The 48,808-nt window shown below is 53.6% G+C and carries 42 protein-coding genes, 2 tRNA genes, 3 rRNA genes and 3 pseudogenes (1 of these 50 only partly in view); 30 read left to right on the top strand and 20 right to left on the bottom strand.

The genetic code is table 11. From position 1 onward, the window contains the following. A protein-coding gene (locus ACK4HN_RS05215; RefSeq protein WP_409877321.1) for a hypothetical protein crosses the window boundary here: on the top strand, positions 1 to 418 show its 3' end. 866 nt of this gene lie to the left of the window's left edge; only the last 418 of its 1,284 coding nucleotides appear in the window; the start codon falls outside the window, past its left edge; its stop codon occupies positions 416 to 418. A 385-nt stretch (positions 419 to 803) separates the two neighbouring features. Here ACK4HN_RS05215 and ACK4HN_RS05220 read toward each other — a convergent pair whose 3' ends face one another. Beyond that, positions 804 to 1,013 carry a chlorophyll a/b-binding protein gene (locus tag ACK4HN_RS05220; protein WP_126987406.1) on the bottom strand — a complete coding sequence of 70 codons (210 nt, stop codon included), beginning with the start codon at positions 1,011 to 1,013 and terminating at the stop codon, positions 804 to 806. A gap of 374 nt (positions 1,014 to 1,387) precedes the next feature. On the opposite strand from ACK4HN_RS05220, the gene ACK4HN_RS05225 reads away from it, so the two are divergent. Together ACK4HN_RS05225 and ACK4HN_RS05230 are read left to right on the top strand one after the other, a co-directional pair. Further along, a complete protein-coding gene (locus ACK4HN_RS05225) occupies positions 1,388 to 1,624 on the top strand; it encodes a bestrophin family ion channel (protein ID WP_409868653.1) in 237 nt (78 codons plus the stop codon). Between the two features lie 394 nt (positions 1,625 to 2,018). Next, positions 2,019 to 2,329 (top strand): annotated as a pseudogene (locus ACK4HN_RS05230) (tyrosine-type recombinase/integrase); the annotation flags it as partial. On the opposite strand, the gene ACK4HN_RS05235 reads toward ACK4HN_RS05230, so the two are convergent. From ACK4HN_RS05235 to ACK4HN_RS05245, 3 genes are all read right to left on the bottom strand, one after another. Continuing rightward, the gene (locus tag ACK4HN_RS05235) at positions 2,307 to 2,510 is read right to left on the bottom strand and encodes a hypothetical protein (RefSeq protein ID WP_181494434.1); all 204 of its coding nucleotides are present in this window, start codon (positions 2,508 to 2,510) and stop codon (positions 2,307 to 2,309) included. The pseudogene ACK4HN_RS05230 and the gene ACK4HN_RS05235 overlap by 23 nt on opposite strands. Positions 2,511 to 2,575: 65 nt before the next feature. Then, positions 2,576 to 2,839, bottom strand: a complete 264-nt coding sequence (locus ACK4HN_RS05240) for a DUF3146 family protein (RefSeq protein ID WP_409868651.1) — start codon at positions 2,837 to 2,839, stop codon at positions 2,576 to 2,578. A 12-nt stretch (positions 2,840 to 2,851) separates the two neighbouring features. Further along, positions 2,852 to 4,438 (bottom strand): Hsp70 family protein, encoded by a 1,587-nt coding sequence (locus ACK4HN_RS05245; RefSeq protein WP_409868650.1) that lies wholly within the window; start codon positions 4,436 to 4,438, stop codon positions 2,852 to 2,854. A 120-nt stretch (positions 4,439 to 4,558) separates the two neighbouring features. Between ACK4HN_RS05245 and hemH the strand changes: the two genes are divergently transcribed. The 3 genes from hemH to ACK4HN_RS05260 all read left to right on the top strand — a co-directional run bounded on the left by hemH (position 4,559) and on the right by ACK4HN_RS05260 (position 6,280). After that, entirely contained in the window at positions 4,559 to 5,725 is a 1,167-nt protein-coding gene (gene hemH / locus ACK4HN_RS05250) for a ferrochelatase (protein WP_409868649.1), read from the top strand. 94 nt (positions 5,726 to 5,819) lie between these two features. Then, on the top strand, positions 5,820 to 6,110 hold the full coding sequence (locus ACK4HN_RS05255) for a hypothetical protein (protein WP_409868648.1): 291 nt from the start codon (positions 5,820 to 5,822) through the stop codon (positions 6,108 to 6,110). After that, positions 6,110 to 6,280 (top strand): hypothetical protein, encoded by a 171-nt coding sequence (locus ACK4HN_RS05260; protein ID WP_409868647.1) that lies wholly within the window; start codon positions 6,110 to 6,112, stop codon positions 6,278 to 6,280. The genes ACK4HN_RS05255 and ACK4HN_RS05260 overlap by 1 nt, the downstream gene beginning before the upstream one ends. A gap of 3 nt (positions 6,281 to 6,283) precedes the next feature. Here ACK4HN_RS05260 and argC read toward each other — a convergent pair whose 3' ends face one another. Beyond that, complete coding sequence (gene argC, locus ACK4HN_RS05265; RefSeq protein ID WP_409851110.1) at positions 6,284 to 7,336, bottom strand: N-acetyl-gamma-glutamyl-phosphate reductase; 1,053 nt, start codon at positions 7,334 to 7,336, stop codon at positions 6,284 to 6,286. A gap of 202 nt (positions 7,337 to 7,538) precedes the next feature. Here argC and ACK4HN_RS05270 point away from each other — a divergent pair, with 202 nt between their 5' ends. Together ACK4HN_RS05270 and ACK4HN_RS05275 are read left to right on the top strand one after the other, a co-directional pair. Then, the gene (locus ACK4HN_RS05270; RefSeq protein ID WP_409868646.1) at positions 7,539 to 7,868 is read left to right on the top strand and encodes an Hpt domain-containing protein; all 330 of its coding nucleotides are present in this window, start codon (positions 7,539 to 7,541) and stop codon (positions 7,866 to 7,868) included. Between the two features lie 6 nt (positions 7,869 to 7,874). Beyond that, complete coding sequence (locus tag ACK4HN_RS05275; protein ID WP_409868645.1) at positions 7,875 to 8,573, top strand: DUF1995 family protein; 699 nt, start codon at positions 7,875 to 7,877, stop codon at positions 8,571 to 8,573. A gap of 7 nt (positions 8,574 to 8,580) precedes the next feature. Here the strand turns inward: ACK4HN_RS05275 and ACK4HN_RS05280 are convergent, their stop codons facing one another. From ACK4HN_RS05280 to lpxA, 3 genes are read right to left on the bottom strand one after another with little or no spacing between them, the layout of a single operon-like run. Further along, positions 8,581 to 10,011, bottom strand: coding sequence for a serine/threonine-protein kinase (locus ACK4HN_RS05280; RefSeq protein WP_409868644.1), 1,431 nt, complete (start codon positions 10,009 to 10,011; stop codon positions 8,581 to 8,583). 7 nt (positions 10,012 to 10,018) lie between these two features. Continuing rightward, positions 10,019 to 10,552, bottom strand: coding sequence for a hypothetical protein (locus ACK4HN_RS05285; RefSeq protein ID WP_409868643.1), 534 nt, complete (start codon positions 10,550 to 10,552; stop codon positions 10,019 to 10,021). 54 nt (positions 10,553 to 10,606) lie between these two features. Then, the gene (gene lpxA / locus ACK4HN_RS05290) at positions 10,607 to 11,410 is read right to left on the bottom strand and encodes an acyl-ACP--UDP-N-acetylglucosamine O-acyltransferase (protein WP_409868642.1); all 804 of its coding nucleotides are present in this window, start codon (positions 11,408 to 11,410) and stop codon (positions 10,607 to 10,609) included. 64 nt (positions 11,411 to 11,474) lie between these two features. Here lpxA and ACK4HN_RS05295 point away from each other — a divergent pair, with 64 nt between their 5' ends. The 14 genes and pseudogenes from ACK4HN_RS05295 to ACK4HN_RS05360 all read left to right on the top strand — a co-directional run bounded on the left by ACK4HN_RS05295 (position 11,475) and on the right by ACK4HN_RS05360 (position 26,524). Then, entirely contained in the window at positions 11,475 to 13,001 is a 1,527-nt protein-coding gene (locus ACK4HN_RS05295; RefSeq protein ID WP_409868641.1) for a UbiD family decarboxylase, read from the top strand. A 16-nt stretch (positions 13,002 to 13,017) separates the two neighbouring features. Further along, a pseudogene (locus ACK4HN_RS05300) lies at positions 13,018 to 13,296 on the top strand (nucleotidyltransferase substrate binding protein); the annotation flags it as partial. Then, positions 13,293 to 13,613, top strand: coding sequence for a nucleotidyltransferase family protein (locus ACK4HN_RS05305; RefSeq protein ID WP_409877322.1), 321 nt, complete (start codon positions 13,293 to 13,295; stop codon positions 13,611 to 13,613). The pseudogene ACK4HN_RS05300 and the gene ACK4HN_RS05305, both read left to right, overlap by 4 nt. Positions 13,614 to 13,677: 64 nt before the next feature. After that, positions 13,678 to 14,517: a DNA repair protein RecO gene (recO, locus tag ACK4HN_RS05310; protein WP_409877323.1), complete on the top strand. Its 840-nt coding sequence runs from the start codon at positions 13,678 to 13,680 to the stop codon at positions 14,515 to 14,517. After that, positions 14,514 to 15,815 (top strand): MFS transporter, encoded by a 1,302-nt coding sequence (locus tag ACK4HN_RS05315; protein ID WP_409868638.1) that lies wholly within the window; start codon positions 14,514 to 14,516, stop codon positions 15,813 to 15,815. The genes recO and ACK4HN_RS05315 overlap by 4 nt, the downstream gene beginning before the upstream one ends. Before the next feature lie 91 nt (positions 15,816 to 15,906). Then, positions 15,907 to 17,313: a PP2C family protein-serine/threonine phosphatase gene (locus ACK4HN_RS05320; protein WP_409868637.1), complete on the top strand. Its 1,407-nt coding sequence runs from the start codon at positions 15,907 to 15,909 to the stop codon at positions 17,311 to 17,313. 62 nt (positions 17,314 to 17,375) lie between these two features. Further along, complete coding sequence (locus tag ACK4HN_RS05325; protein WP_409851068.1) at positions 17,376 to 17,759, top strand: hypothetical protein; 384 nt, start codon at positions 17,376 to 17,378, stop codon at positions 17,757 to 17,759. 76 nt (positions 17,760 to 17,835) lie between these two features. Next, positions 17,836 to 20,469 (top strand): DNA mismatch repair protein MutS, encoded by a 2,634-nt coding sequence (gene mutS, locus ACK4HN_RS05330; protein ID WP_409868636.1) that lies wholly within the window; start codon positions 17,836 to 17,838, stop codon positions 20,467 to 20,469. A 410-nt stretch (positions 20,470 to 20,879) separates the two neighbouring features. Further along, on the top strand, positions 20,880 to 21,179 hold the full coding sequence (locus tag ACK4HN_RS05335; RefSeq protein ID WP_409851064.1) for a hypothetical protein: 300 nt from the start codon (positions 20,880 to 20,882) through the stop codon (positions 21,177 to 21,179). Positions 21,180 to 21,428: 249 nt separating this feature from the next. Next, positions 21,429 to 22,655 carry an MFS transporter gene (locus ACK4HN_RS05340; RefSeq protein ID WP_409868635.1) on the top strand — a complete coding sequence of 409 codons (1,227 nt, stop codon included), beginning with the start codon at positions 21,429 to 21,431 and terminating at the stop codon, positions 22,653 to 22,655. Positions 22,656 to 22,714: 59 nt separating this feature from the next. Next, entirely contained in the window at positions 22,715 to 24,424 is a 1,710-nt protein-coding gene (locus ACK4HN_RS05345) for an ABC1 kinase family protein (protein WP_409868634.1), read from the top strand. A 24-nt stretch (positions 24,425 to 24,448) separates the two neighbouring features. Then, complete coding sequence (locus ACK4HN_RS05350) at positions 24,449 to 25,171, top strand: Stp1/IreP family PP2C-type Ser/Thr phosphatase (protein ID WP_409868633.1); 723 nt, start codon at positions 24,449 to 24,451, stop codon at positions 25,169 to 25,171. An 11-nt stretch (positions 25,172 to 25,182) separates the two neighbouring features. Further along, complete coding sequence (locus ACK4HN_RS05355) at positions 25,183 to 25,356, top strand: hypothetical protein (protein ID WP_409851054.1); 174 nt, start codon at positions 25,183 to 25,185, stop codon at positions 25,354 to 25,356. A gap of 34 nt (positions 25,357 to 25,390) precedes the next feature. Continuing rightward, a complete protein-coding gene (locus ACK4HN_RS05360; protein ID WP_409868632.1) occupies positions 25,391 to 26,524 on the top strand; it encodes a cob(I)yrinic acid a,c-diamide adenosyltransferase in 1,134 nt (377 codons plus the stop codon). Here the strand turns inward: ACK4HN_RS05360 and ACK4HN_RS05365 are convergent. The 7 genes and pseudogenes from ACK4HN_RS05365 to ACK4HN_RS05395 form a co-directional block, all read right to left on the bottom strand. Then, a pseudogene (locus ACK4HN_RS05365) lies at positions 26,521 to 26,826 on the bottom strand (ArsR/SmtB family transcription factor). The gene ACK4HN_RS05360 and the pseudogene ACK4HN_RS05365 sit on opposite strands and share 4 nt — an antisense overlap. Positions 26,827 to 26,850: 24 nt before the next feature. Next, complete coding sequence (locus tag ACK4HN_RS05370; RefSeq protein WP_409868631.1) at positions 26,851 to 28,164, bottom strand: S41 family peptidase; 1,314 nt, start codon at positions 28,162 to 28,164, stop codon at positions 26,851 to 26,853. Between the two features lie 178 nt (positions 28,165 to 28,342). Then, positions 28,343 to 28,459, bottom strand: a 5S ribosomal RNA gene (gene rrf, locus ACK4HN_RS05375). Positions 28,460 to 28,584: 125 nt separating this feature from the next. Further along, a 23S ribosomal RNA gene (locus tag ACK4HN_RS05380) occupies positions 28,585 to 32,868 on the bottom strand. Positions 32,869 to 32,978: 110 nt separating this feature from the next. Beyond that, positions 32,979 to 33,051, bottom strand: a tRNA-Ala gene (locus ACK4HN_RS05385). Between the two features lie 12 nt (positions 33,052 to 33,063). After that, positions 33,064 to 33,137, bottom strand: a tRNA-Ile gene (locus ACK4HN_RS05390). 116 nt (positions 33,138 to 33,253) lie between these two features. Next, positions 33,254 to 34,743: ribosomal RNA gene (locus ACK4HN_RS05395) — 16S ribosomal RNA — on the bottom strand. The 16S, 23S and 5S rRNA genes sit together here with 2 tRNA genes alongside, the layout of an rRNA operon. Before the next feature lie 299 nt (positions 34,744 to 35,042). Here ACK4HN_RS05395 and ACK4HN_RS05400 point away from each other — a divergent pair. Together ACK4HN_RS05400 and ACK4HN_RS05405 are read left to right on the top strand one after the other, a co-directional pair. Next, the gene (locus ACK4HN_RS05400; RefSeq protein WP_409868630.1) at positions 35,043 to 35,333 is read left to right on the top strand and encodes a hypothetical protein; all 291 of its coding nucleotides are present in this window, start codon (positions 35,043 to 35,045) and stop codon (positions 35,331 to 35,333) included. Positions 35,334 to 35,364: 31 nt separating this feature from the next. Next, positions 35,365 to 36,750 carry an IctB family putative bicarbonate transporter gene (locus tag ACK4HN_RS05405; protein ID WP_409868629.1) on the top strand — a complete coding sequence of 462 codons (1,386 nt, stop codon included), beginning with the start codon at positions 35,365 to 35,367 and terminating at the stop codon, positions 36,748 to 36,750. On the opposite strand, the gene ACK4HN_RS05410 is transcribed toward ACK4HN_RS05405, so the two are convergent. Beyond that, on the bottom strand, positions 36,689 to 36,964 hold the full coding sequence (locus ACK4HN_RS05410; RefSeq protein WP_409868628.1) for a hypothetical protein: 276 nt from the start codon (positions 36,962 to 36,964) through the stop codon (positions 36,689 to 36,691). The genes ACK4HN_RS05405 and ACK4HN_RS05410 overlap by 62 nt on opposite strands. A gap of 869 nt (positions 36,965 to 37,833) precedes the next feature. On the opposite strand from ACK4HN_RS05410, the gene ACK4HN_RS05415 reads away from it, so the two are divergent. After that, positions 37,834 to 38,931 (top strand): ArsA family ATPase, encoded by a 1,098-nt coding sequence (locus tag ACK4HN_RS05415; RefSeq protein ID WP_409868627.1) that lies wholly within the window; start codon positions 37,834 to 37,836, stop codon positions 38,929 to 38,931. Here ACK4HN_RS05415 and hisD read toward each other — a convergent pair. The 4 genes from hisD to ACK4HN_RS05435 all read right to left on the bottom strand — a co-directional run bounded on the left by hisD (position 38,928) and on the right by ACK4HN_RS05435 (position 43,066). After that, positions 38,928 to 40,223 carry a histidinol dehydrogenase gene (gene hisD, locus ACK4HN_RS05420; RefSeq protein WP_409868626.1) on the bottom strand — a complete coding sequence of 432 codons (1,296 nt, stop codon included), beginning with the start codon at positions 40,221 to 40,223 and terminating at the stop codon, positions 38,928 to 38,930. The genes ACK4HN_RS05415 and hisD overlap by 4 nt on opposite strands. A gap of 391 nt (positions 40,224 to 40,614) precedes the next feature. After that, positions 40,615 to 41,676 (bottom strand): Holliday junction branch migration DNA helicase RuvB, encoded by a 1,062-nt coding sequence (gene ruvB / locus ACK4HN_RS05425; RefSeq protein WP_409868625.1) that lies wholly within the window; start codon positions 41,674 to 41,676, stop codon positions 40,615 to 40,617. A 21-nt stretch (positions 41,677 to 41,697) separates the two neighbouring features. Then, a complete protein-coding gene (ilvC, locus tag ACK4HN_RS05430) occupies positions 41,698 to 42,693 on the bottom strand; it encodes a ketol-acid reductoisomerase (RefSeq protein WP_409868624.1) in 996 nt (331 codons plus the stop codon). An 88-nt stretch (positions 42,694 to 42,781) separates the two neighbouring features. Continuing rightward, entirely contained in the window at positions 42,782 to 43,066 is a 285-nt protein-coding gene (locus tag ACK4HN_RS05435) for an RNA recognition motif domain-containing protein (protein ID WP_409868623.1), read from the bottom strand. Between the two features lie 233 nt (positions 43,067 to 43,299). Between ACK4HN_RS05435 and mnmA the strand changes: the two genes are divergently transcribed. Genes mnmA through ACK4HN_RS05460 form a run of 5 tightly spaced genes read left to right on the top strand, consistent with a single transcriptional unit; the run spans position 43,300 to position 48,652 of the window. Beyond that, positions 43,300 to 44,409, top strand: coding sequence for a tRNA 2-thiouridine(34) synthase MnmA (gene mnmA / locus ACK4HN_RS05440; RefSeq protein ID WP_409852154.1), 1,110 nt, complete (start codon positions 43,300 to 43,302; stop codon positions 44,407 to 44,409). Positions 44,410 to 44,433: 24 nt separating this feature from the next. Then, positions 44,434 to 44,664 (top strand): DNA-directed RNA polymerase subunit omega, encoded by a 231-nt coding sequence (locus ACK4HN_RS05445; RefSeq protein ID WP_409852157.1) that lies wholly within the window; start codon positions 44,434 to 44,436, stop codon positions 44,662 to 44,664. Positions 44,665 to 44,669: 5 nt separating this feature from the next. Beyond that, complete coding sequence (locus ACK4HN_RS05450; RefSeq protein WP_409868622.1) at positions 44,670 to 45,344, top strand: hypothetical protein; 675 nt, start codon at positions 44,670 to 44,672, stop codon at positions 45,342 to 45,344. A gap of 24 nt (positions 45,345 to 45,368) precedes the next feature. Continuing rightward, a complete protein-coding gene (locus ACK4HN_RS05455; RefSeq protein ID WP_409868621.1) occupies positions 45,369 to 47,960 on the top strand; it encodes a TIGR03960 family B12-binding radical SAM protein in 2,592 nt (863 codons plus the stop codon). Then, positions 47,957 to 48,652, top strand: coding sequence for an N-acetylmannosamine-6-phosphate 2-epimerase (locus ACK4HN_RS05460; RefSeq protein ID WP_409868620.1), 696 nt, complete (start codon positions 47,957 to 47,959; stop codon positions 48,650 to 48,652). Before ACK4HN_RS05455 ends, ACK4HN_RS05460 begins: the two co-directional genes overlap by 4 nt. Positions 48,653 to 48,808: the final 156 nt, after the last annotated feature.

The raw sequence follows: 48,808 nt of genomic DNA on the forward strand, positions 1-48,808 counted from the left end.
GCTTGACGTCACCACGGATGCAAGGGATCGAGACCAGAGCTTGAACCTACTGCAACACCACGATCAGGGTCGGCTTTGGCAATACCTCAGGAACTACCAGCGCAAAAATGGCGATCGCCTGTTCCTTGATAGCGTGACGCGGGATCTACTGCTGGCAGTTTTGCAGTATGCGCCCCAAACGTCAGCTCTTGCTGCGTGTTTTGAGCAAATTGAAGCTTACTATCAACAACGGAATGATGTCTTACATCAACTTGCTGGACTCGCCAATATTGAGAATTTACAGGAACAAGTGCTGAATGCTCTAGAAAAGGTCTTGAGCCAAGTATTGCCTCAAGAGAAACTACAATGCAATCCCTTCAAGCATCTGAATCACTTAATTGATTGTGAGCTAGAGAAGGCACTGAAGCGTTTGAATTAGGTGGATGGTGCGGTTCTTGTGCGATGATTGTGATCACTTAAAATCCCCCGCGATCGCCACTCAGATGATTTTCCAAGCTGCGTGGATTGGCTAATTTGTTATAAGGACGTGAAACTGCATTTGGTCGAGTATCCTAGGACGCGCCGAAGTTTTTCTCGCAGCATAGGTTAAGCCAATGATTTTTGGGTTAGGATACCATGGCTACGTGCCCGACAACAACAACAAAATGTAAACAATAATGACTCATTAATCATCCCCCAAAATGCCAAAAGGAAAAAGCCCACCCCGATAGGTAGGCTGGGCTGACCCATTCCATGAACTTTTGTTCTCTCTAACGGCGCAAGGGCTGCTGAGGAACTGATATGCCTAAGAGGGCAAGAAAGATCTAGAGGCTATTCAAAAAGCCAATCAGACCGTGACCCGTGATTACTTCCAAGGCCAATAGGGAGATAAACCCAATCATCGCCAAGCGACCATTAAAGAGTTCCGCGTAGGGAGTAAACCCAGCTTGTGGCTCACTCATCACGTACATTTTGGGTTCAATGGCAAAGTTATTCATTTTGCCTTGATCGTCAATAATGCTGCCACCTTTCATATCGGTACTCCGTTTGTTACAAAGCGTTTTACTTTCTTAATATAAGTTAACACTTCTAGTGGGGAATGGCAAGGACTAACGGATTTTTTTAAGATTTGCGGCTGCTTCAGCCACTCTCCCTAGGCCTGGGCGTGTTTTAGGACAGCAGTGTGCTAAAGATGGGGGTGGAAATTACCCACTTACCATGCGTCGCTTCTCTTTTCTCCGTCTCTCTCAAGCTCCTAAACATCAGGTAGGGGAGCATCGCTTTAGCATTACCAAGCTTCTCCTGCAACCACCACAATGGTTATCCCTTGCTTTGCGCCTGCGTGGCTCTGTCATTCCGGCGATTTTCTCAGAGGTGCTTTTTCGGCGGGCTTGGTCTGCTGGTCACCGTGGTCGATCTGTACCTCATTAATGTCCACTGGCCTGTGCTAGGCAGTCTTATCCCTTCGATTGTGCTGGGGTTGCTCTTGGTCTTTCGCACTAACACTGCCTATGAACGTTTTTGGAAAGGCCGCCAATGGGGCAGCATTGTCAACAATTTCCGTAGTTTAACGCGGTTGATGTGGACTGCTATTGATGAAAATGACCAAGAAGATCGTCAAGGCAAAATTGACGCTGTTCATTGAGCGGGGGCGCGCCACCAAGCAACACCTGCGGAGCGAGTCCTTTGCCGAATTAGAACTGCTGCTGAGGCCCCACCAGTACAAAGAATTGCAAACCGTACAAAACGTTCCCTTGTGCATTCCGCTTTGGATTGAGGACTATCTGCACCAACAACACCGTCGAGGGCACCTGTCCCTATATCAACCTCACCTACATGGACGAACTGTTGGTGCAACTAGTGGATGCGAAACAATTACCACCACCCTACTCCCAAGACCTTTCGCTAGTAGGACTATGAATGGAGGAAGGGAGCGGTGTTCTTTCGCAGTTTGAGCGGTTTTGTTACAGGAAATCGGGCGGGATAACCGAGGTGCAGAAAAAAGTTAGCCGCTCTCAGGTGTAAACCTTTCACCCTAGTGGGTTGAGGGGTTTGGGTTGCGATCGCCCCAGTTGCCAAGGATCAATACGGATTTGATCCAAACAACCCTACAACGCATTGGTCAACGGGTAAATCAACAGTTTCGCCGCTATGGCCTGCCCTTTCGCCCCTATGGTTTGCGCCATGCGTGGGCAGTGCGCACCATTCACTATGGGTTACCTGATACGGTTGCCGCACGAATGTGGGACACAGCGTGGCAATTCACACCCAAACCTATCACCGCTGGCTAACTCTGCGAGATCAACGGCAGGCAGTGGCTCGTGTCCTTAGTCAATCCGAATGCTCTTGAAGTCGCTGGGGGGAGGCGGTGGCGGGCTGGGGGGCTGATAGTCGCCATACTGTTTGAGCCAATCGCTGACGGGTTTTTGATCAAGGCTCAACCCCAACAAGCCAGAGACAAAGCCGCCCATAAAGGCAACGGGTTTTTGGCTGAACTCTTTGACAAGGGGCGCTAATTCGCTCAAGAACATAGGCAATCTGGCAATATCAGCACAGGTTTCCTCACTGATTGTAGCTTAGGGACAGAGGAACGCACCTATAATTTGGCACGAACCACAAATTCATAGTCGCCCCCCGGCTCCAGTTGATAGTCTTGGGTTTCCAGAAAGCGCCCCAAGGGTTCTTTGATCAGAGCACGCCCAAGAGCGGGGGAGATTTGCAGTTTTTTCGCCTTGAATTGCCAGCAGAATTCCCACTGGTAGTTGCTTGCACAGACGTGGCCACGAATGTAACCCTCTTGCCAACTTTGGGTCGTGATATGGACACGGGCGGTGGTCTGGGGGACAAGAGGACTAGCCACAGGTGCAGTCGGTCAACGCAATTGGGTGACGATTTGATTATTGATGAGTCGCTCTTGGGTCAGCAAGTCATCAACCGTGACCCGCAGTTGGCGATTGCTATCCACTTGAAAGAGAACCCGAATGCGATCGCTCCCCGGATAGCCAGGGGGATCCAGCTTGGCAAGGGTTTTGCCTTGGGGGGTGTCATTGAGGGGTTGCACGGTGCGTTCACCGGCACTGCGGGTAATTAGGCGATCGCCATCAAAAAAGATCTCCACACCCCCTTGCTCATCCCCCAGTTCGCCAATCACCAGTTCAATACTGGGTTGTCCCTCCGTCGAGGCGCCTAAAATTAACTCCACCGGTTCGCCCATGGGGTAGGGTTGTCCCCGCTGGATAATCGGCTGCCAGCCATGACGGTTGAGCTTCGCATCCCAAAAGCGAATGCCGTAGCTGTGGTAGAGAAAATCCTTGAGATCCAGCCCTTGGGTTACTGCCAAAGCACCCATGACCACCGCTGTAAAGGGCTGTTGGCCGTTGATCTTTGTGGCGTCAAAATACTCAGCCACCCATTTTTGCACCGCTGGAATTTGTGTGGTTCCCCCCACCAACAGCACCGCATCAATTGTGTCAGGGGTGATTCCTTGGCGGCGTGCCTGTTGTAGCACTTGGGTGAGGGCATCATCGAGGCGTTGAAAAAACTGCCGCTGGCGGAGAATCTCCTCCAGTTCGAGCCGTTCGAGACGCAGTTCAAAGGTGGTGAAGGTTTCGCTGTCAAAGTACACCTGTTGGGCGTAGGGCTGCTGTGAGAGTTGAATTTTTAAGCGCTCAGCAAGGCGCAGCAGCAGGCTATTGGCGGTCATCCCCCGCTTCACCCACTCATCCACAATCCAGTGGTCAATATCGGTGCCCCCTAAATTCAAGCCTGCTTTGGCAATCACCCGCGCTGTGCGAGGCCGTTGGTTGTGGCTCGAGGCCCGATCGCCCCACTTGAGAATAAATCCCAAGGGACGGCTTTGGCGTTGATCGGTCTTGAGTTCCACAAGGGAGAGATCGAGGGTGCCGCCGCCAAAATCAATCACCAAAATCAGCGGGCGATCGGCCACACCATAGCCCAAAGCCGCAGCCGTGGGTTCATCCAAGAGGCGAATCTGCTGAATGGCAAACCCCTCACACACCTGCAACAGCCAACTGCGATAGGTTTCAAAGCTATCTACCGGCACTGTGAAAATCAACCCCTGCTCGACATCGCCGCCGCTAGTGTGTTTTAGTTCTTTCAACAGCGCTTGCAAAAACCATGTGCCAATGGTTTCAAAGCTCAAAGAACAACCATCCAGCGCCGGTAAATAGCCCTGTACCGTAGCGCCAATACCGCGCTTGAACCGCGAGAAAAAGCGGCGATCGCCCGCCACATCAAACCCGCGATCGCGCACCTGCTGTCCTACCACCACAAGGGGGACACTGGCATCCGCCACATAGGCCAAGCTAGGAATGAGGGCAGGTACCTCCCCAAACCCCACCGACAGACCCGAAAGGGCTACTGCTTCCGCTGCTTGGGTGGCCTCATTCCAGCGCGCAATTAAGGTATTACTGGTTCCAAAATCAATTGCGTAGGTCACCGTTTGAACACACCAACAGCATTCTCTAATCCTTACCTTACCGAGATTTTCTCCCTCTGAGACCCTGAGAGTATGTCACAATAAGAAAGCGATCGCGAAAAGATTTAGGTGATTTTGGGAATGGCGAGCCAAACAGGTGTACTACTTCTCAATTTGGGGGGACCGGATCGCCCCGAGGATGTGCGCCCCTTTTTGTACAACCTGTTCTCGGATCCCGAAATTATTCGCTTGCCCTTCCGCTGGCTGCAAAAGCCCCTTGCTTGGTTTATCTCCACGAGTCGCGCCCGTCGCTCCCAAGCCAATTACGCCCAAATTGGTGGTGGTTCTCCCCTGCGGCGGATTACCGAACAACAAGCCCATGCCCTGAAGGATGCTCTAAACCGCATTGGTATTGAGGCCAATCTCTACATTGGCATGCGCTACTGGCATCCTTTTACGGAAGAGGCGATCGCCCAAATCAAAGCGGATCGCATTCGCGAGCTGGTAATTTTGCCCCTTTACCCCCAGTTTTCCATTAGCACCAGTGGCTCCAGTTTTCGCCTCCTAGAGAGCCTGTGGAATCAAGACCCTGAATTGCAAAAAATTCGCTATACGCTGATCCCCTCTTGGTACAACCACCCCGGCTATGTGGCGGCTATGGCGGACTTGATTCGCCAAGAATTAGACCAATGTCCCAACCCCGATGAGGCAGTGATTTTCTTTAGCGCCCACGGCGTTCCCAAAAGCTATGTCACCGAAGCGGGCGATCCCTACCAAGAAGAAATTGAGGCCTGCGTGCGGCTGATCATGGCCGCCCTGAATCGTCCCAATGCCCATGTGCTGGCCTACCAAAGTCGCGTAGGGCCTGTGGAGTGGTTGCAACCCTATACTGAAGATGTCATTCCCAAATTAGCCGCCCAAGGGGTGAAAACCCTTGTTGTAGTGCCCATTAGTTTCATTTCAGAGCACATTGAAACCCTCCAAGAAATTGACATCGAGTACCGCGAGCTGGCTGAGAAAGCGGGGATTGAAGTGTTTCGGCGCGTGCCTGCCCTCAACGACCACAGTGGCTTTATTAGTGCCCTTGCCCAACTGGTGAAGGACGCTCTTGCCGCACCACCGCGCACCTTTGCTGAAGTAAATAAGTCCCGCAAGCGGGTGAAGCTCTATCCTCAAGAACGCTGGGAATGGGGCATGACCTCCGCTGCTGAACGCTGGAATGGGCGCTTGGCAATGCTCGGTTTTTTAGCCTTGATCATTGAGTTGATTAGCGGCCAAGGCCCACTGCACATGTTGGGACTACTTTGAAAAAATTCCGAGAAAAATTGCGGCTCCCGGCCGACAGGAATCTTAAAGTTTTCGATAAAATAGGGAGTAATCTCACTGGCAAAGGGCTACACCTGTGTCCGAATCGCCCAAACTGGAATTTGACAAAGAAAAATTCCTCTTCCCCACCAGCCGCTACCATGGTGCATTTACGCCACAAAACTTGGCCTTTAATGCCAATTTGCAGGAATTTGCTCAGCGGGTGAGCTATATCTGTGGTCTGGAAACGAGCGGTAAGATTAGCTCCGAGGAGGCCTACCATCAAATTAAGGCGCTTTGGAAGCAACTGAAGAAATCACGAGACTTACTCTTTGCCAATGTTCCTCCTGAGGAGGATGCGGAGAGTTCAGATAGTGATGAGTTCTAATGGCTCGCTTGACCCCGACAACGCTACTGTTAAGCCTGAGTACCGCTCCCTTTTTGGCGGCTTTGTGCCTAGGACAAGGATTATGGCAGATGGGGTTATCCTTGAGTGCAAGTAGCACTGAGCTGTTACAGCGCGATCGCTTACCCTTGGTCGAACAGGATGAGACCTAAGTCCTAGGGATAAAAGGCCACTTGGGGTAAGCCCATCGTCTCTGGCCAGCCCATCATTAAATTCAAACACTGCACGGCTTGGGAGGCCTGTCCCTTCATCAGGTTATCAATGGCGGACATGACAATAATGCGTCCAGTGCGCTCATCTACCTCAATGCCAATAAAACAGGCATTAGTACCCCAAGCCCATTTAGTCTGTGGATAGAGACCGGGGGGCAGGATATTGACCCAAGGGGAATGGCGATAAAAAGCTTGATAAATCGTGATCAAATCCTCCCGCACCAGCCCCGGATCCCGTAGCGTGGCATAGACGGTGGCCAAAATCCCCCGCGGCATGGGCACAAGGTGGGGCGTAAACTGCACGAGAACACTTTGACCCGCCAAGTCACTACAGATGGCTTCAATTTCTGGAGTGTGACGGTGGCGCGCCACATTGTAAGCAGCAAGGGAGTTGTCGGCTTCCGCAAGGAGGAGATTGATTTTGCCCTGACGTCCGCCGCCGGAGGTACCAGACTTAGCATCAATAATCGCCGTGTTCGGTTCAATCAGACCCTGCTTCATCAGGGGTGCCAAGGCCAGCAAACTAGCGGTGGGATAACAGCCGGGACAGCCAATGAGGGAACTTTGGCGAATGCGATCGCGATAGAGTTCTGGTAACCCATAGACGGCTTTTTGAGCCGTAGCTGTATCTTCCCTAGGTTCACCGTACCACTGGGTGTAGGTCTTCAAGTCGCGAAAGCGATAGTCTGCCGAGAGATCCAACACCTTACAGCCGCCCTCAAGGAGTTGCGGCGCCAGTTTACAGGCAAGGCCATTGGGCAGCGAGAGAAACACCACTTCAGCGCGATCGCGAATCACCTCCACGGATACGGGTTCCACCGTGAGGTTCACCCGTCCTTGCAAATGGGGATATAGCTCCGTGTAGGGGCGACCGGCACTCCCCTCGCCACCAAGGTAGGTAATCTCCACTTGCGGATGCTCAAGGAGTAAACGCACCAGTTGGACGCCCCCATAGCCAGAGGCTCCCACAATCCCCACCGTCACGCGATCGCCCATAGTTCCTCGATGTTGCCGCTGTTGTTGGCCTAACCACTGCGATAGTGCCATTGAATCCCTTGTTTCGCCAAGGGGGCAAACCTTGCTGAAGAAGTTAAGAATTATTACAAATTTGCCCTACGTTTTCTCCGCTAATCCTTGAATGGCCTGCCCTAGAACAGGCTACAATAGCGACGAAGAACCTGTCGGGAATAATGAGTTGATGACATCGCCGATTGACTGGGATTATCTTGCCACCCTTTCGGGGGGCGATCGCGAGTTTGAATTGGAATTGCTGCAAACTTTTGTTGCGGATGCCCAAGAGCGCCTCCAGACATTGGCCAATGCTGTCAATCAAGGCAACATTGAGCAAATTAAGCGGGATGCCCACCATCTCAAGGGAGCCAGTGGTAATGTCGGCATTACGGCGATGCAAACTATTGCTGCTCAGCTAGAACAGTCCACCACGCCGGAAACTCTTGCCCAAGCGGCAACCCTTGTTGCAGATTTAAAGCGCTTATTTTCTGACGTTGTCAAGGAAATCTCAGCTTAAGTTTTTATGGCAATTTTGCCTCCCGATAGCCTTGAAATGGCCTTCAGCCAAGCCCAACAGGCCACCCAAGCGGCGCTGCAAGCGGGTAAAAATCGCTTGCAAATTGAGATCTTGCTGCCGGATCTCAATGTGATGGCCTTTGCCGCTGGCTACCTTCCCCTCTTTGCAGAACTCGGTTCTAATCTCAAGGTCTTTTTTGCCGATGCCGGCTCTGCCGCCCTTGCCCGTCGCGAATGGGGTGAAACCGCCTATGGTGTACGGGGCGTGAATGAATTACTGACACCGATAGAAGCGAGCGATCGCGCCATTGTCATCGTTGCCCCAACTCCTGTAGAAGTCAATGCCATTGAGCAGATGTGTGAAACGGCGGGCGATCGCCCCTTTATTCTCTTGAACCCAAGGCTGCAGGATGTGGCCGTCGTTGGCATTGGCTACGCCGGTCGGCGGTTACGGGAGCGTTTCTTGAACACCCTCGAACCCTGCTATTACCTGCGTCCCCTTGCAGAAACCATCATTCTCTGGCGTTGTTATCCGCAACCTTGGCAAATCTGGCAATACGGTGAAACAGCTCCCACCTGTCTTGCAGAATTTGAGCAACGCCCCAGTAGGGAAGACATTGAGCGTGCCCTGATCCCCCAAGGGAAACCCCATGGGCGGGGAGTGTTTAGTCGCTTAGGTGCCTTTTTGCGAGCACTTCAGAATTAGCCCATCCCTAAGGGGTGCTCGGTTCAGTGTGACTGTTACTGACTGGCGGGGGTGTCACTTCAGGCATTGCGTCTGTCGGTGGCGGTGAGGGGGTAGGTGGCAGTGGCGAGGGTTCAACGGTGGTGGGGGGGGCGACGGGAGGCTCTGCGCTCCTTGGGGGCTTTGGGGACTGGGGGGGGGTTGGAGACGGGGTCGGTGTTGGCTCTGGGGATGCCTCCTCAGGACTCGGGCTAGGGGTGGGCGTTTCTGTCGGCTCTGGGCTAGGCGTCGGTTCCGTAGGAGTGGGTTCCGGCTCTGGGGTCGGTGTCGGAGTGGGGGTGGGCGTCACCTCTACGGGTGGCACAACGGTGGGCAAGGTGGGTGGAAATTCCTGCTCCTGAGGACGCAGCGGAGGAGGGGTGACGGTGTCCACGGGTTGATTGCGTAGAAATAGCCCTAGGCCAACGCCCGCCAAGCTACCAAAGATGGCTGTTCCCAATAGCCATAGCCACGGCGAAAAACTGCGTTGTTTGGGGGGAGCGACGACGGCTGTCCCCTCCGCTTGGGTATTTGCCAAAATAGTAGATCGGTGTTGCGGCATCACCGCTACGGTGGCTGTGGTTTGACGCGCCACGGACTGCCCCATGAGCAGTTGCAGCCACGCCCGCACCGTTTGGGGACGTTCGCGGACATCCAAAGCCATCCCTGCTTCAATGGCATCAATGGTGCGCTGACTGAGATTGGGCTGGAATAGTCGTAAGTCCTCGAGAGGCACGCGATCGCGCAAAATCGAAGCCACAGGGGGGCGTCCCGCCAAGAGGGCATAGAGCGTTGCCGCCAGAGCATAGACATCCGTTGCTGGCGTCCATTGGTGGCGGGGTAAATACTGTTCCACTGGCGCATACCCTGCTGAGAGCAGTCCCGTATTTGTTTCCGTGACCCCAGCGGTGTATTCACGGGCAATGCCAAAGTCAATCAGCACCACCTGATCGGTGCCGTCCCGCAGCATGATATTGTCGGGCTTAACATCGCGGTGCAGCAGCCCGTGCTCATGGACTAATTCAAGGGCACTGGCCACTTGGCGAATATAGTGCAGCGCTGTTTTTTCTGGTAGGGGGCCTTGCTCCTGAATCACCTGCGCCAATGTTCGACCGGGGATATAGTCCATGACAATGAAGGGACGCCCCCCCTCAATAAAGCAATCACTGACACGCACAATGTGGGGATGATGAAACTGGGCAAGGCGCTGCGCTTCTTGGATAAACCGTTCCCCCAGATCATGAATGCGCTTAGGGGGTTCCTGCTGCAGGTTCAATGTTTTGAGCACTACTGGCTGATGGAGCAGCGTGTGGGTTGCGCGATAGGTGACACCAAAGCCCCCCTGACTTAAAAGGGCATCGAGGCGATACTTGCCCCCTTGGAGGGTTGTGCCCACACTAAGCAAACTGAGGGAGGACATAGACACCTTAGGGATGCAATGGGGCAGAGGGTGGGGAAGAGGAGAGGGGCGTTGCCCGTTGAGTGAGAATCACCAAGCGATAGCCCAAATAGGCAGGTAAGGTTGCCATCATCATCAAGAGTATCACGGACAACAAAGATTCCCATTCAAACCGAGACCCATAGTAGCTGCGGTAGGGATCGTAGTTGGCAGTGGGCTTGATTTTGTCCCGTAGTGCCATGGGGCGCTTAAAGCGCAATCGGCGATCGTCGAGCTTCTCAAATAAAATCCAACCCCCTTGGGCTTCCTCTTGGCAGACTTTGCGCAGGACATTGGGGTCATGAAATTGGTTGCGGCGCGATCGCAGGATTTTAAATTCCCAACCTCCCAGCTTGGGGGAAACTTGACGCTGTTCTTCTTTGGAAGGGTAGGTCGTCAACTGTTCCTCTTCTTCATCACGTTGTTGGCTAAGTTGCTCTTGCCAGCCCCACCACTGGTAGTAAAGCAGTGCTGACACACCGAGGCTACTGCTCATCAGGGATAATAACAGCACTTCAGCCATGGGGAATAGGGGCAAGCCTCTGTTGGGCGATCGTACCCAAAACGTTGATCCTCCTCAGGATAGATCACCCCCTTCCCCGCGGCGGACAAAGTGGCAAATGCCCCGCTCGGAGGCACTAATAAAGTCGCAAAACTCTTGAATCAAGGGATGGACAAACTGTTCCCGCAGGTGCTGCACGGCTTGGGAAGTGGTGAATTGGGAGCGGTAGAGAATATCTAAGGCCTTCTTCAAAAGCTGTCGCTCTTGAGCCGAAAAGCCCGCTCGCCGTAAACCCACGACATTTAAGCCCATGATCGTATTGGTACTCAGACTACGGGTCATACAAAAGGGGGGCACATCTTTTTGAATGGCAGTGCCGCCGGCGAGCATGGCCAAGCGACCAATACGGGTAAATTGATGCACAAGGCAGTTACCGCTGATAAAGGCGCGATCGCCCACATGGGCATACCCAGCAATCAAGGTGTTATTGGCGATCGTCACATGGTTTCCTACATAAACATTGTGCCCTAAATGACTGTGGGCCATCAGCAGACAATCATGCCCGACATGGGTGACGGTTTCTGGTTGGGTTCCCCGATGAATTGTCACGCCCTCGCGCAACGTACAGCGATCGCCAATGTGAACATAACTAATCCCCCCTTGATAAGCCACATCTTGGGGCAGATCGCCAATCACCGCCCCACTATGCACTTTGCAATTTTCGCCAAGGCGGGTATATCCCAACAGGGTGACATGGGGAGCCAACTGCGTACCGCGACCAATCTCCACCGTGGCTGCCACATAGCAAAAAGGACCAATCTCCACTTCTTCCCCAATGCGGGCACCCGCCTCAATCACTGCTGTGGGATGAACCGCCATGACATTCCTGCACGCTGGGCTAAACCTTCTTAACATAAAAGAGATTAAGCGATTTTGATCCCCAATGACGAACGACCTGCGGCAATATCTCCAGCTTTTAGAACAGCGGCAACAACTGCGCCGCATCACTGTACCTGTTGATCCGGATCTGGAGATGGCGGAAATCTGTAACCGCCTGTTGGCTGCCGGCGGACCAGCGTTGCTCTTTGAAAATGTCATTGGCTCCCCCTATCCCGTGGCCATTAACCTCTTGGGCACCGTCGAGCGGGTGTGTTGGGCCATGAACATGAACCATCCCTTAGAATTGGAGGCTCTCGGTGAAAAGTTAGCCAAGCTGCAGCAACCCAAGCCGCCCAAAACCCTGAGTCAAGCCCTTGATTTTGGCAAAATTCTTTTTGATGTCATCCGTGCCAAGCCGAGTCGGGAGCTATTGCCCCCCTGTCAGCAGATGGTGATCAAGGCTCCCGATTTGGATTTACGGCAACTGCCCCTGATTCGCGCCTACCCAAAGGACGCGGGCAAAATTATTACCCTGGGTTTGGTCATTACCAAAGACTGTGAGACGGGCATTCCCAACGTGGGGGTTTACCGCTTGCAACTGCAATCCCCAACCACGATGACCGTGCATTGGCTCTCAGTGCGGGGCGGCGCCCGCCATCTCCGTAAAGCGGCTGCCCATGGCAAAAAGTTAGAAGTGGCGGTGGCCATCGGCGTGCATCCCCTGATCATCATGGCGGCAGCAACACCGATTCCCGTGGATTTATCCGAATGGCTCTTTGCTGGGCTTTATGGTGGGGGCGGCATCCACTTGGCGAAGTGCAAAACCGTTGATCTGGAGGTGCCCGCACAGTCGGAATTTGTCCTAGAAGGCACGATTACCCCCGGTGAAGTCTTGCCCGATGGCCCCTGCGGGGATCACATGGGCTACTACGGTGGTGTGGAAGATTCGCCAGTGATTCATTTCCACTGTCTCACCCATCGCCGCAATCCCATCTATCTCACAACCTTTAGTGGTCGCCCCCCCAAGGAAGAGGCCATGATTGCCCTTGCCCTTAACCGCATTTACACCCCGATTTTGCGGCAGCAGGTACCGGAGATTGTGGACTTCTTTTTGCCCATGGAAGCCCTCAGTTATAAGGCAGCAATTATTTCCATTGACAAAGCCTATCCCGGCCAAGCCCGCCGCGCTGCCCTTGCCTTTTGGAGTGCCCTGCCCCAATTTACCTACACCAAGTTTGTGATTGTGGTGGACAAAGAGATCAATATCCGCGATCCGCGTCAGGTGGTGTGGGCGATTAGCTCCAAAGTGGATCCCAGCCGCGATGTGTTTATTTTGGGAGATACCCCCTTTGACTCCCTTGATTTTGCCAGTGAAAAAATCGGCCTTGGGGGACGCATGGGCATTGATGCCACCACGAAAATTCCCCCAGAAACAGACCATCCTTGGGGCGATCCGCTGACTTCTGATCCTGAGGTGGCACGGCGAGTCACAGAACGCTGGCAGGAATATGGCCTTGGCGATATTGACTTAACAGCCGTAGATGCGACGCGGTTTGGCTATGAGCTAGACCCAGCCTTTCGTTGGCGATAATCGGAAAAAGTTTGAATTCACCCTTGAACTAGCGTGGAAAATGTTGAAAGACTTTCTTTTCTGCGAGGGGCTGGATGTGAACACCCCCAGAGAAGCGATTCGCAAGGCCTTTGAGACGGGCTATGTCACCGAGGAAGACACGGAGACACTGCTAGATGCCTTGGCAAAGCGCAATCTATTGAGCCATCCCGACGAAGAGCAAACGGCAAAGGAGGCGGAACGACTGATTAAAGACAGGTTTACGCCTGTGTTGCGGGCACTGTACAACTGCTTGCAGGAAAAATATCAGCAATGATGGACGGACTCACGCCAGAAAAACGCAAAGCCATCATTGACACGCTAACGGCCAATCCCAAGGTAGAACGAATCGTCCTCTTTGGCTCACGGGCGATCGGTGCCTTCAGAACAACGTCAGATATTGATATTGCCCTCTTTGGCGAGAACCTCACCCTTAGTGATCAAGCTGCCCTTGCTGAGGCGATCGCCGAACTGCCCATTGCCCAACGGGTGGTTCTCCTCGTTTATCACAGCATTGAGAATGCAGTCCTGCGGGAGCAAATCAACCAGCATGGAGTGGAATGGTTTGCCCGCGACAAGTTGATCAGTGTTTAGGGGACTGGCCGCGATAGGCTAAAAGATAGGCGAACAATCTGCCGCTATTGTCTGGATACTTGGGATGGGTCGCACCTACCGCACTATTGGCATTAACCTCAAGGCCATGCCCTTAGGGGAAAGCGATCGCCTGCTCAGTGTCTTTAGTCGCGATCGCGGGCTGTTGAAATTAGTGGCACCCCATAGCCGTAGCTTCCGCTCAAAACTGGGCGGGCGGGTAGATTTGTTCGTCGTCAATGACCTCTTTATTAGCCCTGGGCGCAATCTAGATCGCATTCTCCAAGCAGAAACAGTAGCCACATACCAAGGCCTCAATAGCCACCTGACCACCCTAACGGCTGCCCAATATCTCGGCGAAGTCGTACTCTACCAAGTCCAGCCGCAGCAACCCCACCCCACTCTCTTTGATTGGCTCTGTGCCACGTTGGATCAGCTTCAGGGGGTTTCCAGTCGCGCTGCCCTAGCCCTATTGGTGCGCGGCCTCTGTGGCATTCTGCGTTTGGGGGGGATTGCCCCGCAATGGTACCAATGCCATGACAGTAGTTGTAAGATTACTGTCCCTGCGGCGGATACCGACTGGCGAGTGGGCTTTAGTTTTGCCAGCGGCGGTGTTTTTACGATCAAGGCACAGCACACAGTGGGGAATGATTCTCTTGCAGGTATCTCCGGCGATCGCCAACTAACAGCCAGTGAAGTTCGTTTGGGACAATGGCTGGCGATGCCCACAACGCAATCCCTAGCACGGGATGAATTCCTCACCCAAGCCGAGGCCTATCCCCTCAGTGTTTGGCTTTCCCTTGAGCGGGTCTTACGCCAGTACCTGCAATTTCATCTTGAGCAAACGTTGCGGGTGCCCCCCCTCCTTGATAGCTGTTTTTCACCTGTTGCGGTGTCCCAGCCATGACCATTGAGCAGCAAGACATTCGCTTGGATCTCCCCCTACCGCCTGTGCCTCCCCTCTGGCAAAACCGCAATTTTATTGCTCTTTGGTTGGCGCAGGTTTGCTCGCAGTTGGCTGACAAAATTTACCTTGTGTTTGTCATTGCCCTCACTACGGAGTTTTTCCAAGCGGCAAACCAGAGCATTAGTGGTTGGGTGTCAGCAATCATGGTCGCCTTTACGATTCCGGCCATTCTCCTCGGATCGGTGGCGGGGGTGCTGGTGGATCGCTGGTCAAAAAAACAGGTGCTGATTGTAACCAATCTCTACCGCGCCCTCCTTGTCTTAGGGATTCCAATCACGATTCTCCTTGGCGCCGGCCAATGGGTTGGGTTTATGGCACTGCTGCTCATTACTTTTGCCATCTCCTGCTTAACCCAGTTTTTTGCCCCCGCCGAACAGGCAGCCATTCCGCTGCTGGTGGATAAGTCCCATCTGATGTCCGCCAACTCCCTCTATACCCTAACCATGATGGCGGCGCTCGTGGTGGGGTTTGCTGCGGGTGAGCCGCTATTGAATCTCGCGAGCCACTGGCACTCCCAGTGGGGTGGAGCTGTCTTTATCAGTGCCTGCTATGGGGGGGCAGCTCTTCTATTGATGCTGCTGCGGCCAGCGGATCAGTGCCATCTGACTCCAAGCCGCTACCGCCAAGTGTGGCAAGAACTGCGCCAAGGACTGCAACTTTTGCAGGAATATACGGCCTTGCGGTTTGCCCTGCTGCAACTTATCCTGCTCTTTGCCATTGTGGCAGCCATGTCGGTGTTGGTGGTGCGCCTTGCAGAAGTTTTACCCCGCCTCGATACGGATCAATTTGGGTTTCTTTTGGCAGCTGCCGCGGGTGGCCTCGGCCTAGGAGCACTGCTGTTGAATACGCTGGGCAAGCGCTTTTCCTATGGCTGGTCGGGTTTAGTTGGCTGTTGGGGCATGGGGGGCATGTTCCTTGGCCTGTCCCTGAGTCTCGATTCTTTCGCTTGGAGCATGGGTTACATCATTGGTTTGGGCTTCTTTGCCGCCTTTGTAGCGATTCCCATGCAAACCTTAATTCAACTGATGACCCCAGCCGAACAGCGGGGGACGATTTTTGGGCTGCAAAATAACCTTGTGAATATTGCCCTCAGTGTACCCTTGGCAGTGGCGGGGTTAGCGGAGACGTGGTGGGGGCTGCAACCTGTACTCATCGGCTTGGGGGGGGCGATCGCCCTTGGCGGGACGCTGATGACCCTCAGCCATCGCAACGGCATGGTGACTGGCAACCTGCCCTAAAAGTTCCATAAAAAATCTTAAATGCTTTCATCTTGACGTTTTTTGCGCTACGCTGTAGAGTCAATTGACGCTTTTGCTGGCGTAACTTACCATGTCACCTGCTTTCCCCTCATCCTCTACAACCTCCTCTAGCGCGGTGATCGCCCTCAAGGAAATGGTCTCGCGGTTACAGCGGGAAAACAGTAAGATTCAGGAGCTATTGGCCTCCCTGAGCTTTGCACTGCGCAGTTTCAACAACCTGAATCAATTTTTTGAACTGATTCCGTTGATTACCTGTCGAGTGACAGAGGCGGAGGCAGCGGCTCTCGTCTTATTTCGCGCCGATGGTCAGGCTCGTCTTGAACAACTCCATTGTCACGCCAGCGATCAGTGTCCCAATATTCGTGCCGCCCTCGAAACGGCCACCCGCACCCTTGCCAATAGCGTCGGTATGGCGGCAATTGATGCGGCCAGCGATCGCGAGATCAGCCGTCCTCGGCTGGAGCAACTTTTGGATCAGCAACTGCGAGAACGTCTCCCCCAAGGCATTCAGTTCTATGGCACTGCTATTCTCGTCAAGGATTCAGGCCTCACGGAGCGGGGGCGGCTCTACGTTTTTAGTCAGCAACCCGAGTACGAGTGGAATGAAACCCGGCAGCAACTGTTACAGGTGATTGCGGATCAAACGGCAGTGGCCATTGCCAATGATGAACTGGCCTTAAAGTTGCGCGATCGCCAGCGCTTGGATCGGGAACTGGAAATTGGTGCCGAAATTCAACGCCGACTCTTGCCCCACCGCTGTCCCAAAATCCACGGCCTAGAGCTAGCCGCCGAGTGTCGCACCGCCAGTTGGGTTGGGGGGGACTACTATGACTTTATTCCCATTACCTATGGCCTCGGCGATCAACAAGACATTGAGCAGGGGCGTTGGGGCATTGCCATTGGCGATGTCATGGGGAAGGGGGTTCCCGCCGGCTTAATCATGACCATGACGCGGGGGATGCTCCGCGCTGAAGCCCTCAATGGTCACCGTCCCAGCCGCATTTTGCAGCACCTCAACCGGGCGATGCAGCCAGACTTAGAAAGCTCCCACCGCTTTGTTACCCTCTTTTACTCTGAGTACAATCCCCAAACCCGGCTCCTCGCCTACAGTAATGCGGCTCACCTTCCGCCGCTGCTATGGCGAGCTGAAACGGGGATTATCCATCGGCTGGACACCTACGGGATGCTCATTGGTCTCGATACCCGCAGCCAATATCAAGAGGCGGAAGTCCGCCTCCAACCAGGGGACACCGTCATTTACTACACCGATGGAATTACAGAAGCGGATAATCCCAAGGGCAAACGCTTTGAGGAAGAAGGCTTAGCAGCAGTGGTCAAGGAAGGGTGTGCCAAAGGCTTAGGAGCACAGGCCCTCTTAAATTACATCTTCGATGCCGTTGAGGCCTTCACGGCTGCCCATGGGCGGCGCAGTGACGATATGACCTTGGTGATTCTACGGGTTTTGGAGGAAACTTGAGCCAGTGGAGAGAGCCACGAATCGGCTTCCCTCTTCAAACGCCATCCCATAGGGCATAGTTAATGCTAGCAACAGAAACAGCTAAGATACCCACAGGGGTGTGGGAAATGGGGATGCGCTACTTTGTCGAGGTCAGCTTCCGCTGTGATGATGAGGCAATTTGGGATACCCTCACCCGTCATTTGGGCTTTGTCGAAGCAAAAACGCTGGATCAAGCCATGACTCTCCACCATTTTTTTGAAATCCATCCCCTTGTTACTGGTGTCGAAACCTTTGTGCAATCGAGCGAAAGCCAACCCTACCTCTTGATGACCACCTATCCAGAACGCATCAGTAAGGCCAATGTTCAACGCAGCCGCTTTCAGGAAGCAGTGTCCATCCTTGGAGAAAATAGTCCGGGACTAGCAGAGTGGCTCTTTATGGAGACCACGGGGGATGAGTATTGAGTGCTCTACTCCACAATAGAGAAAACTATAATATAAGGCCCCCTTGGAGCACACCACAGGAAGTTGTGACGTTGCTATGTCCAACGATCGCCCGCTGCCCCATTCTGAAACTGAATCCCCGGCCCTGCGCTTAGGACGCAATCCCGGTTTACAGGTGCGCCACGATGAGGTGGAGCGATCGCTTTTGACGCCGATGCTTCAGCACTATGCTGAAATCAAGGATGCCTATCCCCAAGCCCTGCTCCTCTATCGGGTGGGGGATTTCTACGAAACCTTTTTTCAGGATGCCTGTATTGTTGCCCGCGAACTGGAACTGGTGCTCACTGGTAAAGAGGGGGGCAAAGACATCGGGCGTGTTGCGATGGCTGGCATTCCCCACCATGCCCTTGAACGCTACTGCCGCACCCTGATTGAGAAAGGCTATGCCATTGCCATCTGTGACCAAGTGGAAGACCCTGCCCAAGCCCAAGGATTGGTGAAGCGGGAGGTGACCCAAGTCTTTACCCCGGGAACGGTCTTGGATACCGAGCTGCTGCAGCCGCGCCGCAATAATTTTTTAGCCGCCGTTTTGCTTTCTGGCAACCATTGGGGGTTGGCCTATGCCGATGTCTCGACGGGGGAGTTTTGTACCACCCAAGGGAGCGATCGCGCCGAGTTAGTGGCAGAACTCAGCCGCTTGCAACCGGCAGAAATTCTTCTCCCCAGTGAAGCCCCAGACATTAACCGCGTCCTGCGTCCCGGCGAAGCCAAGGATCAGTTACCTGCTGAATTACCACCGCAATGGTGCTACACCCTGCGATCGCCGCAAGATTTTCAGGCTGCAGAAGCCCGCCAACGCCTGTGTCAACGCTTTCAGGTCAAATCCCTCGAAGGTTTTGGCTGTGAACATCTGCCCCTTGCCATGCGGGCAGCCGGTGGCCTCTTGGCCTATTTGGATGAAACCCACCGCCAACAACCGGTGCCCCTGCAAAACCTCAGCACCTACTCCCTTGCCCAGTATCTCTTTCTTGACCTGCAGACCCGCCGCAATCTGGAACTCACGCAAACCGTTCGTGATGGCAGCTTTCAAGGCTCGCTGCTGTGGGCAATTGATCGCACCACGACGGCCATGGGAGGGCGCCTATTGCGCCGCTGGCTTCTGCAACCCCTTCTGGAGATCGAACAAATTACGGCTCGTCAAGAGGCCATTGCTGAATTGATGGCCAACAGTAGCCTGCGCCAAAGCCTCCACCGCCACCTGCAGGAAATTTATGATCTTGAGCGCCTCGCGGGGCGGGCGGGTTCTGGGACAGCGAATGCCCGTGATTTAGCCGCATTGCGGGACTCGTTTCGCACGCTAGTTTCCCTTGCCACAGTTGTTACAGAAACCCAATCACCCTATCTTCAAGCTTTGGCTCACCTGCCACCGGTGATTGAGCAGTTAGCGGCAACCCTCAGTGCTGCCCTTGTGGATCAACCCCCCATTAGTCTCACGGAAGGGGGGATTCTGCGACCGGGTACCTATCCAGAGCTAGACCGCCAACGCCAGCAAATTGAGCAGGATCAACAGTGGATCCTCAATCTAGAAGCCCAAGAACGGGAGCGCACAGGCATCCCCACCCTGAAAGTGGGCTATACAAAAGTCTTTGGTTACTACATCAGCGTGTCCCGCGCCAAGCTCAACCAAGTGCCCCAGGACTATATCCGCAAGCAGACCCTCACCAATGAGGAACGCTTTATCACGGCTGAACTCAAGGAACGCGAAGCACGGCTATTGGCAGCCCAGAGCCATCTTTTTGAACTGGAGTACCAGTATTTTGTGCAATTGCGGGAGCAGGTGGCCACTCAGGCCTCCACGATTCGCCAGGTTGCGGCAGCGGTGGCAGCGGTAGATGCCCTGTTGGGATTGGCAGAGGTGGCGCTGTACCACGGCTATTGCCGACCAACGCTGACCACAGACCGGCGCTTAGAAATCGAAGGGGGGCGCCATCCAGTGGTGGAGCAGATGTTACCCGCAGGCTTTTTTGTACCGAATGATACCTATTTGGGCAATGGCGCAGATCTCATGGTGCTGACAGGCCCAAATGCCAGTGGCAAAAGTTGCTATCTGCGGCAGGTGGGTTTAATCCAGCTTCTTGCCCAGATGGGCAGTTATGTCCCTGCCACCCGTGCCACCTTGGGAGTGTGCGATCGCATCTTTACCCGTGTGGGGGCAGTTGATGATCTAGCGACCGGCCAATCCACGTTCATGGTGGAAATGAATGAAACGGCAAATATTCTTAACCATGCGGGCGATCGCTCCCTTGTTCTCCTCGATGAAATTGGGCGCGGTACGGCCACCTTTGATGGGCTGGCGATCGCGTGGTCCGTGGCCGAATATCTTGCCACCACGCTGAAATCCCGCACCATTTTTGCCACTCACTACCACGAGCTGAATCAACTGGCAACCCTCCTGCCCAATGTGGTCAATTACCAAGTGGTTGTCAAGGAACTTCCCGATGAAATTATCTTCCTACACCAAGTCAAACCCGGCGGTGCCGATCGCTCCTATGGCATTGAAGCCGGTCGCCTTGCGGGACTGCCGCCAGTAGTTATTCAGCGCGCCCGGGAAGTCATGCGCCAAATTGAAAAACACAGCAAAATTGCTGTCGGGCTACGCAAGAGTCAAAAAAATACCGCTGCACCTCAAACCTTGCCTGAAGTTGACCAGCAAGAACTCCCCCTACAGTGAGCTACAGAAGCAAGTGTCGGAAAAGCTCTACCTGAAGTTGTCCCTAGCGCGCTACCGCAGGGATACCTCAATATCATAAATCCCATGAAATTCTCCCTAAAATAGTACTAGGCAGGGGCTTAGGACAGGAGGTTAGCTAGGCGATGAGAAATCAACGTCTATGGGAATTCAACACCGCAACACCCCCAACAACTCCAGCACCATTTCAGAAGCAACATATTCTAAGGTGGCCCGCAATCGCAGTAGTAGGAGGTATCCTAGGAATATGCGTCCTCGGGGGTCTTGCCGTAGTTGTCGTCGGTGGGCTTTCAGGGGAACCAGCGGCAGACCTAACCAAGTGGCAAACTGCTCCTCCTAATGCTGAGGTTCCCTTCTATTCTCCAAATGATTCGGCTGACAGCGGTATGGATATGGGAACTGACCCCTACACCCCAATGCCGAGTTATGATTTTGGCGGCAGCACAAGCAGCGATTTCGGTCTGGGCAACACCGATGGTCTAGCCGAATCGATTCGTGAGCACAGCAATGAGAACTCTTGGTGGGCAGAGGAGTGGAGCCGCGCCCTAGGCGACAACTATCCTGAGCCAAGCCATGTTGATCCTGAGGGCAATCCTGGCTGGATTGATCATAGCGGTGCATTCCACGACTACAACTCAGGCATGTCGGATTACGAGAGTTCTACCCTAGGCGGTGGCTATAGTGGGGAGTAAGCATCACAAGAGAGCAAGAGAGTATCCCTTAACTAGCCTTCCAGAAAAGAGGCAAGGGATACCTTCCCCAATTTTTTCGTGACTGGCTTCTATTCATCCTATTTTTTGAGACTAGAGACTATTTTTTTGAGAGAAGAGTGAATTATTACTAGAGAAACTTAGGGGCAATCCGTCCACAACCAAGGGCTAACCTGACCCAAGCCGTTATCATAGATGAGGAATGTAACGTTTTGTTAACAAGGGGGATTTGTGGTTGTCCTGTTGAATTTACCCCCATCTGTGCGGCAAATGCTGCTCAGGCTAGTGTTGGCCGGTCTATTGTTCTGGTCAAGTATTGCTGCAATGCTACCCACCTTACCCCTGTATATTGCTGAGACGGGGGGGACGCCTCAGCAGGTGGGGTTTGTGATGGGTGCCTTTGCCATTGGACTCATTTGCTCCCGCTCTTGGCTAGGGCCTCTAGCCGATCGCCGGGGACGGAAAATCACGCTCCTCATTGGCCTCGCCGTGGCGGCGATCGCCCCTATCTTCTACATCTTTAGCCACAACCTACCTCTCCTGATTGCGGTGCGCCTTCTCCATGGCGTGAGTATTGCTGGCTTTACCACCGGCTACATGGCCCTCGTGACGGACATTGCCCCCCCTGAGCACCGCGGTGAAATCATTGGCTACACCAGTCTTGTGCATCCCATTGGCGTTGCCCTTGGGCCTAGTCTCGGCAGTTGGCTGCAAATGCACTACAGTCATGGCTTGGTCTTCATCGTTGCCAGTGGCTTAGCCGCCCTAGGGTTTATGGCTGCCGCTGGGGTACGTGCAGGGAATATCTCGCCGCAGTTGGGGGTGCCTCGCGCCGAAAAAAGCCTCTTTTGGCGGTTGTTGCTGGCAGAGCGGCTGCGGATTCCGAGCCTAGTGATGCTGAGTGTAGGACTGACCTTTGGCACGATCGCCACCTTTATCCCCCTGTTTATTGCCAGCGAGCGGCTCGACATTTCGGCGGGTCTGTTTTACTCCGTAGCGGCGATCGCCAGCTTTATTGGTCGCGTAGCTACAGGGTCTGCCTCCGATCGCTGGGGACGGGGCCTCTTTATCTCCACTAGCCTAGCCTGCTATGTTTTGGCCATGCTCCTGCTTGCGCAGGCCGATACTGCCGTTGAGGTTCTGTGGGCAGCAGTCTTGGAAGGGTTAGCGGGAGGGGTGATTATTCCCATGGTGGCGGCCCTCATGGCCGATCGCTCCAGTCCCGAGGAGCGAGGACGAGTGCTCAGTCTGAGTTTAGGGGGCTTTGATCTGGGGATGGCTCTAGCGGGGCCACTGCTGGGAGGGCTGATTGATCCTTTGGGCTATCGCCTGATCTTTCGCGTCGCAGCGGTCTTTAGCCTCCTAGGGCTGACCTTCTTTTTGACCGCCAGTAGCAAAAGCCTGCCCGATTCCCTGCGCTTTGCCCTCGGCATGGGCCGCGATCGCTATGCCCTGTAGCCTATCATTCCTTGGGGATTCGTTACAATTTGTTGAGATACCTGACTACGGAAGAGCGCGTGTCCACACCAGTTTCAGCTAGTTTGACCCCCACTGGCAAATCCTACCGCTGGAATCGCGAGCGCTACTCCAAAACGCGGCGCTTCTTTGATATCTGGTTCTTTGTTTGGCGATTTCTCTTTGGCCGTTGGCTCCTCACCAAATCTTGGAGCTACTGGGGGGGCATGACTGATGCCAAACGGGCAGCGCGACGCCGTGCCCAAGCCATTTGGATTCGCGAGACCTTCCTTGACCTTGGCCCCACCTTCATCAAACTGGGGCAACTGTTTTCCACGCGCGCCGACCTCTTTCCCAGTGAGTACGTCGAAGAACTCAGCAAACTGCAAGACCGCGTCCCCGCCTTTAGTTATGAGATTGTTGAAAAAATCATTTATGAAGACTTTGGCCGCCACATCCCCGAACTGTTTCGCAGTTTTGACCCCATCCCCATGGCCGCCGCCAGTTTGGGTCAAGTCCACAAAGCGCAACTCCGCTCTGGCGAGGAAGTGGTGGTTAAAGTTCAACGCCCCGGCCTACGGCAGTTGTTTGATATTGATCTAGCCATTCTCAAAGGCATTGCCCAATACTTCCAAAACCATCCCAAGTGGGGCAAAGGCCGCGACTGGATGGGCATTTACGATGAGTGCTGCCGCATTCTTTACGAAGAAATTGACTACCTCAATGAGGGACGCAATGCTGACACCTTCCGCCGCAACTTTCGCGATCGCGAGTGGGCCTGTGTGCCCCGTGTCTATTGGCGCTACACCTCACGGCGTGTGCTCACCCTTGAGTACTTGCCGGGGATTAAAATCAGTCACTACGAAGCCCTCGAGGCGGCTGGCCTAGACCGCAAACACCTTGCCGAACTGGGTGCCAAGGCCTACCTCTATCAAATTCTCCATGACGGCTTCTTCCACGCCGACCCCCATCCGGGCAACATTGCCGTCAGTCCCAGTGGCCAACTGATTTTCTACGACTTTGGCATGATGGGACGCATTCAACCCGTCACCCGCGATAAATTGTTGAAAACATTTTTTAGTATTGCCCAACGGGATGCTGAACAGGTGGTACAGTGCCTTGTAGAGCTAGGGGCGTTGGTACCCACAGGGGATCTAGGGCCGGTACGTCGTTCCATTCAGTATCTCCTCGACAATTTCATGAGTCAGTCTCTTGAAGCCCAATCCGTGACTCAAATTAGCGATGACCTCTACGAAATTGCCTATAACCAACCCTTCCGGTTTCCCGCCACATTTACCTTTGTGATGCGGGCATTTTCCACCCTAGAGGGAGTAGGTAAAGGCCTCGACAAAGACTTTAACTTCATGCAAGTTGCCCAACCATTTGCCACTGAACTTATGACCAACGGAAACTTCACCGATCCCAGCAACGGCAGTCTCTTCTCTGAACTGAGTCGTCAAGCCGCTCAAGTGGGCAGCAGCGCCATTGGCTTGCCGCGTCGCCTTGAAGAGGTGCTCGATAAACTTGAAAATGGTGATCTGCGCTTGCGGGTGCGCGCCAGCGAGAGCGATCGCATTCTGCGGCGCCTGAGTAACATTAACTTAGGGCTGAATTATGTGGTTCTCATTGGCAGCTTTTCCTTGGTAGCAACCATTTTACTTGTGAATCAGTATCTCCTCTTGGCCGGTGTGGCAGCGGCATTAGCGGTATGGTTTGGCCTCCTCTATTGGCGACTAATGCTTAAACTCGATAAGTATGAAAAAATGTTTTAACAAGCAGCCCAAAACAGGGGGGTCATGGACGTTGCCGGCTTAACGGACTGTGGTCTGATTCGCAAAAGCAATCAGGATGCTTTTTATATTGACGAAAAGCATCAGCGTTTTTTTATTGTGGCTGATGGCATGGGGGGGCACGCTGGGGGTGAGGAAGCTAGTCGTTTAGCAGTTGAACATATTCAGGCCTATTTGGAAGCCCACCTTGAAGACCTTCAGCATGACCCTGTGACTCTACTGCGCCAAGCCTTTCTCGCCGCCAATCAGGCCATTGTTGAGCAACAACGCCAAAATACTGCCCGTGCTGATATGGGTACCACGGCGGTGGTGGTTCTGATTGATGCAGCGGGCGATCGCGCTTGGTGTGCCCATGTGGGAGACTCCCGCCTCTACCGCTGGCGCAAAGACGCACTTCAGCAAATTACCAACGATCACACTTGGATTGCCCAAGCTGTACAGTTGGGCAGCTTGACCCTTGAGCAGGCACGGCAGCACCCATGGCGCCACGTTCTCTCCCAATGTCTAGGCCGCGAAGACCTGACCCAAATTGATATTCAGCCCATTGATTTAGAGCCGGGCGATCGCCTACTGCTGTGCAGCGATGGCTTAACCGAAGAACTCACTGATGAGGTCATCAGCATCTACCTCAGCGAACCCAATGTCGAAAAAGCCGCCACTGCCCTTGTGAATGCCGCAAAAAACCACGGTGGTCGTGATAATGTGACCGTTGTTGTCATCGCTGTCTAAAGGCTATGCAAATGGAATTTATCCGCTTGACTCTCCCCCGCCACCGCCTCTTCCCCCCTTACCATGACGCCATTGAACAGTCCCTGCATGCCTATGGTCAGCCCCTGCGCTGGGCGATTACTGCCACTACCACCACTCATCTAACGGTTGAAGCCGTTATTCTCAAAACCCCACCCAACCCTTGATAGAATCCCTCTAGGTTCTTTTATTCATCCGCCTATGACCCGTGCAGGTATTGGCATTCAAACCGCCCAGATTCGCCCCGGCCGGGTGAGCGGTCAACTCCACGTCTATGACGGTGCCGGTAAAGGGAAATCCCAAGCTGCGCTGGGCGTTGTTCTGCGCTCCATTGGCTTGGGTATTGCCTCCGCCTCGCCAACGCGGGTACTCCTGTTGCGTTTTCTCAAAGGACCCGGCCGTGCCTATGCCGAAGATGCCGCCATTGAAGCCCTGCAACGGGGGTTTCCCCATCTTATTGATCAGGTGCGCACTGGCCGCGCTGAATACTTTACCGCTGAACAGATTACCAAGTTCGATCGCCAAGAGGCACAGCGGGGCTGGGATATTGCCAAGGGGGCGATCGCCTCTGGTCTTTATTCCGTGATTGTTTTAGATGAACTCAACCCTGTCTTAGATTTAGGCCTCCTGCCCATTGATGAAGTGGTCAACACCCTCCGCCGCAAGCCGGAACACCTAGAGATTATTGCCACTGGCCGCGGTGCCCCTGCCCAACTGCTGCAAATTGCTGACCTTCACTCCGAGATGCGTCCCCTTGTTCACTCCACCGCCCAAGAACAGGGTATTGAAGGCATTGAAATCTATACCGGTGATGGCAAAGGCAAATCCACCAGTGCCCTCGGTAAAGCCCTTCAAGCGATCGGCAAAGGAATTAGCCGCGATCAATCCCACCGTGTCTTAATTCTCCAGTGGCTCAAGGGGGGGCAAGGTTATACCGAAGATGCAGCGATCGCTGCCCTTAAGGAAAGCTACCCCCATTTAGTGGATCACCATCGCTGTGGTCGGGATGCCATTGTCTGGCGCGGTCAACAGCAGGAGATTGACTACATTGAAGCCGAACGCGGCTGGGAAATTGCCCGAGCTGCCATTGCCTCTGGCCTTTACAAAACAATTATTCTGGATGAACTCAACCCCACCGTTGACCTCGAACTACTGCCTGTCGAGCCGATTGTACAAACGCTCCTGCGCAAGCCCCGCACCACTGAAATCATTATTACCGGTCGCTGCAAATATCCCCCCGCCTACTTTGAACTGGCTAGTGTCCACTCGGAGATGATCTGCCACAAGCACTATGCCGAGAAGGGTGTTGATCTCAAGCGCGGCGTTGATTTCTAAGAACAGAGGCGCGCCAGCACTGTTTCCCCCACCGTAAACTGCTGCAAATAGGCCATTAGAACCTGAAATTGGGGGCGATTGAGGCGGTAATAGACCCACCGTCCCTCTTAACGCGATAGCACGAGATTGGCCTGCCGCAGTGCCCGCAGATGAAACGAGAGCTTTGAGGGTGTCAGCTGCAGGCGATCGCACAGATCACAAACACACAGCTCCTCTCGATGCAGAATCTCAATCACCTTCAACCGCAACGGCTCCCCAAGGGCATGGAAGGCCAACTGAATCTCAGCAGAGTATTCCTTCAATTTCTGAAATTTCTAAAGCAACCATCACTGCACCGGACAAGGAACACCAAGGGGTTGGCGCAACTGCTCTTGCTCCCCTGTTTGAGCCGTATTCACAGGCTTAGGCGCTTGACTGCGATAAATGGCTTGGCGCAATTGCGCCACTCCTGTTTGATACAGGCGATCGGCTGCCGTCGTCCACAAACGGGGATTGGTACTCACCGCTTGCGGCAGCGTCACCATTACATTTGGCGTAATCCCTGTGCGGTTAATATCCGTACCATTGGGCGTGTAGTAATGGGCAACCGTCACCGACAAGCCTGAACCATCACTCAATTGATGAATGGATTGCACCAAAGCCTTACCGTAAGTTGGCGTGCCCACCACAATCGCACGACCATTATCCTGCAATGCCCCTGTGAGAATTTCACTACTGCTAGCGGAGCGGTGATCCACCAAAACCACGAGGGGCAAATTCGTCAATGCCGATTGATTCGCCCGCACCTGTTCACTATGACCACTGCGATCGACCGTACGCACGATCAAACCTTGATTCAACCACATGCGGGCAATATCAATGCCTGCCTGCAGTAGTCCCCCCGGATTTCCCCGCAAATCCAAAACAAAGCCCTCCACCTTCTCCGCCTCTAGGTTGCGAATTGCCGCTCGCAACTGATCTGCTGCATGGGCAGTAAATTCACTGAGATAGATATAGCCAATACGGGCATCGCCTTCCTCTTTAACCAGCGATCGCACCGCAGGGAGTTCAATCAATGCCCGTGTCAGAGTTAGGCGAAAGGTACCGCGATTAGGGCGAAACAACTGAAGTTCAATGGGAGTGCCCACCCGCCCGCGAATGCGTCGCGACGCCTCCTCAATCGACATGCGACGGGTAGAGTGACCATCAATGGCCAGCAGGCGATCGCCTGCCTTAATCCCCGCTTGAGTCGCTGGTGAATTTTCCAGTGGCTCCAAAATCGTCAACTGTTTTGTCTTTTCATCCACCGTTAAGCGAATACCAATCCCTGAGACTTCCCCGGACGTTTGTGTGCGCAAAGCTGCAAACTCCTCCGGGGTCATAAAGCGCGTATAGGGGTCATTCAACTGCTGCAACATCCCCCGAATAGCCGCATAGGCCTGCTCCCGTAACGTGTAGCGCTGGGCCAAAAGTTGTCGCCGTACTGCCAGCCAATCCACCTGATTAAATGACTCATCCACATATTCCTGCTGCACAATTTGCCATACCTCATCCACTAACGTCTTTGGGCTGTCCTGCATTCGTCCGTAGCTTGGTAAGGCCGCCGCCAGCACCGCTGCAACGACTGAAGAACCCAGCAACACCCAGTGCCGAAGACCCATCAAACCTATGAATCGAGGCATGACCCTAAGAACCTTTTGAGGAGAGCGATATTTGATGCAATATAGACCCAACTACCCATCGATGTCACTCCTCTATCCAAAATCAATCATCCCTTAAACATTTCTTAAAAATCAAGACCCCACCTAGGAGACCTAGATGGGGTGATTGAAATATTTTGCCTAGCACCGAGCTATTTTTGCAGGAGGTGACCCTCCAACTATCTTCACCGCTGCGACGTTTCACCTCTGAGTTCGGGATGGATCAGCGTGGTTCCGCCGCGCCATAGGCACTAGGCAAAGCCTTGATTTTGAATTACGAACCTAGACTAAAGAGTTACTAGATAAATTCGGCGTAAGTAACCTTTTAACTAAATAGCGATTGTCAGTACAGTTAATTTACTCAGACACCTGTTGATTGATGAGGTCAAGCCCTCGGTCTATTAGTACTCCTAGACTTCATCCATTACTGGACTTCCATCGAGAGCCTATTAACGGGTGTTCTACCCGTGACCTTACTGGCTTACGCCATGGGAGCACTCATCTTGAGGTGGGCTTCCCACTTAGATGCTTTCAGCGGTTATCCACTCCGCACATGGCTACCCTGCGTTTACCGTTGGCACGATAACAGGTACACCAGAGGTGCGTTCCTCCCGGTCCTCTCGTACTAAGGAGGACTCCTCTCAATGCTCCTACGCCTGCACCGGATATGGACCGAACTGTCTCACGCATGTTGATCTCGTATCACTACGAGCATGGACTATATCTTCATCCTGACTCTCGCCATTAACGAATCAGGAGCCGACATTTGATGTCTCTGACAGCCTCAGAGCATCTCAGCTTACGCTTGATGGCTAACTCAAGCCTAGGCTTCAGTCTCTACGGGATCAAGAGTTGTCGTGATCTCAAGAACTGTTCTACTTGATCAGAGCGAATCGAGCGCTTTCTGGAAGCATTCAGCTCGCCAAATTGATCTACTTGCTGAGCAAGCTTCAGGAATTGTTCTGGCGCTAATCGCCTTGATTGAACAAGCTCCTGTAGAACAGTAATTGCTAAATCACATTGTGGCTTCTTGAGTTTAAGGTAGCTGCGTAGAGCCAGCAGTACTTTCAGGACAGATGGTGCATCAACAATTGCATATTCGCTTAAGCCATTCTTTCGGTCTCTCACAAACCCCACTTGGAAAATGGACTTCAACCACTCCAAGAAGGAACGATGAGAAGAAGACTGAAAGAAGGTGATACTAGCACGAATTTGGTAGCCAAGGATGTAATCCTTGCGCCGCACTAGTTGCAAGTTGATACAACCATCACCATCCAAAAAACCAGCAATGTAACTCAGCGTCAAATTATCTGTCACGAGACCCTTGCTTACCCTCGGTATTGTCTTAACCAGCCGTTCGTCACTGATTAAGATTCTACCGATTTTAGTCGGTTTGCTGCTCCACATTACTGTGGAGTGACGCAATGATTTACGTTCTGAACCCAGCTCACGTACCGCTTTAATGGGCGAACAGCCCAACCCTTGGGACGTACTACCGCCCCAGGTTGCGATGAGCCGACATCGAGGTGCCAAACCTCCCCGTCGATGTGAACTCTTGGGGGAGATCAGCCTGTTATCCCTAGAGTAACTTTTATCCGTTGAGCGACGGCCCTTCCACGCGGAACCGTCGGATCACTAAGGCCGACTTTCGTCTCTGCTCGACTTGTAGGTCTTGCAGTCAAGCTCCCTTATGCCTTTGCACTCTACGGCTGATTTCCGACCAGCCTGAGGGAACCTTTGCGCGCCTCCGTTACCATTTAGGAGGCGACCGCCCCAGTCAAACTGCCCACCTGAAACTGTTCCTTCGCTGGCTGACAGCAGAAGGTTAGAATTCTAGCCTTGCCAGAGTGGTATCTCACTGGCGACTCCATATCCCCCACAAGGGATACTTCAACGTCTCCCACCTATCCTGCGCAAGCAAAGCCCGAACCCAATTCCAGGCTACAGTAAAGCTTCATAGGGTCTTTCTGTCCGGGTGCAGGTAGTCCGCATCTTCACAGACACTTCTATTTCGCCGAGCCTCTCTCCGAGACAGCGCCCAGATCGTTACGCCTTTCGTGCGGGTCGGAACTTACCCGACAAGGAATTTCGCTCAGTAACTCTTTACCGTTTCCGATAAAGCTGGACTTTACCTTGTGCGACCACGATTCATTTGAGATGCCAGTTTTTGGATTTTCTCCAGACCGTCATTTGTTAAGTGAGCACCTGTTTGACACAAAAGTACAACATCCCTGAACTTTAAGAAGTCTATGTTCTTACTCGTTTTCAGAGGATGCTTAAGAAAGAAAGGACAAATGCGGTCTGCCAAGTGCTCTATGCTACGAACTCGATAGGCCATGCGATCGCCATGATTCACGCGAACCACACCACAATCAAAATAAGCCTTAAGTGCATAGAGAACCTTTACGTCTCGTCGATGTTGAACAACAGTAAACTCAGGAAGCACCTGAAAGCCTGTTGCCATGCCAGGGTGAGGGTTGACTCCCACATGAAAGCATCCTTCACCATCGACGAAACCAACAATCCACTGGGCATCCAAATTCATGTGTCACACCTGAACATCAAGTCTCTGAGGATTCCTAGAAACTTCTAGGCCTTTCCTGCGGATTATCCCCATGTCTTTCACATTTTGACTGAACAGCACCACAGCACTTTAATTTCTAAAACTCTCTCGAGTTCAGTGCCTCGCTGAACGAGTAGTGAAAAGCTGTCAGAGGATTTTCCCGCATATGGTTCAGTTTTACTAAGGCTAGCGTTCGTCAACCTTAGGACCGTTATAGTTACGGCCGCCGTTCACCGGGGCTTCGGTCGCCAGCTTCGCTTGCGCTGACCAGCTTCCTTAACCTTCCGGCACTGGGCAGGCGTCAGCCCCCATACATCGTCTTACGACTTAGCGGAGACCTGTGTTTTTGGTAAACAGTCGCCTGGGCCTCTTCACTGCGACCACCTCTCGGTGGCACCCCTTCTCCCGAAGTTACGGGGCCATTTTGCCGAGTTCCTTAGAGAGAGTTATCTCGCGCCCCTTGGTATACTCTACCCCCCCACCTGTGTCGGTTTCGGGTACGGGTATCTTGGCTTAACGTGCTTAGAGCTTTTCTTGGAAGCATGACATCAATCACTTCCCCACCGTAGTGGGTCGTACTCCTGCCTCAGCTCAGAGCGTTTTCGCCGCTCCTCAACACCTCGGACAGTTGAACCGGTAACCAACATCCGGCTGATTTAGCCTTCTCCGTCCCTCTGCACAAACCAAGATGAGTACTGGAATATTAACCAGTTATCCATCGACTACGCCTTTCGGCCTCGCCTTAGGTCCCGACTAACCCTTCGCGGACGAGCCTTCCGAAGGAACCCTTGGGGTTTCGGGGCATTGGATTCTCACCAATGTTTTCGCTACTCAAGCCGACATTCTCACTTCTGCTTCGTCCACACCTGCTTACGCTAGTGCTTCAAACTAATGCAGAACGCTCCCCTACCACTTACGTAGTAAGTCCACAGCTTCGGTACATCACTTAGTCCCGTTCATTTTCGGCGCAGGAACGCTTGACCAGTGAGCTATTACGCACTCTTTTAAGGATGGCTGCTTCTAGGCAAACCTCCTGGTTGTCTGAGCATTCCCACCTCCTTTACCACTTAGTGACGATTTAGGGACCTTAGCTGGTGGTCTGGGCTGTTTCCCTCTCGACGATGAAGCTTATCCCCCACCGTCTGACTGGCTGTGTGTACACAGGGTATTCAGAGTTTGACTCGATTTGGTACCGCTCTCGCAGCCCGCACCGAATCAGTGCTTTACCCCCCTGCTATAATCACAACCGCTATGCCTCAACATATTTCGGGGAGAACCAGCTAGCTCCGGGTTCGATTGGCATTTCACCCCTAACCACAGCTCATCCGCCGATTTTTCAACATCGGTCGGTGCGAACCTTCACTTGGTGTTACCCAAGCTTCATTCTGGCCATGGTTAGATCACCCGGGTTCGGGTCTATAGATACTGACAAACGCCCTATTCAGACTCGCTTTCGCTATGGCTTCGGCATTTTTGCCTTAACCTGCCAGTACCTATAAGTCGCCGGCTCATTCTTCAACAGGCACGCCGTCACTCGTTAAATCGAGCTTCGACTGCTTGTAAGCCTACGGTTTCATGTTCTATTTCACTCCCCTTCCGGGGTTCTTTTCACCTTTCCCTCGCGGTACTATGCGCTATCGGTCACACAGGAGTATTTAGCCTTACGAGGTGGTCCTCGCAGATTCATCCGGAATTCCACGTGCTCCGGACTACTCGGGATACAGCTAGGATTGTTAAGCTTTCGACTACAGGACTTTCACCTTCTCTGGTGTAGCATTCCACTACTTCGTCTAGCCGCCCAATTCCACGTTGCTGTCCCACGACCCCAACAGGCAAGCCTGTTGGTTTAGGCTGTTCCCCTTTCGCTCGCCGCTACTAAGGGAATCGAGTTTTCTTTCTTTTCCTCTGGCTACTAAGATGTTTCAGTTCGCCAGGTTCGCCCTCTAACGTTATGAATTGGCGTTAGAGTTACTGGGTTACCCCATTCGGAGACCTCCGGATCATCGCTTGTTTCCAGCTCCCCGAAGCGTATCGTCGGTATCCACGTCCTTCATCGCCTCTGTGTGCCTAGGTATCCACCGTAGGCTCTTTGTAGCTTGACCACAGTCAACATTGGTGTCTGTGATAACTACCTGACAAATCGCTATTCAGTTTTCAAGGTTCTGTTGCTGAAGTTTAATGTGCAGACACGTCAACCTCTGATGGGATGACGTGGAGGTAAGCGGACTCGAACCGCTGACCCCCTGCGTGCAAAGCAGGTGCTCTACCAGCTGAGCTATACCCCCAGGCATGTGATATGGGCCATCCTGGACTCGAACCAGGGACCTCACCCTTATCAGGGGTGCGCTCTAACCACCTGAGCTAATAGCCCATGCCTGTCTGCTTAACCTAGCAGAGTTTGAAAGCCAAGGTCAACCTCGTGCTTAGACCGCATTGAATCTGTTCTAGTAAGGTGACGTTGCAACCTGAACAGATTGGGTCTCCTTAAAAGGAGGTGATCCAGCCACACCTTCCGGTACGGCTACCTTGTTACGACTTCACCCCAGTCATCGGCCCTGCCTTAGGCGTCCCCCTCCCTTGCGGGTTAGAGTAACGACTTCGGGCATGGCCAACTCCCATGGTGTGACGGGCGGTGTGTACAAGGCCCGGGAACGTATTCACCGCAGTATGCTGACCTGCGATTACTAGCGATTCCGCCTTCATGCAGGCGAGTTGCAGCCTGCAATCTGAACTGAGCCGTGGTTTAAGAGATTAGCTCGCCCTCGCGGGTTGGCAACTCTTTGTCCACAGCATTGTAGTACGTGTGTAGCCCAGGACGTAAGGGGCATGATGACTTGACGTCATCCCCACCTTCCTCCGGTTTGTCACCGGCAGTCTCCCTAGAGTGCCCAACTGAATGCTGGCAACTAAGGACGAGGGTTGCGCTCGTTGCGGGACTTAACCCAACATCTCACGACACGAGCTGACGACAGCCATGCACCACCTGTGTTCGCGTTCCCGAAGGCACTCCCACGTTTCCGCAGGATTCGCGACATGTCAAGTCCTGGTAAGGTTCTTCGCGTTGCATCGAATTAAACCACATACTCCACCGCTTGTGCGGGCCCCCGTCAATTCCTTTGAGTTTCACACTTGCGTGCGTACTCCCCAGGCGGGACACTTAACGCGTTGGCTACGGCACTGCTGGAGTGGATACCAGCAACACCTAGTGTCCATCGTTTACGGCTAGGACTACAGGGGTATCTAATCCCTTTCGCTCCCCTAGCTTTCGTCCATGAGTGTCAGTAACGTCCCAGTAGGGCACTTTCGTCACTGGTGTTCTTCCCGATATCTACGCATTTCACCGCTACACCGGGAATTCCCCCTACCCCTGACGCACTCTAGCGATCCAGTTTCCACCGCCGATCCGAGGTTAAGCCTCGGGCTTTGACGGCAGACTTGGAAAGCCACCTGCGGACGCTTTACGCCCAATAATTCCGGATAACGCTTGCCTCCTCCGTCTTACCGCGGCTGCTGGCACGGAGTTAGCCGAGGCTTATTCCTCAGGTACCGTCATTGTGTTCTTCCCTGAGAAAAGAGGTTTACAACCCAAAGGCCTTCATCCCTCACGCGGTCTTGCTCCGTCAGGCTTTCGCCCATTGCGGAAAATTCCCCACTGCTGCCTCCCGTAGGAGTCTGGGCCGTGTCTCAGTCCCAGTGTGGCTGATCATCCTCTCAGACCAGCTATGGATCGTCGCCTTGGTAGGCCATTACCCCACCAACTAGCTAATCCACCGCGAGCTCATCCTCAGGCCAAAAAAGATTTCACCTTGCGGCACATGGGGTATTAGCGGCCGTTTCCAGCCGTTATCCCCCTCCTGAGGGTAGATTCTCACGTGTTACTCACCCGTCCGCCACTAGCACCGAAGTGCTCGTTCGACTTGCATGTGTTAAGCAGACCGCCAGCGTTCATCCTGAGCCAGGATCAAACTCTCCATTTTGAAAAAAGAGAATTTGACTTTTTGCTCTAGTAGGTGTAACCTACTCGAAAATGTACTTAATTGAGTACCTTGACGAGGGTTAACGCTTTGGCTTTCAAACGTTGATTTGTCTAGGTTCGGGACTCGTTTCGGCTGCGCGCCTCATCGAGTGCTTTATCAATCTAACAAGCCTACATAGGCGTGTCAACCCCTTTTTCGAGATTTTTTTCGGATTTTTTTCTGGATTTGGCTGAAACGCTCTCTACAAGCGGCTTTTAGCGCTAAAAAATTTTTCAGATTTTCGTTTCAGGAGGGTGAGCATGTCAGCGTTGGCGCTGCTGGAGGCCTATAGTCGTGCCCATCCACAGGAGGTGTTGCTGGTGGAGGCACAGGTGGGGGGGCGAGAGGAGGTGGTGCTGATTTTTAAGGGGGTATCGTCATCGTTGACGGGAGCGACGGTGGTGGATGCGGATATTCCCCTTTTGCCAGAGGAGGCGGTAATTGTGGCAGTGGATCGGCTGCGCAGCCCCTACGCCCCTAGTGCGCCAGTGTATTTGGAGCGAGGAATTCCTTGGGAGGATTTTCAGCGACGGTGCTTGGGCGTAAGCTGATCGACGATACGTGTGCTTAAGGGATAGTGTCATGGATGTGCTGCTGCGGCGGTTGGATGTGGAGGGGTGGCGAAGCCACAGTGGGGTGGGGCGACTTTTCGGCTTGCTCCAAGGGTGGCAGGAGAAGAGTTGGTTAGGGCGATGGTTCCCCCATTGCGCGGCGCTACTGGTTGGCTTGGTGTTGGTACTAGCGCCGTTGATGCCGTCGGAGATGATTGGCATGCTGCTGGCAGCAGGGGGTGGGTTTTGGCTGCTGTGGACGCTAGCGGGGGAACGGGAAGGCCGCTGGTGGGGGGTACATTTGCTAGTACTGCTGTATTGGGGCATTGCGCTGTTGGCTACAGTGTTGTCGCCGGTGCCTCGCGCGGCGATGGTGGGGTTGTCGAAGTTGACGTTGTACCTGCTGTTTTTTGCGCTGGCGGAGCGGGTGATGCGTAATGAGCGGTGGCGATCGCGCTTGGTGACGGTCTATCTACTGACGGCGTTGATGGTGAGTGTGGAGGGGGTACGGCAGTGGATTTTTGGGGCGGAGCCGTTGGCGACGTGGACGGATCCAGAGTCAGCCTTGGCAAATGTGACACGGGTGTATAGCTTTTTGGGAAATCCAAATCTGTTGGCGGGTTATTTGTTGCCTAGTGTGCCGTTGAGTGCGGCGGCGATCGCGGTGTGGCGAGGCTGGCTGCCAAAGCTGTTGGCAGTGGTCATGCTAGGGATGAATACAGCAAGCCTAATATTGACCTTTAGCCGTGGTGGGTGGTTGGGGTTGGTGGCGGCGACGATCGCTGGGATGGGGTTGCTGGGGGTTTGGTTTTGGCCAAGATTACCGCTGAAATGGCGGCGTTGGGGGGTGCCGACTGTGGGGACGCTGGCGATCGCCCTTTGTATTGGTGCAATTGTGAGTGTGCCGCCGCTGCGGGAGCGAGCAGCGAGTATTTTTGTTGCCCGAGGCGACAGTAGCAATAATTTCCGGATTAATGTTTGGACGGCAGTGCAGCAGATGATTTGGGCACGGCCTTGGCTAGGGATTGGACCGGGGAATGTAGCATTTAACCAGATTTACCCGCTGTATCAGGTGAATGTGCGCTTTACGGCCTTGAGTGCCTACTCCATTTTTCTGGAAATCCTTGTGGAAGTGGGTGTAATTGGTTTTAGTGTCTTTCTCTGGTTGTTGGCGGTGCTGGGCGATCGCGGGTGGCGTTGCTTGCAGGAATTACGGGCAATGGGGAATCCTCAAGGATTTTGGTTGATGGGAGCTGTGGCGACCATGGTGGGAATGCTGACCCACGGACTGGTGGATACGATTTGGTTTCGGCCGGAGGTGGCTACGCTCTGGTGGCTGATGGTGGCGATCGTGGCTAGCTTTGCCCCGGCAGTGACTTGGACAGAGCCGGCAACGGATACGGATTCTCAAGGCTAGGGTTAGACTCGCGATCGCCCGCTTGATCTTGCCAGCCACAATGGGAGCAGTGACATTGACCCATCTTGAGTTGGGAGTGATGGATGGGTTGCCGACAGGCAGGACAGCGCCCGGTGAAGTAGGGGTGGTACATCAACATCCGAATTTGCTCAACAGGGGGGAGGTGACCAATCACTTGCTCAAGACTGTTAGCGGGGCACTCTAGGGAAAACATCAGGGAATTCACAGCAACGTTTGTATCGGTTTACAAAATCTCCTTTCTCTAGTCTGAGGGCGATCGCTGGCAAGAGGAACCGTAGAAATACGGAAATCTTCCCTCTGTAACCTGTGGAAAACTCCAAAAAGCCTGTGGAAAATTCTGGGGAAAACCTGTGGAAAACCCCGGAAAAACTCTGAAAAACTGTGGAAATCTTTTTATTCTTTTTCCACCGAGATAATAGCCTGTGGAAAAACCCCCTACTTTTTCCACAAGTTTTCCACAGGGGGTAAGTGGCTCAAATCCGCTCTACAAGCGGATTTCCGAAAAGTTTTCCACATTTCCACAGGCTCTACTACTACTATAAGAATATTTTTTAAAAATTTAGTAGTAGTAGTAGTAATAGATCTTAGATCCTAAAGAGAATAAAATTTGGTCAGAGAAAAATAAGGATGCGATGGAGGCAACTTGGGGTTAGTTTGAAGCTGGTTTGTTTAGAGCTTGAGGAAATCTTTGACGAGAGGATCGTGATACTGGAGAACTTTTAGGAAGACAAGAACAGAATGAAGGGTTGAGATGGCTAAAGGATTCGGAACTTCTAAGTGCTTGGGGAAAACCTTGGGGAATTTGGGGAAAACTGTGAAAAAGGATTTGAATTTAGGTTCAGAACGTTCTAATGAGGATCTGTTTACGCCGCGAAAAATTTTTTTGGCCTGAGAGTGGTCTAGAAGCTTCTAGAAGGCGGGCGATCGCCCCAGTGAGTAGGTTTTATCGTTAAGGGGATTTAGCTGCCCATAGAGGCGATTTTATGAGGGGTTGTCTAGAAAACCTTGGGGCAGCCGTTTGCCGATAGGATAATCCAAGCAACTATCCTCCTGAAACTGGCCATGACACGCATTGTTACTCTCCTAGGAGCAACCCCAGAACAACAAACCGCACTGGGTCTAGCCATTGCCCAGTGGTTTGCCAGACAACAGCAGCGAACTTTATTAGCGGTACCCAGTCCAGCCACTTCCCTGCAATTTCTCATCAGCAGTCGAGATCCGGGGATTGGTTGGCAACCAAAGTTGCTATCAGAGGGATTGGCGATCGCCGAGCTGCTGGCCACTGAAAGTCTCAACGCGGCATGGCAAGAACTCAGCCGTTTAGTGGAACCCTATTTGCCCCAAGAGTTGGTGGGTAAGGTTTATGCGGGGGAATTAGTCATTCTACCGGGGATGGATACTCTGCTCACCCTAAATGCGTTGCGCGTGCACTACAGCAGTGGTGAGTACGATGTGATTGTCTATGTGGGCGGGAATAGTCAAGATACCCTGCGGCTGATTGGGTTGCCCCAAGGGTTAGCGTGGTACTATCGCCGCTTTCAACGGTTGCTGGATCAACTGGATCTCAACGCGATCGCCAATGCCATTGGGGGGCCGATCGCGAGTGCGATTATGGCAGCGAATATTGATATCCAAAAAGTGCAGGAGCGTTTCAGTGAAGCCAAAGAGTGGATTGATCGTGGAGTAAGGATTGCCGCCGATCCTAAGCGCCTATCGGTGTTTCTTGTAACGGATGGCACAGCAATCTCAATCGCTCAGACCCAATGGCTATGGGGGAGTGCTCAACAGGTGAATGTTCCCATTTCTGAAGTCTTTTGTATGGGGGAACCCACCCCAGAGGTCAGCAACACGTTTGCACCACTGCGCATTTCGGCTCTCCCCAAAGACTGGAGCGACTGGCAAGCCCTTGCTTCCCATCTTCCAGACCTGACCCAGTTGGCGGCAGCACCTGCTCCCTATGAATTTGACGAAGTTCAACAACAGGTGCGGATTTTCCTACCGGGATTTCGCAAAGAGCAGGTGAAACTGGGCGAGTTTAGCGGAGAACTGACAGTAGAAGCCGGTGACCAGCGGCGCCACATTGAACTGCCCCCCAGCCTCAAGGACAAACCTGTTCGCGGCGGTAAATTTGAAGCCCCCTATTTAATTGTGACGTTCTAAGGCTCAAGGCGCAGACGCACGGAGTCGCGGTGGGAGATCAGGCCTTCCGTTTCAGCGAGGGTCATGACCGCTCCCCCCTGTTTGCGTAAGGCGGCAGGGGTGTATTGAATAATGCTGGAGTGTTTGAGGAAGGTTTCTACGCCCAAGGCAGAAGCATAACGGGCGGCACCAGAAGTGGGCAGCGTGTGATTGGGGCCTGCTAGATAGTCGCCAACCGCTTCAGGGGTGGAATAGCCGAGAAAAATCGCACCGGCATGGCGCACCTGCGCCACAAGGCTCCAAGGGTCTTCGACTTCCAGTTCCAGATGCTCTGGGGCAAAGTTATTGGATAGCTCAACGGCTTGTTCAAGGGTTTGAACAATGCCAATCAGGCCGTAGTGGGCGATCGCCTTCTCAGTGAGGACACGGCGCGGATGCTCAGCCAATTGTTCATTAACAGCAGTGACAACGGCTTCCGCAAGGGGAAGACTCGGCGTGAGCAAAATGGCTGCCGCAAGGGGATCATGTTCTGCTTGAGCCAGTAGATCAGCCGCAATGTGAACAGGATTGGCTGCCTCATCGGCAATAATTAAGACTTCTGACGGCCCTGCTAGGGAATCAATACCCACACGGCCATAGACCTGCTTCTTGGCCAGCATGACATACAGGTTTCCCGGCCCGGTAATGACATCCACCCGAGGAATCGTTTCTGTGCCATAGGCAAGGGCGGCAATGGCTTGAGCGCCACCAACGCGATAAATCTCTTGAATCCCTGCTTCTTGGGCGGCAACGAGAACCGCAGGGTTAATGCCTTTGCCCTGACCGGGAGGGGTGACCATGACAATCCGCTGCACACCGGCCACCTGAGCGGGAATCGCATTCATTAAAACCGTACTGGGATAGGCAGCCCGTCCCCCGGGCACATACAGTCCGGCAGCATCAACGGCAGTGTAGCGTTTGCCGAGGACAATGCCATCTTCACCAAATTGCACCCAACTTTTGGGGACTCGCTGGCGGTGGAAGGCTTCAATTTGTTGCTTGGCGAGGCGAATCGCATCGAGGAGTTCTTTGGACACCTGTTGGTAGGCGGCATCCAGTTCGTCCCCCTTTACCCGTAACGTTTCAGGGGTCAGGTCAACGTGATCAAACTGGGCCGTGTACTCAATTAGGGCGCGATCGCCTTCCTTGGCGACACGGCGCAAAATTGCCTCAACAGTAGCCTGTTGTTCGCTCATCTCCCCGCTATCGGTGCGATCGCAAATGCGGCGTAGTTCAGCGCGTAGCTCTGTTAACTGGGTGATGATCCGCAACATGGTCGTTCACGTAGGCGAGGCAGAGAGTCAGGCAAAGGTTAAAAAACCTTAATCAACCCTATCCCTAGCTTACAGCGATTTTCCAATTACAGGGGCAGGTTAAGGCTAGCCAGCCACGAGTGCTGAAGGCAACAATGCATAGTACTCAGGCTTGAGAGCAAGCCTCAGGGAACTAAGGTCGCCACTCGTCGCCTAGCGCTTCCTCGCGGGTGGAGTCACGCACTTTAGGAATGATCTCAAAAGATAAGCCAATCGCCTTCAGTATATTTTTCCTTGCCTTTTGAGAGACACCTAAGAAAGCTTCTGCCTTGAGTTGGGTGACGGTCTCATTCAGCCAAAGATAAGAGTCAATCTCACCAAGGCCCATACTCTAGACCGATGGGGTAGGAGATCACAATAGCAACGGGTTTTCTGGTCCTGTATAGCCTAGGTGTTGCCAAGCGCGGGGCGTGGCGACGCGGCCTCGGGGAGTTCGTTGCAGATAGCCCATCTGGAGAAGGTAGGGTTCATAGACCTCTTCAATGGTTTGCACATCTTCGCCCGTGGCTGCGGCAAGGGTTTCAATCCCCACAGGTCCCCCTTGGTAGGACTCAATCATCAGACTGAGGAGCCGGCGATCGCTCCAATCTAAGCCTGCTGGATCCACATTGAACAGTTCAAGGGCAGCAGTAGCCACCTCTAGACTAATCGTGCCATCGTGCTTCACATCGGCATAATCCCGTACCCGCTTCAGGAGCCGCAAGGCAATGCGGGGAGTGCCGCGACTGCGCCGGCCAATTTCTAGCGCTGCTTCGGGGGTAATGGGGGTTTGTAAGAGGGCTGCCCCCCGCTGCACAATCTGCTGGAGTTCTTCGGGATGATAAAAGCGCAACCGCTGCACTAAACCAAAGCGATCGCGCAAGGGCGAGGTCAACGCCCCAGCACGGGTGGTTGCTCCCACAAGGGTAAAGCGATTGAGTTTCAGTCGTCGTGTGCGGGCTGTTTGCTGTTTGCCCACCGTCAGATCAAGGTAAAAGTCCTCCATGGCTGGATAGAGGAGTTCCTCGGTCATGCGGGAGAGGCGGTGAATCTCATCAATAAAGAGAATATCCCCCGCTTGCAGGTTTACCAAGAGACCCACAATGTCGCGGGGGCGCTCCAAAGCTGGGGCACTGGTCACTTTGCAGTTGACCCCCATTTCTGCTGCCAAGATCAAGGCAATAGTGGTTTTCCCTAAGCCCGGCGGGCCATAGAGTAGCAGGTGATCAAGGGGTTCTTGGCGTGCCTTGGCTGCCTCGATCGCAATGTGCAGCACATCCTTTAGTTCCTGCTGGCCAATGTAGTCCTGCAAAGAGCGGGGACGTAGGGATTCTTCAGCTAGGGACTGCTGTTCCTCTAGGGTGGGTTGATTGGAAAGCAGTGAAGGGGGGCGCGATCGCTCCGGCGGTGAATTGTGCGACGAAATAATCGCCATCGGTGCCCCCTAGGGCAAAGTTTAAGCCCGTTTTAACCAGCTAAACATCGAGCGCAGTTCTTGACCCACCTGTTCAATGGGGTGTTCTGCCTCCCGTTGCCGCATGGCAGTAAAGCCCGGTTTACCCGCCATATTTTCCAGCACAAACTCACGGGCAAATTGACCCGTTTGAATTTCGTGGAGAATTTTGCGCATTTCCGCGCGGGTTTCATCGGTGATAATCCGTGGGCCACGGGTGAGGTCGCCGTATTCTGCGGTGTTGGAGATACTGTCCCGCATTTTGGCAAGACCTCCCTCAACAATCAAATCCACAATCAGTTTCACTTCATGGAGACACTCAAAGTAGGCCAGCTCTGGCTGATAACCCGCCTGCACCAATGTTTCAAAGCCAGCCTTAATCAGGGCACTGAGGCCACCACAGAGCACCACTTGCTCCCCAAAGAGATCGGTTTCGGTTTCTTCACGGAAGGTGGTTTCCAGAATGCCGGCACGGGTGCCACCAATCCCTTTAGCATAGGCCATAGCTAAGTCACGGGCTTGACCACTGGCATTTTGATAGACCGCAAATAGGCAGGGTACCCCTTCCCCTTGGGTATAGGTGCGGCGGACAAGGTGACCGGGTCCTTTGGGCGCCACCATCACCACATCCACGTTGTCGGGGGGCACAATCTGACCAAAGTGAATGTTAAAGCCGTGGGCAAAGGAGAGAACATTTCCCGCGTGCAGGTGGGGGGCAATCTCCTGTTCATAAACAACCCGCTGAACTTCATCGGGCAGAAGGATCATAATCCAGTCGGCCATTTTTGCAGCTTCCGCCACAGAGTGTACCGCTAGACCATCGGCACGGGCGCGCTCTGCAGAACGACTACCAGCATAGAGACCCACCACAACATTGAGACCGCTATCCCGCAGGTTGAGGGCATGGGCATGGCCTTGGGAGCCATAGCCAATAATGGCGATCGTTTTGTCTTTGAGGAGTTCTAATTGGGCATCTGCGTCGTAATACATGCGCGCCATAGCGATGATGTTCCTTTCCAATTGCATTCAGCAGGTCGTTATTATTTCTCTACCACATTGGCAGGGCCGATATAGCTAGTTGCGGGAGTTAACGATTACGGGAATAGCGATTGTTGCCACCGCCCATGGCTTCACGGGGACGCGCTTTGTTGACCTTGAGTTGCCGTCCCATCCATTCGGCACCGTCGAGATCGGCGATCGCTGCCTCTTCTTCAGCATCCGTGGACATTTCCACAAAACCAAAGCCCCGCTTACGGCCGGTTTCCCGATCCACTGGTAAATAGACTTGTTTAACGGAACCGTACTCGGCAAAAATGGCCTCTAGGTCTTCTTGGGTGGCCGTGTAGGAAAGGTTGCCGACATAAATAGACATAATCTGAACTGCTCCAAAGCAAAAATTGAACCACGTGTTGGCGTTGACTTCGGAGAGATGACTGTCACGTAACCAACCTTCCCTAAAACCGAACTCAAGAATCGCTCTACTTAAAAACTCAAGCGGCGATTACTCGCCAACCTTGTCTCCCGATTATAGCCGATTACGATGGCCTGCGCTGCGAAAGTAGGAGTGCTACCCTAAAAGAGGTAGATTTTTTGTGAATCTTAACAATGTCCGATTTACCGGCGGTTGTTGTTGGCCTTTCCGGCGGTGTCGATAGTTCTGTGGCCATTGCCAGCCTCAAAGCTCAAGGGTACCCCGTTGTCGGTCTGACACTGTGGCTGATGAAGGGTAAGGGGCAGTGCTGCTCTGAGGGGCTAGTGGATGCAGCGCGTCTTTGTGAGGAGCTGGGCGTCCCTCACCATATTGTGGATAGCCGTGAAATTTTCGAGAAATATATTGTGAACTATCTGGTCAGTGGCTACGCCAGTGGGGTGACACCGCTGCCCTGTTCTCAATGCAACCGTTTGGTGAAGTTTGGGCCAATGCTGGCCTATAGCCGTGAGCAACTGGGGATTGACTACATTGCTACGGGGCATTATGCCCAAGTGAAATACAATCCCACCAGCGATCGCTATGAACTGTGGCGGGCGGTGGATCGCCATAAGGATCAGAGCTACTTTCTCTATGACTTGCCCCAAGAGATTCTCGCCCATGTGCTGTTTCCCCTTGGTCAGCAAACCAAGGCTGAGACCCGTGCCCTTGCGGCGCAGTATGGCCTGCACACCGCCAGTAAACCGGAAAGCCAAGACCTCTGCTTGATTGAAGCCCATGGATCCATGCGCCAATTCTTGGATCAGTATCTGCCCAGTCAGCAGGGGGAGATTGTTGATGTCCATGGCCGGGTGCTGGGGTACCATCAGGGGATCCACCACTATACAATTGGCCAGCGCAAAGGCTTGGGAATTGCGGCACCTGAACCCCTCTACGTGGTGGCCTTGGATCGGGAGCACAACCGCGTCATTGTTGGCGATCGCGCCACCGCTGCTCGTCGCGAGTGTACAGTGGCACGGGTAAACTGGGTCTCGATTCCACCGCCAACTGAACCCATCACCGCAACAGTACAAATCCGCTATCGCACCCCCCCTGTACCGGTGACCATCATTCCCGACCCCCGCTCGGAGCAGGTACAATTAGAGTTTGCTGAACCGCAATTTGGGGTCACGCCGGGGCAAGCGGCGGTTTGGTATGCGGGCGATCGCCTCCTAGGGGGTGGCATCATCCAGCCCTTTAGCACACCTACTCCAGAACCTCTAGAAACGATAGCCGCACAGGTTTAAGAACGTCTAAAGAAAGGACTCACCATGCAAAAACGCCTTCATTACTCATCGTTGGAAATTAACCGTCGGGCTGAACAACTGATCAACCATTCCGACAGTCGCTATCGAATTACGGTGCAAATTGCCAACCGTGCCAAACAGCGGCGGGGGCTAGAGGCGAGTGAAGATCTTGATGATCTGCCCCTGAAGCCGGTGATCCGTGCCATTATCGAAATGTCCGATGAGATTGCCCAACCGGAGTTACTGGCAGATTAGAAGCGATGGGGAGACGAGGGGGCTGGACACTTTTGGGTTGGTTTACGTGGGGCTGCTTGTTGGCACTGTTGTGGTTGCCCCTGAGCAGTACTTGGAGCGGGGGGCGATCGCAATCTAACTCCAACTTGCCCGATGCCACGGGTCAAATTCTGATTAACCCCCGTTTGGTGGCGGAAACCCTCTATCCCAAATTGCCCGGTTTCCCGAAGGAAAATCACTATATTCGCCAAGAAAACCGCCAGCCGGCGCCAGAGAGTACGCTCCTAGAGCGATTCATTGTCTATCACACCACTGTCAAAGGGCGATCGCCCCTCTACCGCTTTGACTGGAAAATTTCCCTTGCCGACTATTTGGGGCTGAATGAATTCCTGCGGGGAGAAACCTATCCGGGAGGTTCCTACCTCACTGTCAACCCAATGGAAGGGGATGTTGCTGCCATTCGCCAGCTCAATCGCCAACAACGGGAGGCATTGGTGAGCACCTTGGCTGCTTTCTATGCACAGCAGGCGGGGTTACCCACTACCCCACCCCAGCCAACACTGCCAGAACCGACACCGAGACCAACACCTAGAGTCCCCGCACTTCCTCCCCTTCCCCAACCCGGTAGTGCCGGACTTTTGGTGCCCCCTGAACCCCCCCGCCCGATGCCCACTGGGGAATCTCGCTTTTTACTGCCCTAGATTTTGCAATTGGGTAAATGACTCATGGCTGTTCCGATTCCTGAGTTGCTCACTCCAGAAATCCTCAAACCTGCTCGCTATTTGGGGAATGAGCGAGGCGCTGTTCATAAGCCTTGGGAGGCCGCAACGGTGCGCTGGGTACTCAGCTATCCGGAAATCTATGAAGTGGGCGCTTCAAACTTGGGGCACATTATTCTCTACAACATTCTCAATGCTGTCCCCGATCAACTGTGCGATCGCGCCTACCTACCGGCAGCGGATTTAGCCGCTAAATTGCGAGCTACCCAAACGCCCCTTTTTGCCGTGGAGTCGCGCCGTCCCCTGCGGGAATTTGACCTCATTGGCTTTAGCCTCAGCTATGAGTTGGGGGCAACAAACATTTTGGAAATGTTGGATTTGGCTGGCTTGCCCCTGACGTGGCGAGAGCGGCAGCAGGCCTCGATTACTGAAATTCCCTTGATCTTTGCCGGCGGACAAACAGCCACATCGAACCCCGAACCCTACGCCGATTTCTTCGACTTTTTTGCCCTTGGCGATGGCGAGGAACTCTTGCCTGAAATTGGCCTTGTGGTGGCAGAAGGCAAACGCGCCGGCTTAAGTCGCCAAGACTTGCTGCTGGACTTGGCTCAAGTGCCGGGGGTCTATGTGCCGCAATTTTACGATCGCCAAGGGGATGGCTCCGTCAAACCCAATCGCCCTGATGTGCCTGAGCGCATTTTGCGGCGGGTGGCCACGCCCATGCCCCACTACGCCATTGGCTTGGTTCCCTATGTGGCGACGGTGCACGATCGCCTGACGGTGGAAATTCGCCGCGGTTGTACCCGCGGCTGTCGCTTTTGCCAACCGGGGATGCTCACCCGCCCCGCCCGTGATGTTGCCCCCGATGAGGTGATTGCTGCCATTGAAACCGGCATGCGCGCCACCGGCTTCAACGAGTTTTCGCTGCTGTCGTTGAGTTGCTCGGACTATTTGGCGTTGCCCGCTGTGGGCGTGGAAATCAAAAATCGTCTGCAACACGAAAACATCTCCCTCTCCCTTCCCAGTCAGCGGGTGGATCGCTTTGATGAAAACATTGCCCATATTGTTGGCGGTACGCGCCAAGGAGGACTCACCTTCGCCCCAGAGGCCGGAACGCAGCGGCTGCGGGACATTATCAACAAGGGGCTGACCAATGAGGAATTGCTGCGGGGCATCAAAACCGCCTACGAACAGGGCTGGGATAAAATTAAGCTCTACTTTATGATTGGTCTGCCGGGGGAAACCGATGCTGATGTGTTGGGCATTGCCGAAACGATCCGTTGGCTGAAGCGGGAATGCTGGATCAAAGGACGCAAGCCCCTGAGCTTTAATCTGACCATTTCTAACTTTACCCCCAAGCCCCATACTCCCTTCCAGTGGCATGCGGTGTCCACCAATGAGTTTCTGCGCAAACAGGAGCTACTAAAGGCCGAATTCCGCACCATTAAGGGGCTGAAGGCCAACTTTACGGACGTGCGCATCTCCGCGATGGAGGACTTTGTCGGTCGGGGCGATCGCCAACTGGGGCCTGTGATCCGCCGCGCTTGGGAATTGGGGGCACGGGAAGATTCTTGGTGGGAAAGTCTCGATCGCGCCTATGCCGCTTGGACACAGGCGATTCAAGAAGCCGGTCTGGACTGGAAATACCGCCAGCTGCAAGCCGGTGAGTGGAATGTCTTTAGTGGTGGCAGCCACAACCTTGATGCCCCTCTGCCCTGGGATCACATTGATACCGGCATTAGTAAAGCATGGCTGAAGGAAGACTTGCGCCGTGCCTTAGAAGCTGTGGTGGTGCCTGATTGTTCCTTTGAGGGGTGTTCCCACTGTGGGGTGTGTGGCATTGACTTTGGCCACAATGTGGTCGTGCCGCCGCCACCGATTCCCCCCATTCAAGGTCAACCTCAACCCCCGCATGAGCGTGTGCAGCGTCTGCGCCTTACCTTTGGCAAAACCGGGGAAATGACCCTCCTAAGCCATTTGGATTTACTGCGCCTCTTTGAGCGAGCAGTGCGCCGTGCCCAGTTGCCCATTGCCTTTACGGGCGGCTTTCATCCTTCGCCGCGCATCTCGACTGCCAGCGCCTTGCCCCTAGGGGTCACCAGTTACGGCGAAATCGTTGATCTGGAGTTTTATCGCGAGGTGGATCCGCCAACGGTGCTCGAGCAATTGCGGCAACAACTGCCAGCGGAGATCCCCCTCTATACCTGTGAGGTGGTGCCCCTGACGGAACCCGCTGCCAGTGAAGCCCTGCGGGCGGCCACCTATGAGCTACTTATCCATGCTCCTGAATCCGTGGAGCGGGAGACTTGGGAACACTGGTTAGAGACCTTGCGAGCTACGCCTGAAATCCTCTATGAGCTAACTACGAAGTCAGGTAAAACCCAAGTGGTGAATTTGCGCGATCGCCTGCTGGAGATTCACCTGAGTGAGCACCAAGACCAGTGGCCAGCCCTCAAGGTGATTTACACCGGCGTCTATCGCAACAATGGCACGTTTCTACGGCCAGAGCATGTTCTTTACCTACTAGAGAAAGTCAGTGGCTTGGCCTTAGAACTGGGGGCGATCGCCCGTCAGAAATTGCACCTCGAAACATCATGAACCTAGCAACGCAAATTCGCGGCGGTTTGATTGTCTCCTGTCAAGCCCCGGCAGATTCCCCCTTGGCTGCCCCAGAAATCATCGCCGCCATGGCCAAAGCAGCGGTTTTGCGGGGGGCAGTGGCCGTGCGCATCAATACCCCAGCCCATATTCAGGCGGTGCGCCAAGCCGTAAATGTGCCCATCATTGGCCTGTGGAAGCAGGAGTTGCCCGACTATCCTGTGTACATTACGCCTCGCTTTGCTGATGCGCTGGCCGTTGCTGCAGCAGGTGCCGATGTCATTGCCCTCGATGCCACCGCGCGATCGCGCCCTGAACCCCTCGAGGATTTGATTCAGCGAATTCACGATGACCTGGGCAAGCCCGTGATGGCCGATATTGACTCCCTTGAAAGTGCGGAAGCGGCGGTTGCTGCGGGTGCCGATTGGGTGGGCACGACCCTCTTTGGTTACACCGAAACCACGGCGCATACCCCACCCCCCAGTTGGTCGCTGCTTAGTCAACTGGTCGAACATTTCAGTGTCCCCATCCTCTGTGAAGGGGGGATTGCCAGTCCAACAATGGCAGCAAAAGCCTTAAGTCTGGGCGCTTGGGCAGTGGTCGTAGGCACCGATATTACGGGGATTGACCTCAAGGTGCAGCAGTATGTTCAAGCCCTCAAGGCAAACAGGATTGACAATTCTCAACCCTAAACTGTGTCCAAATTCTCTGGGTTTGTATATTTTCCTCTATATTCCGACCGATAAACGAGAGTTTGTGGCAAGATAGAATCCGTAGCTAAAAATACATCGTTAGCCTAGGAGCCACCATCTATGAGCCTAAAACTTGGGGATGTCGTACCCAACTTT

It is taken from the genome of Thermosynechococcus sp., assembly GCF_046299655.1.
Classification (GTDB): domain Bacteria; phylum Cyanobacteriota; class Cyanobacteriia; order Thermosynechococcales; family Thermosynechococcaceae; genus Thermosynechococcus.

Excerpts from the sequence above, each read along its gene's own strand:
- ACK4HN_RS05220 (WP_126987406.1), bottom strand. The coding sequence starts at position 1,013 with ATGAAAGGTGGCAGCATTATTGACGATCAAGGCAAAATGAATAACTTT.
- ACK4HN_RS05235 (WP_181494434.1), bottom strand. The coding sequence starts at position 2,510 with ATGTTCTTGAGCGAATTAGCGCCCCTTGTCAAAGAGTTCAGCCAAAAA.
- hemH (WP_409868649.1), top strand. The coding sequence starts at position 4,559 with ATGGCGAGCCAAACAGGTGTACTACTTCTCAATTTGGGGGGACCGGAT.
- ACK4HN_RS05260 (WP_409868647.1), top strand. The coding sequence starts at position 6,110 with ATGGCTCGCTTGACCCCGACAACGCTACTGTTAAGCCTGAGTACCGCT.
- argC (WP_409851110.1), bottom strand. The coding sequence starts at position 7,336 with ATGGGCGATCGCGTGACGGTGGGGATTGTGGGAGCCTCTGGCTATGGG.
- ACK4HN_RS05270 (WP_409868646.1), top strand. The coding sequence starts at position 7,539 with ATGACATCGCCGATTGACTGGGATTATCTTGCCACCCTTTCGGGGGGC.
- ACK4HN_RS05275 (WP_409868645.1), top strand. The coding sequence starts at position 7,875 with ATGGCAATTTTGCCTCCCGATAGCCTTGAAATGGCCTTCAGCCAAGCC.
- ACK4HN_RS05280 (WP_409868644.1), bottom strand. The coding sequence starts at position 10,011 with ATGTCCTCCCTCAGTTTGCTTAGTGTGGGCACAACCCTCCAAGGGGGC.
- ACK4HN_RS05285 (WP_409868643.1), bottom strand. The coding sequence starts at position 10,552 with ATGGCTGAAGTGCTGTTATTATCCCTGATGAGCAGTAGCCTCGGTGTG.
- lpxA (WP_409868642.1), bottom strand. The coding sequence starts at position 11,410 with ATGGCGGTTCATCCCACAGCAGTGATTGAGGCGGGTGCCCGCATTGGG.
- ACK4HN_RS05295 (WP_409868641.1), top strand. The coding sequence starts at position 11,475 with ATGACGAACGACCTGCGGCAATATCTCCAGCTTTTAGAACAGCGGCAA.
- ACK4HN_RS05305 (WP_409877322.1), top strand. The coding sequence starts at position 13,293 with ATGATGGACGGACTCACGCCAGAAAAACGCAAAGCCATCATTGACACG.
- recO (WP_409877323.1), top strand. The coding sequence starts at position 13,678 with ATGGGTCGCACCTACCGCACTATTGGCATTAACCTCAAGGCCATGCCC.
- ACK4HN_RS05315 (WP_409868638.1), top strand. The coding sequence starts at position 14,514 with ATGACCATTGAGCAGCAAGACATTCGCTTGGATCTCCCCCTACCGCCT.
- ACK4HN_RS05320 (WP_409868637.1), top strand. The coding sequence starts at position 15,907 with ATGTCACCTGCTTTCCCCTCATCCTCTACAACCTCCTCTAGCGCGGTG.
- ACK4HN_RS05325 (WP_409851068.1), top strand. The coding sequence starts at position 17,376 with ATGCTAGCAACAGAAACAGCTAAGATACCCACAGGGGTGTGGGAAATG.
- mutS (WP_409868636.1), top strand. The coding sequence starts at position 17,836 with ATGTCCAACGATCGCCCGCTGCCCCATTCTGAAACTGAATCCCCGGCC.
- ACK4HN_RS05335 (WP_409851064.1), top strand. The coding sequence starts at position 20,880 with ATGGGAACTGACCCCTACACCCCAATGCCGAGTTATGATTTTGGCGGC.
- ACK4HN_RS05350 (WP_409868633.1), top strand. The coding sequence starts at position 24,449 with ATGGACGTTGCCGGCTTAACGGACTGTGGTCTGATTCGCAAAAGCAAT.
- ACK4HN_RS05355 (WP_409851054.1), top strand. The coding sequence starts at position 25,183 with ATGGAATTTATCCGCTTGACTCTCCCCCGCCACCGCCTCTTCCCCCCT.
- ACK4HN_RS05360 (WP_409868632.1), top strand. The coding sequence starts at position 25,391 with ATGACCCGTGCAGGTATTGGCATTCAAACCGCCCAGATTCGCCCCGGC.
- ACK4HN_RS05370 (WP_409868631.1), bottom strand. The coding sequence starts at position 28,164 with ATGGGTCTTCGGCACTGGGTGTTGCTGGGTTCTTCAGTCGTTGCAGCG.
- ACK4HN_RS05400 (WP_409868630.1), top strand. The coding sequence starts at position 35,043 with ATGTCAGCGTTGGCGCTGCTGGAGGCCTATAGTCGTGCCCATCCACAG.
- ACK4HN_RS05405 (WP_409868629.1), top strand. The coding sequence starts at position 35,365 with ATGGATGTGCTGCTGCGGCGGTTGGATGTGGAGGGGTGGCGAAGCCAC.
- ACK4HN_RS05410 (WP_409868628.1), bottom strand. The coding sequence starts at position 36,964 with ATGTTTTCCCTAGAGTGCCCCGCTAACAGTCTTGAGCAAGTGATTGGT.
- ACK4HN_RS05415 (WP_409868627.1), top strand. The coding sequence starts at position 37,834 with ATGACACGCATTGTTACTCTCCTAGGAGCAACCCCAGAACAACAAACC.
- hisD (WP_409868626.1), bottom strand. The coding sequence starts at position 40,223 with ATGTTGCGGATCATCACCCAGTTAACAGAGCTACGCGCTGAACTACGC.
- ruvB (WP_409868625.1), bottom strand. The coding sequence starts at position 41,676 with ATGGCGATTATTTCGTCGCACAATTCACCGCCGGAGCGATCGCGCCCC.
- ilvC (WP_409868624.1), bottom strand. The coding sequence starts at position 42,693 with ATGGCGCGCATGTATTACGACGCAGATGCCCAATTAGAACTCCTCAAA.
- ACK4HN_RS05435 (WP_409868623.1), bottom strand. The coding sequence starts at position 43,066 with ATGTCTATTTATGTCGGCAACCTTTCCTACACGGCCACCCAAGAAGAC.
- mnmA (WP_409852154.1), top strand. The coding sequence starts at position 43,300 with ATGTCCGATTTACCGGCGGTTGTTGTTGGCCTTTCCGGCGGTGTCGAT.
- ACK4HN_RS05445 (WP_409852157.1), top strand. The coding sequence starts at position 44,434 with ATGCAAAAACGCCTTCATTACTCATCGTTGGAAATTAACCGTCGGGCT.
- ACK4HN_RS05450 (WP_409868622.1), top strand. The coding sequence starts at position 44,670 with ATGGGGAGACGAGGGGGCTGGACACTTTTGGGTTGGTTTACGTGGGGC.
- ACK4HN_RS05455 (WP_409868621.1), top strand. The coding sequence starts at position 45,369 with ATGGCTGTTCCGATTCCTGAGTTGCTCACTCCAGAAATCCTCAAACCT.
- ACK4HN_RS05460 (WP_409868620.1), top strand. The coding sequence starts at position 47,957 with ATGAACCTAGCAACGCAAATTCGCGGCGGTTTGATTGTCTCCTGTCAA.